Below are 57,671 nucleotides of genomic sequence, written 5' to 3' on the forward strand. Positions count from 1 at the left end.
AATCCGCATGCTCATGATTGAAGAACATCGGAAAGCCGTATGAGGGAAAACTTCATGTACGGTTTGATGAGGAGGGGCTGAATATTCAGCCCTTTACTCTAGTTCAAGTAACGGAGAAGGTTACTGTAATAACGAGAGTGGATTTAATAGCTTTCATGGAGGGATTATTGGGAGAATCTAGAAATCTACATGGAAGAAAAAGAAGGGTGCTGTGATGACGTATGTTTTTAGTTAATTCTCGTGCAATAATTGAAAGAACTTTGGATGGAACAATCGAAATTGTAGTTCAAACACGAAATAAACCTGGTGAATCTCAACGGATTGAACTTCCTGGTGGGAGAATAGAACAATACGAATCATTAGTAACAGCACTTATTAGAGAAGTAAAGGAAGAGACTGGGCTTGATGTAGTAGAAATAGAAGGTGAGGATACAAGGATTGATACAGTGGGTATCGATCCAAGTTTTGAAGTGGAATGTATAAAACCCTTCGGGGTTTATCAGACCATTAATGGACCCTTTGATTCGGTTGGTGTGTACTTCCGTTGTAGAGTACAAGGTGAGTTATTAAAATTAGGTGATGAAACTAAGAACCCCAAATGGATTACCGTAGGAGAATTAAGACAACTAATGAATGAGGATCCCCTCCAATTTTCCAATGTAGATAGAGCAGGAATTATATTTTACTTAAAATATATTGAAATGATGTAAAACTATACTACATGTGCTCTGATTTACTATCGGATTGTTAGGAGGTATTTTTAAAATTGAAAAATGTATTTATAGTCAGACATTGTCAAGCAGAAGGACAATCTGCTGATGCACGATTATCGGATTTAGGTCTAAATCAGGCAAACAAACTTACTGAGTTTCTTATACCGAAAAACATTGATTATATTATTTCAAGTCCTTATGAAAGGGCTTATCGAACAATTTCTCCATTAGCTGAAAGACTTGGTATCGAAATTGTAACAGATAATCGATTGATCGAAAGGATATTATCTGTAAAAAGTCACCCCGATTGGCGTGAAATGCTTCGACAAACGTACTACGATTTAGATTTGTGTTATGAGGGTGGCGAGTCGAGCAATGTAGCTACGCACCGTGTATCATTATAATGAACATAATATTTAACTGAAAGACTTGAAAGTGATAAAGGAGGCAACCATGGGATTAGGGGACTATCAATTAATTTTATATCCTGCGGGAAATATGCCTGAGTTGACTGACATGGGTATGGATTTCGTGGGTCCTTTCAATTTTGATTTTAACGACGCGGTCCAGATTCTTAAGTCCGTGGACTGCTTGAGGAACTACTCACCTCAAGCTAAGTGGCCTTCCTTTGATGATGCTTGTTATTATCTGTATGACAACGGTAAAAGTAAAGTTGAGATTGAGCTTAACGCCGGAACCGTGGCTGAAAAAGCTGAAATAATATCGCTCCGGACAAACATATACAAAGACGAAGGAAGTATAGTTGATGCCTTTGAAATATGTAAATTGCTCTCTAAGAATCTAAACCTTCATTGTTGGGATGTGAAACTTAAGTATCTCATTAGGTTTGATACAGACATCGAGGACAAATCAGTAAATCATTTTTATGCTTTAAGAAATAGGGTTTGAGTCTCGAGGCTGTTGGCATATGTGGCGGCTTCATTAAGCTATTGGGCAGGATAGTTGAATGATTTCGCGAATAACTTAAGTCATGACGAATTTACGAAGTTCGCAAAAAAGACAAAAATGCACTTCTAATGCTAAGTCTTACTCAAAAAGTATCGAAGCAAGGCATAGAAACTGAATTATAGACATATGTATAAAATACGGGTTTTATGAATATGTACTTTCTTTGGATTTGGGCTTGCCCCTAATTCCTCTTTGATTTTCTCCTGAATCCCGTTTAGGCGGATATTTATTGTTCTTGTCACCACCCGACTCGTGTGTCGAGGTCTCGCACCCATTCATTTACGATGCCCTGATATGAATGGGATCGTGTGGTGAAATCGTAATGCAGGCACGTAATTAGCGAACCCCTTCTGGTCCTGAGTAGACACTAAACTAATAGAAAAGGAGAACCGTAAACAACCGGTTCTCCTTTCATTCACATTCTTAATTATTTTTGGAAGCTTCTATGTTCTACATAAAAAATTTGTGACTCTGTCTTGGAGAATTACCCCTGAGATGCAGAGCGGCTGAGCCAATCTTGGAAGTGTGTCGTAGTGATGCTCACGGGTCTATCACCATTTGGAACGAGAGATTGATCATTCACCTCTATCGATCCGTAGTAGAGCGCGTTATCGTCTGTGACCACCTGACGTTTGTCTTGAGTTACGCTAAAGTATTGTCGAACGAATTCGTCCATACGAATCTGATCTGGACCGGACACATCGACAATGCCATTCACTGGCGTCCCAAGTGTGAAATCGGCCAACGCGGCTGCTACGTCATCCGAAACGATAGGCTGCATAAGGGCGGAAGGCAAACGAACGGTTTCCCCTTCTGTAGCCACATCGGCGATGCCACCGACGAATTCGAAGAACTGCGTTGCGCGGACGATCGTATAAGGATTCTTGGAATTCCGGATTAGCTCTTCTTGAGCCATTTTCGCACGGAAATAACCACTTTGGAGAAGGCGTTCGGTACCAACGACCGACAACGCAACATGATGACTTACTCCGGCGTTTTCTTCAGCAGCAAGGAGATTACGAGTAGACGTCTCAAAGAACTCCAAAACTGCTTGGTCCTCCCACGAAGGCGCGTTTGACACGTCGACAACAACCTGTGCGCCGCTAAGCGCTTCTGCCAGCCCCTCACCAGTGATCGTGTTGACACCTAAGGAAGGTGATGCTGCCACTACCTCATGGTCAAGCTGACGAAGGTTGTTTACAAGTTTTTTTCCAATTAACCCACTGCCGCCAATAACTACAATTTTCATATTAATCCTCCTAGTTTTTTTGCCCATAAAGAGCAAGTAATAATGTCTAAACATATATTCTATTTAGGTTCTAAAGTGCTTATATAAGTGAACTATGCTTTGCTTCTTTGCTTCTGTAACTGATTAGCTCAAGCCAGCTTTGTTCAAACCATATGCGGCGTCAGCTGTGCCCGGTTCCGTTTTGAATGCTACGTTAATACGATTCCAAGCATTAATAGCCATAACGGAGAAAGTCAGATCCGAAATTTCTTTCTCAGTAAACTGATCGCGAACGCGTTCATACAGCTCATCGGGCACACCATGCTCAGGCAGCTTGGTCAGAATCTCGGTCCATGCCAGCGCAGCGCGTTCACGCGAATCAAATAGCGTCGATTCCCGCCAAATCGAGATGTGGTATAGGCGAAGCTCACGCTCACCATGAATCTTGGCTTCTTTCATATGCATGTCCAGGCAGAATCCGCATCCATTCATTTGTGATGCCCTGATGTGAATAAGATCTAGTATTTTCTTTTCAATTGAGCTTTTATTCTCGGCTAAGCTGAACTCCACCATTTTTTTGAAAAGTTCAGGAGATTGCTCCATATAATTTACACGTTGCGTCATAATTGTGTACCTCCTAATTTGTTTGACACTAATAAGACAATTGGCGACTTCAATGTGTGACATAAAACATGATCAATTGATTAAAATCAGTGCCAGAGCTTAATTTCCCCTATCCGCTAAATACATCTGCATCAATTCAGGATTTGTAGCATTCGATTTTTCTGCTCCTCTAGCGTCTCGAAGAGTTTATTGGTCAGTCGTTTTTAGCATATCGTGGGTATGAAATCGTGTTATTGCTTTTACCGAGTTCTCTTTTCAAGTGATAGAATAAGCTCCTTCAATAAATTCTTGGCTGGAGTAAGGGATTCCGGAACTGCCCCCATATTTATATGCTGACATGATTTCCGACTACATATCCCAATGGTGATTGTTTCTTTTTTAGTCGGTGGAAATTGGCACAGTTTGAATTCCAATGGTCCCTCCTTTAATTCGACGTAACCAATTGGCTCAACAATACCTACAAGGCAAACAGGACAATTGCTCAAGCTGTCTTCATCCCTTTCTTTTCTGATCAAATTTGTTTGATAATAATAAGGCAATTGGTGATATGAATATGTGACATCGTTCAGAGTCTTAATTCCCATAATCTTCATAAACGCATTGTTGAGAAACCCTATATTTAATAAATTCAGCCTATAATGACCTTTCCAATTAAACAAATAAAGACTGCCTGCTACCGGCCGCTCTGGCCAGGTGGTTGGCAATCTTTTTCATGTTCTGGGCAATGGCAACCATTCATTTGCAACGCCCTGATCTGAATGAGATCAAGGATCTTCTCTTAAATGGCCCTTTCTTTCTCGGCGTTGTTGAATTCCATCATTTTTTTTGATCCTTCAAACTCAGTTTAAATTCTGTAATTTATCCGGATTTACAATCAGGTAAACCCGTTGAATAGCCATCGTCTCGATATCCCAATCAAAACAAATGACCCCAGTTGAAATCCCCTCTTTGGTTATCAATATACCTGGCTGATGATTAACCTCGACAAGCTGCGCTTTAGATGCAGGAAATCGACTTGATGAAAGAGCATTCAATATGGTGAGCACACGTTTCTTATTGTAAATTTGATTAATTGCGGCAGACACTTTTCCCCCGCCATCAGCAATGAAAATGACATCCTCAGTTAACATGTTCACCAGGGATTGAATGTTACCGTTCGAAAGAGCAGCAATGAAACGGCTTACCCTTTCCTTTTCCTCGTGTAGATGTGATAAAAGAATTTCATCTTTTTCATTGGATGCGTCTACTTTTTTCTTGATACGACTGTAAATCTTGCGGCAATTGACTTCTGTTTTGTTGAACATTTCTCCAATTTCACTATGTTCATATTCGAACACTTCTCTTAAAATAAACACCGCTCGCTCCAAGGGTGTCAGTTTATCCATAAGAATAAGAAATGCGTAAGACATTGTATCCTGACGCTCAACACGATCTAATGGACTATGCTCAATCATTTGCACGGTTGGTTCTGGAAGCCAATTGCCTACGTAGCTTATTCTTTTTTTTCGTGCTGATTTTAACTCGTTCAAACAACGATTGATCATCATTTTACTTAAGTACGACTTAAAATTTTGAATGTTGTCGTTTAAAAATCCATGCATGCTAATAAACAAATCTTGAACCATATCCTCTGCATCCGATCGAGAGCCAAGCATGCGGTAAGCAATTGCAAATAAATGAGGTTTGTAGGTTCTATATAAATCTTCAATGTTATTCGATGATGGTTCAATGGTATAACTTTGCATTATATCCCCCCCTTCGTAAGTTGGTTAAAACAAGCCTTTTTTAGCTTATTATTGACAAAATGAAATGACCCATACGATGTAGAAATGATCATTGATAAGACAATTGACGGTGCCCATATGTGACACAAATCTAAACAATTTTTAATCCAAAATGACATCCATCTGAAGAAACAACCGAAAAACTTGTATTTGGAGGAACACATCGTTGGTTCTATTTCAAAAACGAGAATTGTTATCGCTTATATGGAGGGTATTATCAATCTTCAACATGTAAATACGATAATCGAATATAGCCCTTTTGCCCATTTTCACTGTTAACGACTGAAAAGAAAAAAAGAGTCTTAGAAGACTCTTTTTCAATAGGGATATGTTCCACTTTGTCCTTGTTATTAAAACTTTCGAGCTAATTCACGAGCTTTCTGGATGGCTTTCTCTTTAATTGCCGGTGCTTGATCCGGCGTTGCAGCGACACCTTCAATAAAGATACCTTCGAATGAAGGAACACCAAAAAACTTCATAATCATAGTTAAGTGACGATGACCTATTTCAAAGTCTGCAAATGGTCCCCCTTGCGAATAGAAGTTACCAGCTGCCTGAATATGCACAGCCTTTTTATCACCAAGTAACCCAACTGGACCTACATCCTGAACATATTTGAAGGTTTTCCCCGCAACGCATATAGAATCAATGTATGCTTTCATAACTGGTGGGAAAGAAAAATTCCACATTGGATTAACAAATACATATTTATCTGCAGCAACAAATTGGTCTACCAGTTCACCTAAACGACTTACTTTCGCTTTTTCTTCTGTGCTTAACTGATTAAAATCAGTGCCAGAACTTAATTTTCCCCATCCGCTAAATACATCTGCATCAATTTGCGGGATATTTACTTGATAAAGATCAAGATGCAGTACTTCATCGGTAGGATTAGCTTCTCGATATTCATTAATAAATTCTTTTCCAACACTTAAACTATAAGAGTTCTGGTGATCATGCGGATGAGCTGTAATATACAATACTGTTGCCATTTTGGTTAATCTCCTTTAATGTGTTTTTTTACACTATTAAGACAATTGGTGACTTCAATGTGTGACATAAAACAAAACAATTTCGATAGCAGGTTAATAATCGGGAAATCCAAAGTAAAAGTAATTTCAGCACATCTGTAATATAGCCTCAATCGTCAAAGAATATTAGTAGTTCTCCTCATCACTCATCAAAATCAGATCATAAGTTCTTGAGTACTTCTATGTTGTAAAATAAAGGGATAACTTCAACATCAGAACATCATAATAAGACGAGTTATTTTTCTTAGACAGGTGGTACGTCGTATGATCCCAAATATACATAAGGCTTTAAGAGAGATCTTAAAATCAGATGATTTTCTACAAACAACCATTAATATAAAAGATAAACTAATTCATTTTTCTTACTATAAAACGCTTATAAACCATGAACAATATCACCATGATTTACTCTCTTTTATTCAAACCTCGAATTGTGAAATCAAAAATTTGCATGATTTAAAAGCCTTGATTCCCATTGAAGGAATCAAAATTTCTTCAAACCTGGAAGAAATTCCACAAAGTTTGGCTCACGGTTCAATTTTTCTTCAAATAGATCCTCATCTAGATGAAGGACTTATCGTGGACATCGCAGATTTAAAACTGGGCCATCGTGTTCATAATGATACCGAAAATGAATACAGCGTAATCGGTCCGAAACTCGGTTTTGTCGAAAATATAGATACCAATTTGACTTTACTTCGAAGAGGGCTTGTAACCGAAAAACTTATATTTGAGGAACACATCGTTGGTTCACTTTCAAAAACGAGAATCGCTATCGCTTATCTGGAGGGTATTACCAATCTTCAATATGTAAATACGGCAAGGCAGAGGCTTTTGGATCTAGATTATGACGTGTTGTTTGAGACTTCTCTTCTGGAACAACTTATTACCGACAACTCGAATTCTCCCTTCCCATTATTCTTGTCCAGTGAACGCCTGGACAGAATCAAGTATTCTTTGTTAAACGGGGAAGTAGCCATTCTATGCGACGGTTCTCCTATTGTAATTACGGGACCCGTCAGTTTATTTAACTTTATTATTTCTCCCGAAGATTACTATTTACCATGGATTATGGGTTCGTTCTTTCGTCTTATTCGTTATTTTGGGATTGCGTATTCAATTCTGGCCACCTCCATTTATGTTGCGATTCTCACCTTTCATTACACCGTCATTCCCAGGGATCTTTTAGGTCCGATTATAGAATCCAGAACGAACGTTCCCTTTCCTCCTTTGCTGGAGGTCCTGTTCTTGGAAATAACCATCGAGTTGTTGCGCGAAGCCGGGTCCAGATTACCTACAAAAGTCAGTCAAACGTTGGGCATTGTAGGAGGTATCATACTTGGGCAAGCAGCGGTACAAGCCGGTTTAACCAGTAATATTTTGCTCATCATCGTTTCTCTTTCTGCATTGGCTTCCTTTACCACGCCTATCTTTAAAATCTCCAACACAATTCGGTTTTTGCGTTTTCCATTGATTGTCTTAGCATCCTTATGTGGTGGTTTAGGCATAATGATTGGGATAATGTTTATTTTAGGCCATTTATTACGTTTGAAATCGTTGGGTTCGCCGTATATCGTGCCCCTGTTCCCTTTTCGCCACAACAGTTACAGCGACAGTTTTATCCGCTCTTCCTTCACCCTTCTTTCTAATCGATTTTTTACTACGCGTCCGCTCTCGACAAAAAGATTTTCCGCACAAAAAAATAAAGATATCGGCGACGACTATAATAATGAATAATGTTGTGTTGATAGGAGGATGAAATAATGAAAGGGCATATCCTAGCTCTCTTCTGCTGTTGCCTATTATCCGGTTGCGCACAAAAACGGATAACAGACCGGATAAATATCATCCAAAGCATGGGCGTTGACGTCGAAGGCGAGACGATTAAGATGAGCACTTCTTATCCAACATATATAAAAGCTTCCCGGCAAAAATCCGTATCCCCGATAACCGCGGAGTCGAAAAACATTTACGGGATTTTCACAGCCCTAACTACCAAGTCTTCTCAACCTGTCGAATTGGGACAAATGCGCACATTGGTAATTAGCGAAAAATTCGCAAGAGAAGCCATCTCTGAGCTTGCCGACTACATCAATCGAGAATTCATTAAAAGCAGCAATGCTACCCTTGTTATAACAAAACAACAAGCTAGCTCTATAATATCTGAAACCTCAAAAAAAACACCCTTTTTCTTATCGGAGCTTATCGAACAAAACATGTACCATGGGAATACGCCGATGACAAATTATCATTCATTCGTAAATCAGTACTATGGAGAAGGCCAGGATGTTTATTTACCCGTTATCAATAAAGATCAGGGCTTATTACATATGGATGGTGTCGCCGTCTTTAAAGGAGACGAATTAAAACTTTGGTTAACCAACGAAGAAGGATTATATTTAAAGTTTCTTAAAGACAAAGCCCTGACAGGCGAATATGATTTCATTACCGGTCAAAAAGATATGTATTCCTTTATCATTCTGCGCGGAAAGAGCAAAATAGCTATCGCGCAAAACGGAAAGACAACGATATCCCTTAAATTATCCATAGCGCTTAGAGGAATTCCGAAAAAAATTAACATTCAGAAAAAAGACGATTCGCATGAAGTAAAGAAGCAAATCGAAGATAAATTATCATCGGAAATTAAAACGATGCTAATCCGATTACAAAAGAACAACGTCGATCCTATCGGCTTCGGAGAGCAATATAGGTGGCAGCATAGAAAGTATAGCGAGAATGAATTTTATGGAAAAATCTATCCTAATCTGGATTTTGAAGTTAATACGAAGATTATTATTTTACACTCAGGGGTTGGGCATTAGTGCAGAATCGGGTACAGGAAAATTACACAATATCCGGATACTTTGTATTTTTCTTAATCGGCGTTTCCCAGGCAGCCGCTAACATTTTTAATTTTCAAAGTCTTATCTTGGTGGAAGCCGGTCAAGATGCTTGGATATCGATTATCCTAATGGGTTTGAGCTTGCATTTAATCATCTGGATGGTTTATAAGATGCTCGGTAATCCAGCTAAAGACGTAATTGACTTACATCGAACGATTTTCGGCAAATTCATAGGCAATGCCGTTTCTCTATTATTAGTCGGATACTATTTCCTAATGGCTCTATTTTACTTCCGAGTTTACATTGAAATCATTCAAGTGTGGGTATTTCCAAACTTTGAAACATGGGCTTTGGCAGGTTTCTTAATTTGCACAATATATTATGTCGTATCCGGCGGGTTCAGGGTTGTTGCCGGGTTTAGCTTTTTTTACATAGCTCTGATCCCCTTCCTCTTTTTGCTTTACTTTCCGATTCGACAAGGCAATATCCATCATTTATTACCTTTACTCAATCATTCTTTTCTTGATTTGCTTAAAGGTTCTAGATCTTCCAGTTTCATTTTCTTCGGGCTTGAAGCATTGCTTATTTACTTTCCTTTCTTAAAATTACCTGAAAAAAACGCAAAATGGGCGCATTTCGCCTTGCTATTCACTACATTCAAATACACGGCAATAATTATTGTAACCCTCATGTATTTTAGTCAGGGACTACTGAAACATACGCTATGGCCAACTTTGGCGATGTCGAAAATCATTGAGTTATCCTTCATTGCAAGGTTCGAATATCTTTATGTATTTATGTGGCTTCTGGTTATCATCCCAACGGTTTGTATCCCTATTTGGTGCTGTACAAGAATTATGAAAAGAGTTGCTTCGCTTAAACCTGGAGTGTCTTTACCTATTACACTGGCAGCCCTTTTCATCGTCGCGCTTACGTTTAACGAACGAATGGAGATCGATGTATTAGAAAAATTCATTCATGAGTTAGGATTTTATTTCATCTTTGCCTATATCCCGTTACTATTTATAATTACTAGCGTTGCATTAAGGTCTAAAAGCGATGTTGTCAAATAAATCAGAAACTGATTTATTGTACCTCTTCATCTATCAAGAGGTAGCCTTACCAGGATAATTAAGGAGGAAAATTGCTGCTACTTAAGCCTATAGCTTATCTTAGGGCGACAAATTGGTTAACTTTCGCACTCAATATCTTTCATATCGGAATTTCCAAACAAAGAAAAAAACCTTTATTTATAAAGGTTTTTTAGTGATTTCACAATTATGTTTGTGGACTTTTCTTAAATGAACTCATAAATGTTGTTTAGATACGAAATAGAATGTTCATTAACTTTCATAAAAAGTGCTTAATCAAAAAGTAAAAGAACCCTGAGAATATCGATAAGAACAAAATTACTGTTAATGGGAGAAGACCATCCATCTTTTGCTCGTAGTTGTTTCTATTCGAATTATTCATTCTTATTACTCCCTTCAAGTACGTTCATTCGGTCATAAAAACTCTACAAAACTTCTTTCATTAGTATTATATAATTGCATAGGAACACTGTCCCCATCCAATATACTGTTTTTTTAGCAATCCACTTTCACACTTTTGTCATATATCCATTATGCTCTCTCTTTCCCCATTCCCCCTTTCCCTTTCCTTTTCATTTTCTTCTCCTAGAAAAACATCTTGAACTTCGTCTGAAAAGCAGACCCCTTAGTTAGAAGTAGGCCTGCTTTTCAATCATGTTATATGCTTTTTACAGTGTCTGGGCATCGCGAAGCAGTACATTTGCTGCCTCGTTCGATATATGCTTGGCTGTACCAACCCCGTTTCTACGCCGCTGTTCAAATAATCGACAAAGCGTTCGCGGAATACGCTGTCATTCACCATACGGTCATCGAATTCAAGCTCATTCGTCATACCGTATTGTTTGGCAATATTGGAAGCGTCTTTAAGCTTGTCGTACCCCAATTCTCCGAAGAAATAGTTAGGCTGGAACGCTACGGCATCAAACCCTACATCCTTCCACATATAAGCTTTGTAAGCCAGGGAGTGGGGAATCCAGAAGGACTTCAAATTTTTAGCATGAACGATATCGTTAGCCAGCTTAAACGTGGCAGGGCCGGTAGAGGAGGTGCTGATCTGTTCCTCTAACCAGTACATGCCGACAAGCTCAAGGTTTGAATAATTTTTTTCGGCCCATTTTTGCTTCGCCTGATTGAAACATACCATTGTATCGCCTTTGCTCGGTTCTGCAGCGCTTTGTCAGTTCCAATTGAGTCTCTAAAGTCCTCAACGACACCGTCCCCGTCAACATCACCAAAGTTGCTCATATACTCGCCTGGGTCCGGAATCATTAGAACGACTTTGGTTTTATGATCCGACTGATTTAATTTCGCGCCAACCTCGACCGTTGCTGCATTCAACTGATCCATATCGCCATTGGCTGCAAAGGTCTTGTTCAGATACCAGATCCAGTCACTCATGTTTGCGCTTCCATTAAATCCATGACCTTCCGGCGTATTCAATCCCAAATAAAGAATACCGTCAAACATCCAATCCACTGGCTCACCAGACTTGTTTACATAACTATTATTAGGTATAATTCTTTCTTTGCTCCAGTCGCCTTTCCCGCCTGCATAATGGCCGTTGTAGAGCAACCCGAGATTACGAATTCCCCCTGTAGCTTTCTCCAACCTGCAAATAACCCAGCAAAATAAAAAATCCTTTAGCATTTGCCGAAGGATTGGATCTTCTAACTTGTATTGGTTACGCTAGTTTTGTTCCACAGTAGAATCAGCATTTGCACATGAAATTGGATATATGGCTGCTTTTTCCGAAACTCTCGAAGGATATGAACCCCTAAATCCTCCTCCAAGCGTTGAATCGTTTTGCTTAGTGACGATTGTGTAACGTGCAGGCTTCGGGCAGCTTCGGTCACATGTTCCAAACGGGCCACCGCGAGAAAATATTGCAGTTGTAGAAGTTCCATTTTGTACACTCCATTCATTCTCTCGAGTCAATGAAGTCATAACATAAAATGCATTGGAATAAATAACCGATTTCAAGTACGATGACATCAATACACTTTGAGGGGTGACCAAAATGAATGCTCGCAGCAGGTGGTTGATGATTTCCGTTGGCCTTGGGATACTATTAAACCCATTAAATTCTTCCATGGTTTCAGTTGCTATTCCAAGGCTGCAAAATGTGTTCCAACTTGATTTTACAGTTGTTTCCTGGATTATATTTTCTTTCTACATTGCAAGTGCTATCGCTCAACCTGTCATGGGGAAGGCCAGTGATTTATTCGGTCGCAGGAAGATATTTCTTACTGGACTTGTTGTAGCCTTCGTTGCATCATTATTAGCTCCACTATCGCCAAACTTTGGGTGGCTCATCGTGTTCCGCATTGTGCAATCCATTGGAACAAGCATGATGGTTGGGGTTGGAATGGCCATTGTGCGAATTCATATTACGGAGAAACAAGCGACTGCGCTGTCTGTTTTGTCTATATTCCTATCCGGAGCGGCAGCCATTGGACCCTTTATTGGAGGGGTCTTGATTCACTGGTGGGGCTGGCCTGCTATCTTTTTCGTCAATATTCCATTCGTGGTGGCGAGCTTTCTATTATCTTGGAGGAATATTCCTAAGGACGAACCATCAACATCCGTTGCACGGGGCATGTCCTTTCGTAAATGGTTTGATTTGATTGATGCGACAGGGATCCTGCTCTTCACAGTGGGTCTGGTTGCCCTGCTCGCCTCCTTACTCTCAGCAAAATCATCCGGGCAAATCTCATTAAGTCATGTTATTATCGGGCTGATAGGCCTCGTTCTACTAGGGGCTTTCATACGATATGAGTTAAAAGCGAAATCACCCTTTATTCCTTTGCGCACATTTGCCAAATATCCTGCGATGACTTGGGTTAATGTAGAATTCATGCTCGTAAACGTACTTTTTTACTCGCTCTTTTTCGGGCTTCCGTCCTACTTGCAAATGGTACGCCATGTCAGCGAATTCCAAACAGGGATTCTCATGCTAAGCTTAGGCTTGTGCTCGCTCGTTACTTCTCCCATAGCAGGCCGATGGATCGATAAATCAGGCCCCAGGTCGGCATTGCTCGTGTCCGCAATACTGATGACACTTGGGTCGGTGTGGCTCGTGACATTAAATCAAACTTCACCAGTTATCAGTGTGTGTTTGGCTTTGGTTGCATTCGGTATTAGCAACGGGTTGAACAATGTCGGTATGCAAGCAGCCTTGTTCAAAAGTTCTCCAAAAGAAATAATCGGTGTAGCATCCGGATTATTTAATACATCAAGATACCTGGGAACCATTCTCTCTTCATTGTTGATAGGCATCGTAATGGGAGGTAACTTCAGCTTTGAAGGATTTCGAGTGCTTGGGATTATCCTTACGGTAATTGCTTTGTCCTTGGTATTCATGAGTCGGCGGCGCCGGAAATCAGGGCAATTGCAAGAATCGTAGCATGTTTCAGCAAAAATGCAGCGTATTGAGCGGCGGACAGCTTCACCGCGTCGCCATTCCGCGCAGCCTGGTTTTGCAGCCAACCTTTTGATTATAGATAATCGATCAAGAAATTAATTTCAAACCAACCGCAGCGCTTAACACCATAGCGATGAACATAATCCGCTTCCAATCACTGGACTCGCCATAGTACAGCATCCCGACGATTGCGCCGCCAACTGTTCCGATTCCTGTCCAGACCGCATAAGACGTGCCCATCGGCAGGCTTTTCATCGCTAGGCTCAGAAGCATAAAACTCATAACAATGCCAACGATGAAAAGACTAAAGGAGCGGATGGTTTTCGCTTTATTTATTTGGTTCATGCCTACGACGCCTACGACCTCGAACATGCCGGCAAACAAGAGAAAAATCCAAGCCATTAGACTGTCGCTCCTTTCTTTTCTTGCTCTTTAGTCACAAATTTGAGTCCAAATACGCCGGATAAAAGCAGAAAAATAAGGAATACTTTAAGAATCCTGAACGGCTCTCCGAATAGCAGCATTTCCACCAATACGGTGCCGGCTGTCCCCATTCCGGTGAAGACAGCATACACAGTCCCCACAGGAAGCTTGGTAGACGCGCTAATAACTAGATGAAAAGAAATATACATTGCTATGATCGTGCCTATCCACATCATCGTTGTATCCGAATGTTTTAAGCCCGTAACCCAAATAACTTCAAAAAAAGCGCCGACAAATATATAAATCCAATTTCGATTCATGTGTACAATCCTCCTGCTGATTTACGATTTGATGCCACGCCAGTATACGAACCATGAAGCTTCAATCCTTTTAAGCGACTTTTCAGCTCCTCCAAATAACAACTCTACAAACATGCCATCCAGTACAGCAAGGAATGCAACTGTCGCCATTTCACTGCTGACATCAGAATGGATGTTCCCTGCTGCTATCGCTTGATCGAAGACAGGAATTAACATCGTTTCAAGTGTATCTAAATAGTTATAACCTTGTTTGACAATCTCCTCATAGAGATGGGAAGGCGGGAAAAAGGCAACCCGTAAGAAAAATTTGGTATTGTCATCATGTTCGTAACCATCTTTATATTGGATAAGAAAGCCATAAAGAAGTTGATCAATCGATAGTTGCTTATGTCGATCGAGATACTCAACAACAAAATTCAATTCCTTGGCTAGCACAGCGTTAAACAGATCAAGAAAAAGTTCATCTTTCCCCTTGAAATGTGTATAAATGGATTGTTTTTTGATGCCTACTTCCGTAGCAATATCTGCAAGCGACGCACCTTCATATCCGTTATTGGCAAACTGTTTGAGGGCTACCTCTTTGATTCGAGTTGCAGTCATTTGATCCATCCTTCCGAACGTTCGTCAGGAACATTCTATCACGTTCTCCGTCTTGGGGCAACTACCTTCAATGACAGCCCAAACATGAAAAAGATTGCCAACCACCAAGCCAGAATGGCAAGATAGTAGCAATCTTTTTCATGTTTAAACAATTTATATTAACTTTGATAGCTGGTCGCTGCGTTTCTATTCCCAACTTCAACAGTAATATCCATCGTTTGACCATTACGTGAGATTGTTAACTTCAGTTTATCTCCAACGGCCGCGGCCTGCACCGCTTTTGTAAATTCATCCGTGCTTGAAATTGCTGTGCCATTCACATCCAAAATAACGTCGTATTGACGAATGCCCGCTACAAAAGCTGGCGTGCCTTGCTGCACTTCTGCAATTATCGCACCTTTTGTGCTGTTAATTTTTAAGTCTTCCAGCATATTATCCGAAATATTTTGTAAAGCTACACCGATGTAGGGTGCTGGCTCTTTTGGAATCGTTTCGTTATTTTTCAGTTTATCTACAACAGAACTAATCGTACTTGCGGGAATTGCAAAGCCCATTCCTTGCGCTTCAGAATTTACAGCTGTATTGATACCGATAACTTCACCATTCAAATTCAAAAGCGGGCCGCCGGAGTTACCAGGATTAATCGCTGTGTCCGTTTGCAGCAAATGTTTGTAATTTCGAGTGCCCTGCCCATCATCGATGCTGATCGTGCGCTCTTTGGCGCTTAAAACGCCCGTTGTTACGGAGTAATCGAAGTCATACGGGTTACCGATCGCAACAAGCCAATCCCCTACTTGCGTGTTGTCGGAGTTACCAATATTCAAAGCTGGAAAGGCTTTATCCCCTTGAATTTTCAGCACAGCCAAGTCTAAATCATAGCTGCTTCCAAGAAGATTTGCCGTAAACGGTGTGTCATAGCCTTGCACGTAGACATCGATTTCGTCTGCGCCATCAATAACATGTTCATTCGTTAAAATATATCCACTTGCGTCGAAAACGAAGCCTGATCCAATCCCATTTTCAATGGTATCTCCGCTTTCAGTACCTTGCCCTAGTGTATTTCTTCTATTCTGTCCATTATTCGTCTGTTTTACTTTGGTCTCGATTTTGACAATGGCTGGACTTGTAGCTTTTGCAATGGATGAGATGCTGTTCGTCCCTGAAGGGGTTAACGATGCAGTTTGGACATCAGCAGCTGCCGAGTTGGCTGAAGCAGCGGCGACGCCTGATTGAACGGGCCCGGCATCATACCCAAACAGATTCATTTTATCCGACGTGAACATCAACCCACCGACAACGACCGCGCCAGCCATAAAAGCTGCAAACATGGATCTCAATTTGGTGCTCCCCATCTTGTTTTCAACCTTTACTTCATCTAAATTAATTATATTTTTCGTATCTTCATTCATACGATTACCGCCTTTCATGTGCCCGTTTATTTGTTTTGTGTTGATAGATAAAAGTATAGGGCGTTAACCTGAAGTGTTACTTAAGTTTGGCTGATAGGCACATGAAAGTTAACTGAAAGTATACTGAAGGTGTCGATTGACGCAAAAAAACCTCTTGTTTTAACGAGAATTGTTAAACAAGAGGTTTTACTTGAATAGTACGAAAGAGTCTATTCTCTCTCAAATTACGAGAGAAAATAAGCGTCTTCCAACGGTCTACTATAAATATAAAAGTTTATATTTCTCTCATAGTTCGGATATATTCACTACATTATATATATATGTGTCTGGTACATAGGGTTTAAGATTTGACTGCTTTAATAGGTTATGGAGATCCCATTTATTAAAAAAATTGATATTATTGAAACATTTGTTTCTACCAATCGCCTTCTCTAGGCGTTGAATAGTTACTGATTTTTTGTAAAAAACACCGGTTATAGACGACTTGAGGTAAAGGAAACGAACCTTGTTTACATATGCCCCTTCTTCAGGCTAAGTCCAATAATTCGATGTTCCTTCCACATTAAATCTGCCGATGTAAAGGCATAAAGTTTCAGGTTTAGGTTGTGATAACGTTGATAAAGCTCCAAAATTCTTATTCTACTGTTCCTTATAGTTACCATAATACCTATTTAATGGACGATTCTCTACTCTCAAGCTTACCTAGCCTTCGATCTCTTTTATTATCTAATGCCAGAATAGACAAATTGCTATGGGACAAGAACATAGTTGAGTAGAAAATCAGCGAATTTATTACTCTATTAGCCTAAATTTTAGTTGATAGGTATTTGGTGTGTTTATTTTTTTATGTTTTTAATATGATAAATTACGTTTGATAATAGGGAGATGAGACTATGGGAAGATGTAATTGTCCTCCAGGACCTCCAGGACCAGAAGGACCGAGAGGGCCGCAAGGACCTCCAGGACTAGTAGGACCGCAGTTGCTTCAAGAACTTGGAGGAGCAATAGCAGCAGCTGGGCCCACTGGAACTGCAGGAGCATTAGGACCTGCTGGTCTTGCAGGACTTGTAGGAGCGATTGGCGAAACTGGACCTGCTGGACTGGCAGGAGCACTTGGACCTGCTGGACTGGCAGGAATTGCAGGAGCAATTGGCGCAGCCGGACTGGCAGGGCCAGCAGGGCCAGCAGGAGCAACAGGACCTCAAGGTATACCTGGTCCAATTGGAGCTACTGGACCGGCAGGACCACCAGGAGGAGGATTAATTCCATTCTCAACGGGGATCATCATAAGTGGTGCAACTGTAGTATCAGCTGCTCCAATTTTAATGGGTTTTGGTAGTCATACGGTTGAAGTTATTGGCGCTACCGGAGAATCAACTATGCCACCCGAAGCAGGTGGTTTTGCTTTCCCAATTCCGTTTGCGGGTATCGTTCAAGATTTACAAATTAGTGTAGACTTATTGGTTGCTTCTGTCGTCTCTATAAATACTCTTGGTCTTCAATATGATTTTACAGTATTCCGCGCACCATCAGTTCCTAATAATGGGATTGATCATAGTTCTTCACCCTACGTGACAACTCCGCTGACTAGTTCGGTTAGATTCGGATTTCCGAATACGGTCATTACACCTGGAAACCCATCGGGATTCCGAACCGCAACGAATATAAATGTTGGGGGCTCATTAGTAGTTGCAGCGGGTGATCGTATTGGTATTCGTGTAAGGACGCTTGCTGAGACTGATGCTTCAGCAGCTGATATCACCCAGCTCTCGTTTAGCGCCAGTCTATCTTATACCCCTTCTTAATACAAAATCACTAATTGTAAGTTCCCCAGGATATTCTCCCGTCGAAAATGGGACAATGTTCTTATCACTATCGAGAATGGGATCAAGTACTTGTCATCATCAATTGACAAGAACTTGATCCCATAAATAAAAATTTTAATAAAATCCCCCTCGAAGCAAGCTCAAAAAAACAAAAATGACACTCTAATTGCTTAGAAGTGTCATTTAAGATGCCATTCATATGATTATTGAGCTTTTACGATCTCTCTACCCTTATATGAACCGCAGTTTTTGCAAACGTGATGTGCCATTTTTAATTCTGCACATTGTTCACACTTCACCATTCCTGGCACAGCCAGTTTAAAGTGAGTACGGCGCTTATCGCGACGTGTTTTGGACGTTCTTCTTTGAGGAACAGCCATATTCAAAACACCTCCTGTTCATTTCATAAAACAACAAGAGATATCATAGCTTTATAGATACACTTTGTCAATATAGTATTCTATTTAAACGAGTTTAAAAAGATATAGTTGGAATGTATATAGTGACTTTCAATCCAATGGCACAATAGATAAATCATGTTTCATGTACCTAACATTATTTTTATTTACTCCCAAAAAATGATTGCCCTGGACAATCACATCACTGCATGCCTCCAAATGAATGACAAAATTGGTATCATCCGACCTATTAGCTACATTTGATCCTACATATGATCCAAAAACTTGATTATTAAGAAAATGTAGTCCCTGCGTGCTTTTACCGTAAAGAAGAGGAAGACTCTGATTATAAAACTCATTTTCTTCAATGCGTATATGTCTATGAACGGGATTCTCCACAAGCATTTCTTTATTTTCAGGTGTGATATTGATAACAGGAACGCCACACTCAATAAAGTTATTATTACGAATTAGTACATCGTTTACAATTCCGGATTCATACCAACTTTCCGCATCGTCGGCTATCAAGACCCCACTCATTTGAATTCCTTTCATATGATTGTCTGCAATGACGACCTTTTTTCGCGTTGTTACAAGAATTCCCCGGGTTGGTATCCGAAAAAAACGATTATTACGAATTTCAACTTCAGCTGTCCATGAAATATTCTCTACCACATCACCTGCTTCAATCCCCTCAGGTATGGGTTGCTCAAGCGTCAGTAACAGCTCTCGCAAGCTAATCATTTCTGAATTTTTCACCGTATTATTGGCATATACCGTAAGCGAATGTCCATGAACAAAATCAATTGAATCTCCTGGAAAAAATCCATCAAAGCCATAGGTTTGTCCATGCATATATCGTACGACAATTTGATTTGGAGAAGGTTGCTCGATGATTTGCAAATGTGTTCCATGTACATTGATTGCATCATCATGAGCCCCCTCAAAATGGCTGTTGATGATGGTTACTTTTCCTTTCACACTAGACATATGTACAAAATCAGCAAACGCGGCACAAGTACGTCCTGTCTCAGGGCGCGGCGCTAATTTCAAGCCATCAAACGTAAGATTTTCGCTGAATTGCCCGACTATGCCTAAACCATGCATGTAATGTATATGAAGTTGGGTCCCTGTGATGTTCAAGCTCTGATTGATAAATACGCCTACCTGATCCCGTATACCATCTCGCATTTGAAACACTCGTCCTACTTTCGTTACAGGCGTATGATCAAAATGGAGCCGTAGTTGCAAGGGGCTAAGCTGCTCTATCTTATTGGCCATTGACACCGGATTAGCAACACGCCAAGTTGTATTCGTCAGCGGATCATATTCCTGTGCGGGTCCGTCCGAATACTTCCAACCTTCACCAATCCAAGACACCTTCCCCTCCTCAATCACATACCAAGAATCGGAATGCGTTCGAACATCCAGATAATGACTTCCCACTGCTTCAACAGTTATTTCGGACATTGTAGGACGTTCGAAATCAGTACGAAAATTGCGTAGAGTCACATTCTCGCATTGATCCAACGCGATCATCGTCATCTTCCCGTGAAATATGAAAAGTGATCCAAGACCATCCACTATAAGATGTCGGATTCCTTTGAAAAATAAACCAATGATTTTAGTTACATCAGGGTTTTCGTCCTCAGTCGTTGTGTTTGAAATGAAATACTTTAATTTTGCTGCATGTTCAGGAAAAAAATCATACCGGCCTTTCGGAAACTCAAGTACGACAGGACCATCCATTGCTTTAGCTGCGCCGATTGCTGTTTTCACTGCCATCACAGCATCTTGACCCGAATCGGGTATTGCTCCATAGTCTGTAACACGGATAACCGTGGGCGCGGAAACAGCGTCTGGGTCTATAGTTGGCATCAGGAAACCTACCTTTCGGCGTTAAGTTATGTATTTTCTTCAATTATACGTTATAAATTAACGATGCGTTTCTATTATCTTATATTCTCACTTTGATTCAATTTGTTGAGTGAACCTTTATAAGAATTCATAATATATATTATGTGAACAAATTACCGAGTTCCTCCCCCAAATTCATTTTTATTAATGACATTAACGATTCAAGAAAGCTAAAAATCAAAAAAAAATAACCTGTTAATCAGGTTATTTTTCGAAGCTTACTCCTTCTATATCAAGTACCGCAAAAGGTTTGGTAGGGATGGTCTAATAGCACAGGCAATGTAGAGAAATCCGCCTGTTCGGGGGAGTGCGCGAAGGGTCTAGAAAGAACATCAAGAAGTCGCTCCATCACGCTGTAGTCTCCTTGTTTTACCGCGGCTTCCAATGCCTCTTCTACCCGGTGGTTACGGGGGATTATCGCAGGATTGCTGCTGCGCATCAACTGCTGTGAAGAGTCTTTTGTTTCCTGCTGCCTGCCTAGTCTCTCCTGCCACTGCTCATGCCATTGAGTAAATTCAGTGTTACCAAACAGAGCAGACTCTTCCGGCTTATCAAAAGTTAATGCGCGGAAAGTATTGGTATAGTCCGCACTATACTTCTGCATCATAGTAAGCAGATCTTTAATAAGAGATTCATCCTGCTGTTCTTCATTAAAGATTCCCAGTTTTGACCTCATACCAGCGAACCAATTGCGGTGATACACCTCGGAAAAACTTGCAATCGCTCCCTCGGCTAGTTTGACTGCTTGCTCCTCGTCGTCATGAAGCAACGGTAGTAAGGTTTCAGCGAATCTGGCGAGATTCCATGCGGCAATATAGGGTTGGTTACCATAAGCATAGCGGCCCTGCTTATCAATAGAACTGAATACCGTTGCCGGATCATAGGCATCCATGAAAGCGCAAGGACCGTAATCAATGGTTTCCCCACTAATCGCCATATTGTCGGTGTTCATCACACCATGAATAAAACCAACGAGCTGCCACTTGGAGATGAGTACAGCCTGACGCTTGATCACTTCCTGAAGTAGCAAAAGGTAGCGGTTCTCATCAGTAGCTTCAACTTCTGGAAAATGTCTTTGCAATGTATAATCAGCCAGGGCTTGGAGATCCTGGGCAGCGCCAAATTTTGAAGCAAACTGAAAAGTTGCGACACGCAGATGACTTGCAGCTACGCGGGTAAGAATCGCACCGGGCTGCTCGGTTTCACGGAATATGGACTCACCGGTTGTTACCACAGCTAGGCTGCGTGTTGAAGGAATACCAAGCGCATGCATGGCTTCACTGATGATGTATTCACGCAGCATCGGTCCAAGTGCCGCCCGACCATCGCCCCCGCGGGAGTAAGGCGTCCTACCCGAACCCTTCAGCTGAATATCAACCCGTATACCTTCGGGAGTGATCTGTTCGCCAAGCAGATGAGCCCGGCCGTCCCCTAGCCGGTTGAAATGCCCGAATTGATGACCAGCATAGGCTTGGGCAATAGGCAAAGCGCCTTCAGGAATCTGGTTGCCAGCCAGCACCGCTGCACCATCATTGCTTTGCAGCGATTCGATGGCTAAGCCCAATGATTTTGCCAACTGATCATTAAGAATAATAATCTTCGGTGAGCGAACAGGAGTTGGATGAATTCTGGTAAAAAGTGATTCGGGTAGACGAGCATAGCTGTTGTCGAAGTTCCATCCTGTTTCTATCCTTGATTTTTTCTCTGTCATCATAGCTCCCTTTTCATTTGTCTTTTGTATTTTAGTATTTCTAACACGTTAAACTTATATTATCACAGTTCTCCGCAATCAACTGCAACGCTTCGTTAACTCTTACTATTATGTCCCACAGTGATGACAACACTTCCCTTTTTGTGTCCTTTATCTACATAGCGGTGAGCCTCGGCAGTCTGCTCCAACGAATATCGTTGATCGATGACCGATCTTATCTTCCCCGCCTCATACAGCTCTTTAAGGAAGACTAGATTTTCTTTAGTCTGCATTAAGCCTGCAGTCGTAAAAATTGCTTTTTTGCCGCCGATCGTTGAAGTCCATAACATTTGAAGCACAATAGACAGCGTAGGGACCGTAGAAAGATAAACACCTCTCTGAGTTAGCGATGCTTTACACTGAGCAAATGAACGTTTGCCTACCGCGTCAAAAATAACATCATAGGACTGGCTGGCTTGTGTGAAATCCTCTTTGGTATAGTCTATTACCTTATCAGCTCCCAATGACTTCACCAATCTTACATTCGTGGTACTGCATACCCCGGTAACTTCTGCCCCATAGAACTTAGCAAGCTGAATCGCATGAACACCTACCGATCCGGAAGCGCCATTGATCAAGACTTTTTGTCCTCTCTGAATCTTTGCTTTATCTCTAAGGAAAGTCAATGCAGTTGTTGCCCCATCACAGACAGAAACAGCTTCTTCATAAGACATAGAGGACGATTTGATTGCTAATGGCGCGTCTTCAGATAGACATTTGTACTCGGCATGAGCACCTGAGATCTTTGCACTTAAACCAAAAACCTGGTCACCTTCTTTAAATAATTTCACTTCCTTACCTACTGCCTCAATTTCCCCGGCTAACTCAAACCCCATTATGGGGTTTTTCGGTTTACTAAGACCGTAAAAAAGTCTGACAATAAAAGGGTCTCCCTTTCGAAAGGCGCAGTCCGCTGGCCCAACTGTTGCCGCACATATTCTGATCCGTACCTCATTGTCCTTGGGGGTAGGTTTTTCTACCTCTCTAAGCTGAAGAACATCCGGCGATCCGTATTTGGTGCATACGATTGCTTTCATTCGGTTATTCATGCATGTTCCTCCTCGAACTGTACGTTACCATTTACATAATGTAAAGTATTATATACACAATGTATTTTATAATATACGTCATGTCAATATAAATTTACATTAACTTGTCTCTTATTTAGCCGATTTCGCCTTTTATTATTCCACGGGCATTTTTCCAGACAAAATATCATAAGGTGTTAATTGAGCCATTGAAGCATTCTTCGGAGGCAGGTGAACATAATGTTCGAGCAGAACGATCATGGATCAAAGTATTTTGAGAAAATGTTGAATATTATTGATGTCGGTGTTCATCTGATTGATAACAAGGGAATAACCATTTTTTATAATGATAAGATGGCTGAAACCGATGGTTTTAAGCGAGAACAAGTGGTAGGAAAGAACTTCTTCGACCTTTTTCCTTCCTTAACGAATGAAACTAGCACTTTCATTAAAGTTCTACAAACAGGTATCGAAATACGAGAAAAAATACAAACCTACGTGAGTGTGACAGGGAAACGGATCACAACCATTAACAGTACGTATCCTTTAATGGAAAATGGCGAAATCATCGGTGCCTTAGAAGTTGCAAAGGATATTACAAGCATTGTTCATCTCCACGACCAAATCCTTGATCTCAGGCATCAAATCTACGAATCACCTTCAAAAGATAAGAAAAACGCCAGCTCTGCTCGATACCATTTCAGTGATTTAATTGGCAAAAGCGAAGCCTTCTTACATACAGTCTCCTTCGCCAAAAAGGCATCACGTACTAGCTCGCCTGTTTTGATATCCGGACCTACCGGCACCGGTAAAGAATTGTTCGCCCAGAGCATTCACAATGCCGGTGCCCGCCGTAACCGTCTATTTATTGCTCAAAATTGCGCGGCTGTCCCCAACGAGCTCATGGAAGGTATAATGTTTGGAACTGCGCGAGGCGCGTTTACTGGCGCTATTGACCGTGCTGGATTATTTGAGCAAGCTAGCGGCGGAACTCTTTTTCTGGATGAGTTAAATAGCTTAGATTTATTTTTGCAGGCCAAACTATTGCGGGTGCTTCAAGACGGGATTGTTCGCCGAGTCGGGGGAACCCAGGAACAGCAAGTCGATGTCCGCATCATTACCGCCATGAATATAGATCCGAAGGAAGCGTTAGACAAAGGATTGCTGCGCAGCGATCTGTTCTACCGGCTAAATGTCGTGAACCTATACCTGCCTCCTCTTGTGCAAAGAAAAGAAGATATTCCTCTCCTCACCTATCACTTTATTGATACATTTAATCACATATTCGGCATGAAAATAACGGGCATTACCCCAGCTGCAATGAATAGCCTAATGAACTACCATTGGCCAGGCAATATAAGGGAATTAAGCCATGCCATCGAATCCACCTACAATATGATGGAGCTGGAATGCGAAATCATTCAAGAGAATCACCTTCCCGCTTATTTCTTAGGGAATCCTATAAAAACAGCCTCTCTCTCTCTACGATCTACACCGTGGGGTGACCAAATGACAACAATCTCTGCCGGTAGATTGACCGATAAAGTGAAGCAAATGGAAAAGGAAACTATCACGGACGCATTGGAAAACCATCAATATAACATCACTCTCACCGCACAAGCTCTAGGAATCAAGCGCCAAGCTTTACAGTATAAACTGAGCCGCTACGGCATCGTGAAAAAGCCATAAACATCAGTGATCAAGACTCCGACAGGAGTCTTTTTTGCTTTTCAGCTTGCGGGGAAATGTTGGCACGCTTTTTGCATCTTACTACTCATGAGAAGGCATCATTACTGGAGGTGCAATAATGGAACGACGTGACTGGAAGCAAGTTGAGCTATGGAAAAATGTAACGGATGAGCAGTGGAATGATTGGCTTTGGCAGCTGACACATACCATTCGTACTCTGGAAGATCTGAAGAAAGTAGTGAATTTAACTCCCGAGGAAGAAGAAGGCGTTCGGATATCAACGCAAACCATTCCATTAAATATTACCCCCTATTACGCATCATTGATGAATCCGGATGACCCGCGATGCCCGATTCGCATGCAATCTGTTCCGATTTCCGCCGAATTATTGAAAACAAAGTATGATCTCGAGGATCCCCTTTACGAGGACGAAGACTCCCCTACCCCCGGTTTAACACATCGTTATCCTGATAGGGTTCTATTTTTGGTAACGAATCAATGTTCAATGTACTGCAGGTACTGCACACGCCGCCGTTTCTCCGGCCAGGTGGGCATGGGGGTTCCCAAAAAACAATTGGATGATGCGATTGCTTATATTCGAAATACGCCAGAGGTGCGTGATGTTCTGCTTTCTGGCGGCGATGGACTGTTAATTAACGACAACATCTTGGAATATATTTTGAAAAATTTACGGGCGATTCCCCATGTTGAGATCATTCGTATTGGCACGAGAGCCCCGGTCGTTTTCCCGCAGCGAATTACGGAGCATTTGTGCAGTATTATCAAAAAGTATCACCCGGTATGGCTGAATACCCATTTTAATCATCCTTTGGAAATGACGGACGAAGCGAAAAAGTCCTGCGAAATGCTCGCAAATGCTGGAGTACCTTTAGGCAATCAGTCAGTGATTCTGGCCGGTATTAACGACAGTACTTATATTATGAAGAAGCTCATGCATGATCTTGTGAAAATTCGTGTACGCCCTTACTATATTTATCAATGCGATTTATCTGAAGGAATCGGTCATTTCCGGGCACCTGTTTCTAAAGGTTTGGAAATAATCGAAGCTCTTCGCGGCCATACCTCCGGGTATGCAGTACCAACCTTTGTCGTCGACGCTCCAGGAGGAGGAGGAAAAATCGCGCTTCAGCCCAATTATTTAATCTCGCAAAGCCAGGATAAAGTCATTTTGCGCAATTATGAAGGTGTCATCGTCGGTTACCCAGAGCCTAAAAACTATGTACCGGGCCGTGCAGACGAATATTTCAACGAAATCTACAGCATCGAGAAGCAACCGGAAAGCACCGGAATTATTGCACTCATGAAAGATGAAAAATTTAACCTAGTGCCAGAAAATTTGCGCCGGATGGGCAGAAGGAAAATTTATCAGGATACACCGGAGCACGCGTCGTTGAAGGATCGTCGGCCAAAGCGGGATGAAATGAAGGACAAATTGATGAAAGCACAGCAGAAAGAGATTAAGGAGGATACGGAGAATATTCAAAATACAGATTAAGATTTTCGACTGGGAGTTTGGGCTCCTATGATTACGAAAGGGAACGACGATGCGGTAATTTGCCTAAAAGCCCCTAATAAGCTGGCCAAACGGAACGTCAATCACTTATTTCGGATTTATCTGACGTTTTAAGACAAAAATGGCGAAATAGCGTATCGTAGTTCCCTTTGCGCTCAAAAAGGCGTTGATTTTGATAATTAACGCATCGTAGTTCCCCTTGTTGCTTCTACGGACCGTTTCGAGTCCAATACTCGCTTATTCTAAGGCTCGTTGTTGCGGATGGCTATCCGCAGGTACTGGATAAGCAAAAAAAGACCTCACTCACACGCCAATCATCATTGCGTGGGTGAGGTCTTTCCTATGTGACGACAACTTTTTAAAACAAATCAATTTCAGCTCCGTCATTTCCTGAATGACGTATTAAACGCCTTCACGCCCAGTCCCGCTTTCCTTAACGCCTCCAGGCTTATTCAGGAATATTCTTACTGATACACGCCTTAACAGCCCGCTCCAGAACATCTAAGCCCTCAGCAAGCTGCTCATCCGTAATGACCAGCGGACTTAGAATGCGTATAACATTACTGTATAAGCCGGCACCCATCACGATGACTCCGTGTTGATGCGCCTCCTGTAATATCCGAGTCGTTAGCTCTTTATCCGGTTCTTTCGTCACCGGATCCTTCAACAGCTCAATCGCACTCATCGCGCCCAACGTACGCACGTCGCCAATGCAGTCAACTTCCTGCTGCAGCCGGAGAAAACGTTCGCTGACCGCTGACCCAATCGAGACAGCCCGTTCCGCTAGCCGATCCTCCTCTAACATTTCAATTACTTTTAACGCAGCTACACAGCCAAGCGGGCTGCCTCCATAGGTACCCCCGATTTCACCGACACCGGGTGCATCCATGACCTCCGCTCGTCCGGTCACAGCACTTATCGGAAGACCAGCGGCGATCGATTTGGACATGGTCATTAAATCTGGCACAACACCAAAGTGTTCCATCGCAAAGGTTTTCCCTGTCCGTCCGAACCCCGTCTGTACTTCGTCGGCAATTAGCAAAATACCGTATTTATCACATATTGCTTTCACACCTTGCACAAACCGGACGGATGGTATGACAAAGCCCCCTTCCCCTTGAACCGGCTCCATCATGATAGCTGCGACCTCTTCACCCGGGACTTCCGCCAGGAAAAAGTCCTCAAATTTCTGTAAAATTTGATCATCCACCTCATCCGGAGACATCCCGTAAGGAGCACGATAGTAATAAGGATAGGGCATTTTGTACGTATCAGGCGCAAAAGGGCCGAAGCCGTTCTTATAAGGCTTTACCTTGCTAGTCAAAGACATCGCCATATAGGTTCTGCCATGAAAGCCGCGCTCAAAGGAAATCACGGCTCTTCGCCCCGTATATTTACGTGCAATTTTCACCGCATTTTCAACTGCCTCCGCACCGCTGTTCAAGAAGAACGTTTTCTTCTTATGGTCTCCTGGGGTTATCGCATTGAGTTTCTCCGCCAACGCCACGTAAGGCTCATACATCATGACGTGAAAGCAGGGATGCAGATATTGTTCTAGCTGCGCCTTCAGCGCTTCCACGACTTTTGGCGGACAATGACCAACATTTAAAGAGCCGATCGCACCGGCAAAATCGATAAAGGTATTCCCGTCAACATCCGTCAGCAGCGCCCCCTTCCCTTTGGCCGCAAAGGTAGGAACCGTATTGAAAGGACCTCTCGGGATACTTGCCATGCGCCGCTCCAGAAGTGCCTGAGCCTGAGGTCCCGGGATCGCCGTCTTCCTATCAATGTATTTCGTCAGTTTCGGGTTCTGATCCATCACCATGCCTCCATTCCGTAAAACCACACCAATGTATCAGGGTCAATGCGATGATTTCCGCTGCTTCAAACACATGATCCAGCAAGATGTGCTCATTAGGATAATGGGCTACTTGTGTGATGCCTGGACCGAAAACAATACAAGGCGTTTCGCCAAGTTGCGTCAGCAAACCGCCGTCTGTTCCCCAAGGTGATGCTTCAATTGTAGGTTCTTCTTGCCTTACCTCCCGATACTGCTCCATCAGAACCCTCATCAAATCATGTCCTGGATCCACGCTGCCTGGTACCCACCGGGCGCCGAACCATTCAACTACAGGCGGATGTTCTTCAAACCAAGGGTCTTTTCCCTTAAGCTCCTCCATCCACTGACTCATTTCCTCCTTAGCCTCATCAAGCTTTTCCTCAGGGGCAACGCCCATTCTTCCCTCTAATTTTACGGTGTCCGGTACGGATGAAGGCCAATTTCCTCCTTGAATGACACCTATATTGATAGGGATAGGAATGGGGTTTTGAGCGTACAAAGGATCCGAGATCCGAGCATTTCTTTGCTTCTCAAGCTCCCGGATATGCTGCAGCACGATCATGCTTTTCTCAATGGCACTAACCCCTTCATACCTGGTTCCGCCATGCGCCGAACGGCCTTTGACGTGGGTACGGAACCACATAGAGCCCTGCTGCTTAGGAAATATGCGTAAATTGGTAGGCTCTGGAATAAGGGCCGCATCTGCTCGATATCCCTTTACAATCGCAGCCAGAGTCCCTACCCCGCCGCTTTCCTCTTCAATAACGCTTTGAACAATGACGTCGCCTTTCAATTTAATGCCAAGACTCTGAACAGCCTCAACAGCAAGTAGGAGAGAGAGATTTCCGCCTTTCATATCCGTTGCACCGCGCCCGTATAGCTTCCCGTCCACCACATTACCGCTGAAAGGATCATCTTGCCATTGATCCCGATTTCCTTCCGGAACGACATCGATATGACCATTGAGTAGGATAGAACGTCCCCCTCCGGTCCCTTTCATGACACCGACTACATTGGGACTGCCTGTAAAACGGTTTCTAGGAGAACAAAAATAAGGATGTGTTTCCAGTGACTCTCCATCCGGCTCCCAGACATCAACGTCTAATCTCAATTCGCGAAATTTATCGGCAATTAAGGCCTGGACCTCTTTCTCATTACCTTGCGTGCTGGGGATTCTGACCATCTTCTGCAGAAAACAGGTTCCTTCTTCACGATGAAGCCTAATCCACTCATGAATTTGTTTTTGCAGTTCAGCGTTCAGATTGGGCAAAGGAATTCCTCCTTCAGATAGGCATAAGAAAACGAGTTTGTAATACACATTTATGGAATGTACGAGATGTTCTCCGGAATGATTAATGCAGCCTCGGTGTGATTTACAACGTCCTCTACCGTATAAGGCAGCATGATTTCTTTTAAAAGCAATCCTCGATCCGTGACCTCCATCACGGCCATTTCCGTAATAATCATTTTGACACAGGCCTGCGCTGTTAGTGGTAAGTCACATTGTTTTTTAACTTTTGATTCTCCCTGCCTGTTGACATGGTTCATAAGAACAATGACTTTCTTGGCTTTTTGCGCAAGCTCCATCGCCCCTCCGATCCCTGCCACCCGCTTCCCCGGCACGATCCAATTGGCCAAATCCCCGCGCTCACTGACCTCTAACGCCCCAAGTATCGTGATATCTATACATCCCCTGCGAATCATGGCAAAAGCAATGCTGCTATCACAGTAGGAAGCACCGTTGGTAATTGTGACAGGGTATCCTCCCGCGTTGCAAAGAAAAGCGTCTTCTTCCCCAGGAAGCGGGGCACCCCCTGCGGCCAAAATCCCATTCTCCGCATGAAAAACGACGTGAATGCCTTCAGGAACGTAATCCGCAACCATGGTCGGGATGCCGATTCCTAGATTGACGGCCATGCCGTCCTTCAATTCCCCCGCAGCCCGCTTAGCTATTCGGACGCGGGTTTCTTTTCCCATACCCATTCCCAAGTCACCCCTCTGCTCAATATCACCATATCTACGAAAATGCCCGGCGTTATAATGCTTTCGGGGTCTAGCTCGCCTAGCGGTACAATCTCATCGACTTCCGCAATCGTAAATTTCCCGGCCATGGCGACCAATGGATTTAGATTTCTGCCGCTTTTATCGTAGACAAGATTCCCGTATGGATCGGCTTTTTTCGCATGAACAATGGCAACGTCTGCCGTCAAAGCCGGCTCGACCAGATACTTTTTCTCATCGATGGACACGGTCGCCTTTCCCTGCTCCATAATCGTTCCGATGCCGACATCCACCAGTATTCCTCCAAGACCTACGCCGCCAGCCCGAATTTTTTCCGCTAACGTGCCTTGTGGGTAAAACACCACCTCCATGGTACCTTCCTCCATCATTAGGCCAGCATTAGGATTGGAGCCGATATGGGAGGCAATCACCTTCTTTACTCTGCCTGCTGTGATTAAGCTGCCAATGCCGATCTGCGGAAACCCGGTATCATTCCCAATGATCGTTAGGTCTTTAACCCCCTTTTGCAAAATACCTTCGATCAACGTTGGAGGCGTTCCAATGCCGCCGAATCCGCCATACATTAACGTACAGCCATCGGTTATTGCTAGAAGTGCCTCTTCCAAAGTGCTTACTTTACCGGATATGACCGTATGTGTGTTCGCGTGTGCGTTCGCATATGGCTCCATCATATCTCCTCCAATTCGGATCGGGTAACCTCAGCTATGACTCCCCGAATGGATTCATCCAAAATCCGCACGAGCTGGTCTATTTCTTCTTCTGTAATCACAAAAGGAGGAGCCACAATAATGGCATCTCCTCCCCCGTCCAACGCACCGGCCGCAGGGTAAACGAGAAGACCTTTTAGAAAGGCATTTTCGACGATTCTAGAGGTGATACCTAGCCCCGATGGAAACGGGAGCTTGTCGAACCGATCGGAAACAAATTCAATAGCGAGAAGAAGTCCTCTGCCTCTTACATCGCCGATGATCTCGATCTGATCAGCCATTTGTCGCATCTTGCCCAGCAAATAGCTGCCTTTGACCTCTGCAGCCCTGACTAACTGATGCTTTTCGATATAGGCGAGAACCGCTAGGGAAACTGCCGCTGATTGCGGATTTGCGCTGTAGGTGTGGCCCGACATGATGCTTTTGGATCCCTGCAAAATGGGTTCCATCACGTGATCTTTGGTAAGCGTTGCCGCCATTGGCGTATATCCGGCGCTCATCCCTTTTCCTAGAGCTATCAGATCCGGTTCGACGCCATAATGCTCCATGCCGAACATAGCTCCTGTACGGGCAATCCCCGTCATGACCTCATCGGCGATGAATAAGATCTCATTTCCTTCGCAGATCTCCTTGATCCTCTTGTAATATCCTTCAGGCGGAACAATAGCGCCTCCTGCAGCACCAATGATCGGCTCTGCAATAAATGCAGCGATATGTTCGGCACCAATCCGTTTTATAGCGGTTTCCAAATCTTCCGCACACGCTAACTTACAGTCTGGAAAGGTCTTGTTCAAAGGACAGCGGTAGCAATAAGGGGGTACGACAACCGGATAGTCCTCTAATAACGGAATAAATCGTCTTCGTCTGAGGACATGGCCTGACATCGAAAGAGCGCCCATCGTTATACCGTGATAGCTCATTCGTCGTGAAATCACTTTATTTTTTCCTTGGCGCCCCTTCTCCTGCCAGTGCTGGATAGCAATCTTCATCGCCGTCTCCGTTGCTTCAGATCCGCTGTTCACAAAGAAAGACCAGTAATCATTGCCAGGAGCCAGATCACTCAGCTTCTTCGCCAGCTTTTCGGCTGGTTCACTTGTAAACTGAGAGCGGTAGACAAAAGAAACCTTACTCGCCTGTTCCTGCATCGCATCGATGATTTCTTGAACCCCGTGCCCGATTCCGGCTGTCACAGCCCCCGAAGATGCATCTATATAGGCTTTGCCCTGATCATCGTACAAAAAGACGCCTTTTCCATATTGAATGGTGGGATAATGGTGGTCCAAAACCGGCTTGATTAAATGCTCCCGCTTCATAAGTCTCCCCCCATTGTTAACCATCGCTACGGTTTATTTTAGAAACATATTCTTAACCCGCGGAGCCTTCAACAGATCTTCATAGCGAAATGTGGTTCCAAGCGCAGATACATCATGCCAATAAAGTATCTCTTCGATTTGCTGCGCGGTGCTCTCCAATACGTAAGTACCGCAGTTGGAACATTCGATAGCAGGGACTTCCAAAATCTGAATCGCCACTCTCCCATCCGGCATGACCCAGTAGCAATCTTTCACGCTTTCACGGATTTCCTCCGTTTCACACCACATGCACTTCATATGCGTTAGTCCTCCCTCATAGTTGTTTAGAACATTCTTATCGCTACCTGATTACTATGCAAAATAAATGCCAACTTTTCGAAATAGGCATCTAGACTTCTTTCAGGGTAAGTTTTCGCGGGAAAAGCTGCCAAACATTTTGCAGTTGCTATTTTTTTGGCAGCAAAAAATTAGAAATCATACGGTATTGCGTGCTTTCAGCACAAACCATGATCTCGTTTTGCAGTTGGCACCATTTTTGCAGATAGTTGAATGGAACGATTTTAGGGAGAAAGGGGAATGCTGGATGCCAAGTCATCTCCCAACGTATTTAAATCAGGTAGAAAATGGCGAGGATTTTACAGTAATCTTTTGCCTCGATTTTTTTAACAAAAGATTGCGGGTGGATGACTATCTGGGAAATGTGGATACCATCTGCAAGCGAATAGTGGAAATTGCCAAAGCAAATGCTTTGACCAAAGTGTTTATTAAATCGCGAGAGGATGACTGGCAAGCCTTTCTATCCAAAGGCTGCATGCTGGAGGGAATTTATAAAGGATATTTCAACGGTCGCGACGCTTACTGTATGGCTCTGTATGATGATCTTGAGCGGCGGACTAGCGATTATTGGATGGAGGAGGATCACATTCTCAAGCAAGTGCTGGCTCTTCCCCTCAAGCCCAGTCGCCCCTTGATTCCGGAACAATATACACTGCGTATAGCTCGGACGGAGGATGCAGAGCGGCTTTCTGGATTATACGATCAAATATTTCAGACGTACCCAACACCGATGAATGATCCTGAATACGTCGAAAAAACAATGCGCGAGGGTACGATTTATTATCTCGTAGAATCGCCGCATCAACTCATTAGCGCTGCCTCCGCAGAGATCAATAGGGTTTACGCCAATGCAGAAATGACGGATTGCGCCACACTTCCTGCCTATCGTAATCAAGGACTCATGAGACTGCTTATGCATGCTTTGGAAGATGAATTGATCATGCGAAACATCACTTGCGCTTACTCCTTATCCAGAGCCCTTTCTTTCGGTATGAATGCCGTTTTCTTCCAGATGGGATACCGTTATTACGGCAGACTAACGAAAAATTGCGATATCTACGATAAATTTGAGGATATGAATTTGTGGGCCAAAATGTTGAAGTGATTTTGCCCCCTTTAAAAACTATATGCGTTTCCTTCTCAAGGAAGAAGAAATGCCTAACTCCTCCCGATATTTGGTCACGGTACGGCGAGAAATTTGAATGCCTTCCTTCCTAATCAGATCAGCCAGCTTTTGGTCGGAGTAAGGCTTCTCATGGTTTTCCCCATGGATCCATTCCTTTATTCTCGCTTTTACGCGTTCCGAGGACGCAGCATCTCCAAGGTCCATTTGCAAACCATAGGGAAAAAAGTGCTTCATCTCGAAGATGCCCCATGGCGTTTGAGCATATTTACCAGACGTCGCGCGGCTGACCGTTGATTCATGCACACCTAATTTATCGGCAATACGCTTCAAAGTCATGGGCTTGAGATGGGAAGCTCCCTTCCAGAAAAAATCGTTCTGTTCCTCGACAATGGCTTGGGCTACGCGGAATATGGTCTTTCGTCTTTGCTCCAAACACTTCAGGAAGAAACTCGCTGAATTTAATTTACCAAAGAGGAACTTTGTTACCTCGTTATTGTCGCTGCTATCCTTCACCATGCGTTCGTAATAACCATTAATCGCGAGGCGAGGCGACGCTGCTTGATGAATCAACACAACGAGCTGTTCATCTGCCTTTTCGATGATAACCTCGGGAATCATATATGGCACTGTTTCTGTATAAAATGCTGCGCCAGGCCTAGGATTCAACCCTTTGATCACATCAATCGCTGCCTGAATTTCTTGTGCTGTCACTTGCAGCTTCGTCGACAATTTATGAATGCGATAATCGGCAACATCCTTCAGATGATTACGAATTAATATGGATATTAACGGAAAGCACTCCGACACGGACTGGACCTGAAGAAGCAGACATTCACTCAAATTTCTTGCCCCCACGCCGACGGGCTCGAACCCCTGCAAGATCCTTAGCGCAAGCTCCGCTTGAGCAAGATCGACCTTAAACACATCGGAAATTTCATTTAAGGAGGGTCCCAGATAGCCATTATTATCGAGATTTCCGATCATAAACGCGATCATTTTACGAATGGATGGCGGGATCTTTTTTACGAAGCCCAACTGCTCCTTTAAATGCCTTTCTAGGGATACCTCATTCGATGCTGCATGATACAGGGGGTCATAGATGTGATCACTCCTGCCTGCTGCACTATGGTATTTAGGAGAGGCGCTATAAGCATCCCATTCGTTTCCGGTGAATTCCAATACCGGGTTATCATTCATCTCCTGCTGGACAACCTCCAGTAATTCCGGTGTTGAGAGCTGGAGAATCGTTATGGCTTTTCGCAATTGCGGAGTTAACCGCATTTTTGCGGCTTGCTGTTGGAACATTCCGTATCCTGGGCGCATGTACATCACCTCTTTATGTTTATTGCTTCTATATGTATTCAAGTTCGATCCCTTTTTGTCCATTTCGACTAGAAAGAAAGGGCTATCCAAAAAATCATATTTGGATGTTCGGCCTCTCCCCATTTTTGTACAGCTAAGGTAACCAGGATTTGCTGAGGAACTACGATGCGCTAATTGGCCGAAAAACGCCCGATATCATGAGGAAGAGAAACAACGTTGCTTTTTTTTTCGGTTTTTTGCCATAGGATTAAAACCATTGGAGCAAATACAATGAAATCCAACATCTTTTTCGTGAATACACGATTTCATTGGATACTATGCAATGGGATTTTCCACTAAGCCTAATCACAAGCCATTTTCGGAAAAAACATTGTAGTTACTCCAATGGAAATGCTTATAAACATTTTATTAAGGCAATCCTATTGAATATTGTGCAACAGAATCTGACATCCTTAAACGGATTATTTAGCGGAACGTCAGTGTTTAGAAGAACGTGAGAGACCGTCGAATTTCGGTTTCTCAAATTGAATCACTTCCTATGCTTCCTTCTGCTAAAGGTACATAAAGCTCATAGTAAAAAACTTGGTCATTACCATGAAGACCCCTTCGTCCAGCAGAAGCTGCGACCAAGGGGCATTGCTGCATGTACTTCCGAAGCTTCTCGGCAGGTTAACACCTTTCTTTCCCTTGCAATCGACAGAAAAATAAAAAAATGAGAAAGCAAGAATAACTTGCCGCCTCATTTTAACGATACTGACTATAATACGATCAAGTAATTTGCTGCATTATCCCCAATACCTCCTGGACACGCAGTGCTCTTTGGCTAACTTATAGCTGCTTAAATCCATAATTTCAATTGATTTGATCGATTCAGGGGAATGGATCATCCGATTGTCTCCGGCATAGATCCCTACATGGTGAATAGCTCCTTTGCCTTCTTCATAAGCGAAAAAGAGCAAATCCCCCGGTTCCAGCTGTTCCTTTGCAATGAGCATTCCCTGCTTAGCTTGGTCAGAGGCGTCTCTTGGAATCGAAATCCCAAAATATCTGTGCATGCTATAAGCAAAACCGGAGCAATCGTAGCCAAATGAGGACATTCCGCCCCATAAATAAGGCAGATCAAGAAATCTTCTCCCCTGCTCCACAATTCCACATCCGATGTGGCCTTCACCAGGTTCGGGGATCAGAGAGCCATCGCTCAAGCGGACCTCGTTCGCTTTTAAATAACCAGCACCCTCTGGTGTCTTCACTTTTACCCATTGTTCAGTTTCATCAAGGACAGGAAGAGAGGTCAGATAGCTCAACTCGATCGAGCGTTCGGACGGATTCCGATACAGCCACGCTTGAGCTGTTATCACTTCCGCTCTCTTCAAGCCAGCTGGGGCTTCCGGCTCTATAACCAGCTGGCATCTTGGCACCCAGCCGGGGTATCCCAAAGCTTCTTTGCGTGTTCCCTGCTGCGGAATGAGCACTTTGATCCAATCTTCCAGTTCTTCTGCAACCAGCACGGAGGTACCATAAAGAATTTGAGTCTGAATCCGGTTCCCTTCCCACAAATCCAGCTTATCGTCTATCGTCATGCGCCTCAGCCATTCTCTAATTTCAACCGGATGCTTTAGAGCAGATTCATCCAAAGGCCTAGGAGATTCCGGCTTCGTCCAAACCGTTGCGACAGAAACAGCGACTATCATCCGTTTCTGCATACTCATCACCCCACTACACTTTCGCTGGGTACCACATCACGAATACCAAGGCCTGCTTCTTTCGGGAAGGTCATCATTCTGCCGTCGTACTTCACACCGCCAACCACAATATCGTTAAGCATCATGAGCGGGGCATCGAAATCGAACCGTGTAATGTTCTTCTTGCTAGCTGCCAGATGAGCTGCTGCTGTCACAGCCACACGAGATTCGATCATGCTTCCAACCATACACTCGACACCGAATTCTTCTGCGATATGGTTAATAATTTGCGCTTTGTAAATTCCGCCGGATTTCATCAGCTTGATATTAATCAGATCGGCTGCGCGGTGTTTCAGCACTTCAAAGGCTTGTGCCGGAGAAAACACACTTTCATCTGCCATAATGGGGGTTTCAACGCTATCTGTAACCATTTTCAGTCCTTCAATGTCGTTAGCCTTCACCGGCTGTTCTACCAATTCAATATCAAGCCCCAAATCCTCCATGCGGCGGATCGTCCGGATGGCGTCCTTTACCTGCCACCCCTGATTCGCATCTATGCGAATTTTCACACTGCTGCCGACGCAGCTGCGGATTTCCTTCATTCTTTCAATATCCTCTTGGATATCATCTTTTCCAACCTTAATCTTCAATACATTGAAGCCTTCCCGCACATAACGGATAGCGTCTTCTCCCATTTCCTTAGGTGAATTGACGCTTACCGTGTAATCTGTCTCTATGTGATCCTTATATCCACCGAGGAACTGGTACAATGGCAGACCGCAATACTGAGCTACCAGATCGTAAATAGCCATATCTACAGCCGCTTTGGCACTGCTGCTGCCAATCATCGAATGATGAATCTCCTGAAGAATACGTTCGTACGCCAGTAGGTTTTTGCCAATGAGTAAAGGAGTGAACGTATTTACAATTGCCGAATGGATACTATCCAAGCTGTCGCCGGTTATTACGATCGTTGCCGGTGCCTCTCCCCACCCGACTCTGCCATCGTTAGCCTGAATCCGAACGATGATAGACTCCGTTTTATACACCGTACGCAGAGCTGTTTTAAATGGCTTAATGAGCGGAGTCGATTGCCGCATTACTTCAACACTTTGAATGTTCATGTTTGCCTCCTGAAAGTTTGTGCAGCTATGCAAGCGAAGCGGGCTTATGCCACAAAACGACTTCGGAAGCATAAGCTTATGCCTCTACACCGGGTTCCATAAATACCAGCAGCTTATCATAAGTACTCATTTTTGCCCTTATGCCAATCGGAACCGCAATATTGGGAGAGCAGTGGCCGATCTTAAATCCAGCGAGTGTCGGCTTCCCTGCAGAAACGATGTGATCGTTAAATATTTGCTCTAAAGTAAACGACACCTTCCGTTTGTTCGGCACGCAATTGTTAAAATCGCAGATCAGAATGCCGGCCGCATCCGCGAATTTACCTGCTAGCCTTAACTGGTTTAACATCCGATCCAACCTATAGGGCTCTTCGTCAATATCTTCAATAAAAAAGAGTTTCCCCCGCGTGTCCAGCTCATAAGGAGTACCAAGCGTACTAACAATCAAGGAAATGTTCCCGCCCACGAGAGCCCCGAACGCTTCTCCTTCAACTAAGGTTTGCAGAGGGGAAATCTCCTCCGTATAGTGAAGAACAGACGGACTTAGAAGCAATTCATAATTTTGAATCGTGAGCGGGTGCACATCCTCTTTCCCCAGATCGATCAACATCGGACCATGAAAAGTAACCAGACCCGCGAAACGTCCTATCGCCGCATGTAGAAAGGTGATGTCGCTATAGCCCCAGAAAATCTTCGGATTAGCTCGAATAAGTTCATAGTCTAGCATATCCGCTATTCTTCCCGTACCGTAACCGCCACGCGCACAAATGATCCCTTTGATCGCCGGATCGGCGAACATAGCATTCAATTCCGCTGCCCGCTGCTCATCCGTTCCTGCCAGGTAGCCATGCTGCATAGAGAGGGTATCTCCCAGCCGCACATGGAGCCCCAACTCCTCCAGATAGGACGAAGCCGCTTTCACTTGATCCTTGTCAGCCCAACTCGCCGGGGCCGTTATGGCTACCGTATCGCCAGGGTTTAACCGCTGCGGCTTTATAAGCTCAACCATCAACGAAGCACTCCTTTCACGACTGAAGAAAAAGGGAGAAGCACCTCTTACAGGTGCATCCCTTGATCATCCGATTTTATTTCAAATCTGCCCACTTAAAGTCGAGGAAGCCGAAAGCGTGCCTAACGACGCCTTCCAATTGGTCGCTTTGCAGGTAAGTGGAGTTATAGAAGTAAAGCGGCAGAACCGGAGCTTCGTCCATCAAAATCTTCTCTGCATCGTGCATCATTTTGTATCGTTTAGCCTCATCAGATTCTACGTATGCGTCTTTGATCAATTTATCATAAGAAGCATTAATCCACCCTGTTCGGCTGAACGGATTCGTCGATTGGAAGCCGTCCAGGAAGTTGATCGGATCTGCAAAGTCAGGAAGGAACGAAGAACGGGACAATTGCAGCTGCAGAGCCTTTTGTTCGGTAGTCAGAACTTTACCTTCTTTATTTGCCAGTTTCACATCGATACCTAGGTTATCTTTGAGCATAGCTTGAAGCGTTTGAGCGATCCGTTGACTCACATCATTCGTGTTATAAGTTAAAGTAACTTCAGGCAGCTTCGTGTATCCAGCTTCCTGCATCCCTTTTTCCAAAAGCTTTTTCGCTTCGGCCGCATCAAACTTGATTAGGCTGCCGCCAACCGTGCGGAAGTCTCCACCCGCAGGATCCTTTAGTCCAGGAGATACATAACCGTCTGCCGGTTTCTGCTTTTGCTTTAATACCAAGTCTACAAGCTTTTGTCTGTCTACAGCCGCAACAAAAGCTTTACGAATGTTGACGTTATTGAAAGGTGCCATTTTCACATTAAAGCGGTAGAACGCAGTTCCTGCGGCATCTTCAACCTTCACTTTGTTTTCAGCAAACAATTTATCGCTCATGTCGGCCGGAATGGATCCGGTTGTATGAAGCTCGCCAGTAGTGAACAGCTGGTAAGCGGTGTTAGTATCATTGATCATTTTGAAAGTAACACCTGTCAGTTTTACGTTTACGGCATCCCAGTACTGGTCGTTTTTCACCATTTTCAGCTCGCTATCGTGCTTCCATTCGGTAATTTTGAACGGCCCGTTACTTACAATCGTAGCCGCTTCGCCGGCCCATTTGGCGTTGCTTTCAACTGTTGCCTTATGTACCGGGAAGAACGCCGGACTGGATACCATGCCAATCAGCCAAGAAGCAGGTTGTGTCAAAGTAACTTCAAGTGTCTTGTCATCCAGAGCCTTAATTTTCACATCGCCCTCTGTCCCCTTACCGGAGTTGAAAGCTTCTGCACCTTCAATGGGATATGCGAGGAAAGCTGCGTCCGAAGCAGTTTTCGGATCCAACAGACGCTTCCATGCATACTCAAAGTCGGCAGCTTTTACAGGATCTCCATTGGACCACTTTATACCGTCACGAAGCGTGAACGTGTACTTTTTCCCATCGGGAGTGACTTTCCACTCTTTCGCCATAGCTGGCTCAGGAAAGTGGTTCTTGCCAAGACGCGTCAATCCCTCAAACGCGTTGTTGACAATATCATAAGAAACTTGGTCAAACCCTTTCGGAGGATCGAGGGATGTCGGTTCTTTTAAGTTGTTGTAAAGGAGAATTTTGGACTTCGTTTCTTTGGCTGCTTCCGTCTGCTTGGCTCCAGACTCTTGCGTTCCGGACCCTGGATCTTTGCTGCATCCGGCTAATAACGTACCGAAAACCAATACGGAGCTGATTAGCATTGCTGAAACTTTTTTCATGAGCACTTCTCCCCTTCGTTCATGATCTTATTTATCCTAGAGCCGACATCATGTTACTCTTCATCGGCGGCTGGAATACAAATTGAGAGCGCGGATCCTGAAGCCAGCAGGCAACCGAGTGGCTGCTCGATACAGCAGTCTGCTCCGGCTGATAGGCACCGCATACTTCCATGGCATAACTGCAGCGCGCTGCAAAAGCGCAGCCCTGTGGCGGAGCAAACAGATCCGGCGGTGTTCCCGCAATCGGTGTAAGCGGAAGCGACTTGTCTGTGTCCAGACGCGGCATGGAAGCCAGCAGCCCTTTGGTGTAAGGATGCTGAGGATTATGGAACAAGTCATATACGGTCCCTGCTTCGACGATTTTACCGGCATACATCACATTGACCCGATCGGCCATATTCGCAACAACGCCAAGGTCATGTGTGATGATGATAATAGAGACGCCGGTTTTCTTCTGGAGCATTTTGAACAGCTCAATGATTTGGGCTTGAATGGTGACATCCAGTGCCGTAGTCGGCTCGTCCGCAATAAGAACGGAAGGTTTGCATACCGCAGCGATAGCGATCATAATCCGTTGTCTCATGCCTCCGCTGAACTCATGCAAATATTGCTTCAATCGCATCTCGGGGTTGGAGATGCCTACCAGCCCGAGCATTTCAGTGGCTTGCTTACGGGCTTCTGCACGCGATATTTTCTGATGGCGGATGATTCCTTCCATAATCTGCTCACCGATGGAGATGGTGGGATTTAAGGCTGTCATCGCATCTTGGAAAATCATTGAAATTTCAGAGCCTCTTAGCTCTCGCAGCTGCTTCTCACTGAGTAATGTCAGTTCCCTGCCCTTATAGCGGATGCTGCCTTGGCTGATCTTCGAGCTATGCTCGGGAAGAAGGCGCGTCATGCTGCGGGCGGTTACACTTTTACCGCAGCCGGACTCACCTACAATAGCCAAAGTCTCTCCCTTACCTAGCATAAAGCTGACTCCGCGAACCGCCTTCACTTCTCCACCATGTGTAGTGAACGAGACATGAAGATTGTCCACTTCCAATAGAACGTCGGACGAGTTCGTTGCATTCATGTTGGCTACCTCCTCCTCTTCGGATTAAAAGCGTCCTGCAGTCCATCGCCCACCAAGTTAAAGGCAAGCATGGTCATCGATATGAAAAACGCCGGATAGAACAGCCGCCACCATTGGCCTGACAAAATGGTCGACAGGCCGTCGTTGGCCATGACGCCCCAGCTTGCCAAGGGAGGCTGAATCCCTAGGCCAAGAAAGCTTAAGAACGCTTCTGCGAAGATGGCCGATGGCACCGAGAACGTCACTTGCACGATAATGACTCCAAGCGCGTTGGGCAGCAAATGTTTGCGGATAATATAACCCGCGCCTCCGCCTAATGTCCTTGCCGCCAGCACGTACTCCGATGATTTCAAACTAAGCACTTGCCCACGCACGATGCGTGCCATTCCGATCCAGCCTGTGGCACTTAAAGCCACGATAATGGTCAATAGGCCTGGCCCCATGACGACCATCAACAGGATGACGACAAGCAAATAAGGAATCCCGTACAAAAGATCGACGAACCGCATCATGAGATTGTCGATCCGTCCGCCTAAGTAACCGGCGATGCCGCCATATATAATGCCAATTAGAAAATCGATCAAAGCAGCCATGAGACCGATGAATAGCGAGATGCGTGCTCCATAAAGGATACGGGCATAGACGTCACGTCCAAGTTCATCCGTACCGAACCAGTGGGCTGCCGATGGTTTTTGATTGGCATCGAGCAGCACCTGTTTCGAGAAGCTATGATCGGTAAGGAACGGTCCAAGGATGGCCAGCAGCGACATCAATAGAACGATGATTAACCCCACCATGGCCAGCTTGTTTGCACGAAGCCTAATCCATGCCTCCTGCCAGAACGACAGCCGTATTCGGACAATCGCTTCAGCCGTACCTTTACTCTTGTTCATGGGGACAAATAAGGAATCTGGAACGTTCATCCTACCCCTCCTTCCTGTGCAGCTTGATGCGGGGGTCAATGATGCCGTAGGTGATATCTACCAAGAACATCATAAAGACCAAAAGAGCGCTATAGAAAACAGTCGTTCCCATAATCAGCGAGTAATCCCGATTATTAATGCCATCAACGAAATATTTGCCCATTCCCGGAATGGCGAAAATCTTTTCGATAACGAAGCTCCCCGTGAGAACGTTGGCTACCAAAGCGCCAAGCAGTGTGATAACCGGAAGCACCGCATTACGGAGCGCGTGCTTAATGACAATTGTTGCGGGCGACAGTCCTTTGGCCCTTGCCGTTTCAATGTAATCTGCCGTCAACACTTCCAACATGCTGGCCCTTGTCAATCTTGCAATGATCGCAAGAGGCCCTGTCGATAACGCAAGTGCGGGCAGGATGACATGTTTCCAAGTTCCCCAAGTAGCTACCGGAAGGAGCTTCCACTCGACTGCAACATATTTGATCAGCAAGGTCGCCACAATGAAGTTAGGTACCGCAATGCCAATAACGGCAAAGATCATGGCGAGGTAGTCGATGATTCGGTTCTGCCTCAACGCAGCGACAGTGCCGAGAGCGATACCGGTCACGATAGAAATAAGGATGGACACAATACCGAGCTTAAATGAAACTGGAAATCCCCTGTCGATCATTGAATTGACGGTATCGGGAAAGTGACCGATGGACGGTCCAAGGTCCAATGAAAGCAGTGATTTTAGATAAAGCAGATACTGGGTAGAAACGGGTTTGTCCAAATGGTAAAACGTCATCATGTTCTCAACCGCCGTCGGGTTCGAATTCTTACCATCCTTTTCAAACGGAGACCCTGGAACAGCATGCATCAGAGCAAAAGTAACCGTAATTATTAGCCACAGTGTGACAATCATGGAGATAAACCTACGAAGAATATATTGTGCCACGCTATCACCCACTCCCGCCTTTTAACAAAATGCCGTTCTCATCGCCAATTCCGTCATAACCAGCATGGCTCGGTAGGCTTCTAGAATATTATTAGCCTGAAAAGTAACAATTGGGCTATTATCATCAATGGTCGTGCCCGGCATCAAGTGAGCCCATTCTGCCTGACCATAGTTGGCAAATTCAATCTTCAGTACCGGATTATCGGGAGGTACGAGCGGCTTGACCTTGCTGCGGTTAACCAATGCTTCCTTCGTTTTCTCCCGGAGCAGCTGTCCGCTTTTTTCCGGGGTTAGGCACAAAGCCGAAGTCCGTGAAATCCTCCTTTTCACAATCGCTGTCGTGATTCCCGGAATAAGCTCCTCCGCTTCAATCGCAGTCTCATCGTCCCCAGCTACCAATAGAACAGGTACGCCGTAATGTCCGGCAACATAAGCATTAAAACCCAGTTCGCCAATTACTCTATCATTAATGTACATATTTCGTACTCCGAAGATCATCGTATGACTTAGTACCCCTTTGGTAGCAGCTCTAGTATGATAGCCAAGAAAAGCGGCCCCTTCGAAAGAAGCGTCCAGTCCCTGTACCATAGAAAAAGGCTTCACATCACCTGAGATCAACTGTGTTTCGGGATGGAGCTTCTCGATCAACAGATTGTTCATTTTGGAGTGACTATCATTGACAATGACTTCCTTGCAGCCTTCATCAAAAGCAGTTCCTATAACATGATTAGCTTCATCCGTCATGATGTGCTGCCCACGTGTGTAGTTGTACTGTCTAGAATCGATAAACGTGTTATCGACAAGTCCGGTGATGCCTTCCATATCAATGGAAATATACAGTTTCATAGGTTATCCCCCCATAGTGTAGAGTTGCAAAAACCCAGCAAACAGCCTTGGGAACATTCATTCCAAGAGACTATTTGCTGGGTTTTATTTACGTGTATGTTTCCATACGGATAAATAAAGCAGCTTACACTGTACCGGAAGATTGGAAACCCAGTTCTTCCCGGCCGTTAAGTGCTAATTTATATTTTTTTTGTGCGTCTTTATACGCTACGATCAGAGCCTTTTGGGATGATCCATGATATCTGCGTCGGATTTCCTCCGTCACCACATCAAGGAGCAGCATATTGTGACCGATAAAGATTGAGCGGACAAAATCGGATGTGAGCGGAATTGTGGATGAACATCCTGCATCGATAATTTTATGGCTAGTGGTATCCACGACAAGTCCGATAAAAAATGCGTTGTACTGCTGGGTAATGGGATTGTTCACGGAAGCTTGAGCGTCGCCGATAACATAAATTGTGTCTTTGTCGTATAGCAAACGACCACTCTCCTAATTAGCATTCTGTTCGGTTTCCGAGCGGGATGTGGGAAGGGTATTGCTTCCTACGACCGCCAGAAGCTAGAATACTAATGATGTAATATATTCTAACATCGAATTAACATGTTGTAAATAATGAATCACTTACTAGAGGAAAGTGGCATGCAATAAGCGTGTAAGCTCTTCTTCTGCTTCAAAATAAACACCCTGCTCTTTTCGTTGGATAAGACCGTTCATCAGCAAAATAAAGCCCCATTTTTCCTGTTTATGAAAATACATATCGCTAAGCAGTCCATAAGCATCACCGGAATGTCCAATAAGTCTGTGCCCCGGGATCAGATCGTCTGTAATCTGAAACTGGAGCCCGCAATTACGGAAGAAGCCGGCTCGCCGATGTCCCGACCAATGAGGGGAGTGCATAAGATCCACTGTCTCAGGCTTCAGGATTTGAACGCCGTTCAATTCACCCGTATTTATATGCGCTTTCAAAAAACGCGTTAAGTCATCCACATTTGTGCGCAGACCGCCTTGTGGGCTAAAAAGCGCTCCGTTGGTGCCCGGAACATATCCGCTGTAATCGATTGCGTCCGGTTTTCTTCCACGAAAATCGTCCGTTCCTACCACAAATCGATCATCAACATCGGAATATTCGTAAAGCACAGCAACGGAATCCATATCCTTCAGATCGCCGATATGAAAACTCGTCTCGTTCATTTGAAGCGGTTCGAACAAATGACATTTGCAATATTCGTCAAAACGCTCATTCGAAAGCTGTTCCACGACAGTTGCCAAGATGACGGCACCCAGATTTGAATATTCAAAGCAATCCGGATCCCCAGGCTTCCCTTCTCCCCAGAGGTTGTCCGTGTAATAAGTTCCGCCTGGCAGTAAAATATCCGCAAGACGTTTTTGTGGCGGGTTCTCACTTCGCGAATCAACGACAAACCGAACATATTCATCTTGCAGCCCCGAAGTATGGGTCATGATGTGCTTGAGCGTTATCGGTTTATCTGGATACTTTGGATTACCCACCGGAAACCCAAGTAGGTCTCCTACATCCTGATCGATACCGCATAAGCCCTTCTCCACAAGCTGCATAATCGCTGTCGCGACCACTGTCTTCGAAATGGAAGCAATCCGGAAAATGGTTTGAGTCGAAACGGGTATGCGCCTTTCCACATTCGCCCATCCATACCCTCCACTCCAAATCTTACGCCCTTCATAAATCATCGATGCTGCTAAACCAACGATCCGATGCTTGTCCATAATCTGTTGGATCCGTTCATCCAAAGATTTCAAGGCGTTCCTCCTTTGTCCTTTTTTGGCAAAAGAATTTTTCGATATATTTACATTATAATAAAGTCTATTCCTGCTGTGTAGCATTTTTTTTGTTAGCAAAACGCGGGCTTTTGGCAATACGCAAAAACAGTCAAACCTCGAGCTGCCGATGGTTTGACTGTTTTCTTAGGATTACGTTAGTAATACCTTTATTTATCCATATTAATTATTAATGTCATTAAATTGATGTATATTCAGGCTTGATAGCTGATTATGCATCAAAAGTCACAAAAATAACGTAATAATCAAGATTAATTTTCCCAGCATGTTTACTTCAACTTTGAACTCCAAGGCATATCAACTTCACCAAAGCCATCTGCACCTTTAATCTGTTCCTGTTTTGCAAGTCCGATTTGATTGGAGTAATAATCCAACATACCAAAAACAGTAAAACGATGAAATGCAGCATCGAAGGATGGTTCATTGCGAACATCAGGTCTAATCCTTCTAAGAGTGATTAAAGCCGTGCCTTTTCCATCTCCATTCTCGTTTACAGGCACATTAAACTTAATGAACTCATTAAATCCATCTGCCACCGTAATAACAGTCACTACACCCATTTTCTTTATTTGAAAAATCCCCCTTTGTTAAACTACATTGATAAGTTTTCCAAAAGGAATGATATTCATCACTTTAACCTGTCCACTATCACAAAAAAAAAGCAGGTCGCCGCGGCGCCTGCTTCATTAGCGTTTTATATTAGTTAACGTTCCTCGTTAGATACTTATTAGCATTAAACCCAACCCGAACGACCATCGCCCACTGCACGCTTTGAAGAGTCTCAGCAATTGAAGAGTAAGATAACATCTGTTGCTTATCAGTACCCTGCAACCCCCAAACTATCGTACTTTCATCAAGCGGGACTTTTTCCTTCTGTTGCAATCTCATCTCCCCTATGATGTTCAGCCCAGCTGGTTTGTCAACCCTGACGGCCGTGCTGGCGTAACCACTTTCGGAAATAAATGCATAAACCAGTTCACTATATACAGTTCCACTCGGATCATGACGGTCCTGAAACGAATATACGAAATCTCCGTCATATTGATAATTACCTTGATTGTTTTTTCCCTGAAAGGTCGTTCCCATACCACTCGATATATTTGTTTTCACGCCGTCTTTCCAGTATTCGATATTGACAGCTAGCATTTGACTTGACCCTTGGTAATGTAGTGCAACTGCCCCTGACATCGGGCCTAGTAAAGGCTTAAGTTTCATGTTTTCATTTCCGTCAAATAACGATTCTGGAGTCGCTAACCATGTCGAAGCATCTGTTTTGTTATCAATTGTTATTGCAAAGTCCTTAACTTTACGATTTACAGAATCATGTACAACGGCCAAAGAGATCGTGCCCGCAATGACAATTATCGCAAGTATTCCAGTAAACTTATTTGCTCCCATATTTCCCCCTCATTCCATTAACCCTTAAACATAATACCATAATTTGTAATATAAATGCGATGTTACTACCTTTGGATCACACATTGTGTGATATTCCGCTGAATGTTTGCAAAGAAAAAAGTCAGCTGATCTACTTAGACCGGCTGACTTTTCCTATTGTTATTCTCGTTTCTCAAAGTGTCATAGCATGCCCATGCCTTATCAAATACGCTTCCTTTTCTTTATAATCCGGCATAATGCTTCCTACACGTCTCCAGAATGATCGATCATGATTCATATGAAGAAGATGACATAGCTCATGGATGATGACATAATCAATAACTTCAACTGGCGCCATGGCTAACCGATAATTGAAGGTTATTTTTTTATCCGAGCTGCAGCTTCCCCACTTGGTTTTGGACTCATCTACCTCAATGATTTTGGGTTTTACTTTCAGTTGAGTTTGATAAATTTTGATTCGTTCCCCTATAATCTTCTTGCAGCTTGAGAAATAGAATTTCTTAAGATTCATTCTCAATTCTTCTTCATTTAACTCATTCGTCTCGATTAATTCATGAAGAAAATAATATTTCCCAAGATGAAGAAACTTTCCGTTATCCTGATACTCTCTTGTCTTCGGAGTTTCTCGTGCTTTCGCAATGAGTTGTAATTTCTCCAGGATCGTTTTCCCATGTTGCTTCACAGCACTCATAACCATCTCCTTACTTGTATCATTAGGAGCTTTAACGGTTATGAAACCCATAGAATCGATATGAATCGTAATCTTTTTTCTAATTCCATATTGAACATTAAATTCTATCGTTTCATTTTCAAATTCAATTTTCATAATCATCATCGTTCCTATAAGGTTATTTATAAATCGTATTTATGTATGTATCAAATCACTAATCCGTTTATTTTGCAAATAAATAAAAAACGCATGATCCCTAAGTTGAAGGACCAAGCGTTTCTTATCTGGTAATCGTATAGTCTATAGTCTACACCTACTTGCGCAGTGTTTGAAGCGCTCCACTCCATGCTATTAATTGATCCAGCATAAGCTTTATATTATTGAGATGCAATTCAGCTGGCTTAAATGAGCTATAATTCTCAAAATCAGTAAATATCGAAAAGGTTGGATGTGCTTTCACATCAGCAACTAGTAACTCTCCTAATATTCCTCTCAAATGTTCAGCCGCTCGTGCCCCGCCAGTTGAGCCATAACTGATGATACCCGCAGCTTTGTTATTCCATTCCTCACGTGCTAAATCAAGTGCATTTTTCAAAGCACCAGTAATGCTGTGATTGTATTCTGGCGTAATAAATACAAACCCATCAAGGCTTTTCAATTTTTCAGTCCAATTTTTGATTTGTTCTTCGCTGCCCGCGTCACCAAAAAAGGGCAATTTGTAATCTGCGATATCCACTAACTCGTAGTTGGCATCTCCGCGTTTATCTGCAATTTCCTTGACCCAATTTCCAACTTGTGGACTCACCCGTCCAGGTCTTGTACTTCCCAATATGATTCCGATTTTCAACATATAATGTGCCTCCTCGATATGAATTCCTATTTTGAGTGTATGATTTGATTCTGCATGTATTCACTGTTGCTAATTGATTGCATGCGGAAATTAATTGCCTTGTATTTGGCGCCACATTGTCATCATATCAATCCAACCGCGATGTTCGGCAATCTTACCATCTACGACTCGATATTGACGGTACAGCGTGACATCAATTGAATTTCCCGTAGGTGAGTTTCCAAAAAACACCCCTTTATGGGTACCTTTCACAACCATTCTTACGATTACCTTCTCCCCTTGGGCTATGATCTCTTCCATGGTGTAGTGTTTATCAGGAAAGGCCTCTAATATTTTTCCAGCAAATTGTTTCAGACCTTCTTTAGATTGATAAGAGTGCTCTTGATAATCAGTTGACAAAAATTGTTCTGTACTATCCATATCACTTTGATTCCAAAAAGACTCGATAAACGCTGTTACCGTTTCAATATTTTTCTGTTCAATAGTCATCACAATAATACATCTCCTTTGTTTTGGTTAATTGGCTTTAATTTGGGGCAAAAGTGACGCTGTATCGAACCAACCACGATGCTCGACAATCTTGCCATCTACTACTCGAAATTCACGAAACTGAGTGGCTTTAATTAAATTGCCCGTAGGTGAATTTCCTGCAAACGTACCTTTATGCGTACCTGTCATAAAAATTCTTGCTATTACCTTCTCCCCTTGGGCTATGACCTCTTCCACGGAGTAGTGTTTATCAGAAAATGCTTCCCCTATTTGGTTAGAAAAAAATTGATCTGTACGATCCAAATCATTTTGATTCGAGAAAGCCTCAATAAACGCTGTTACCGTTTCAATGTTTTTCTGTTCAATCGATTTCATAATAAAACATCTCCTTTTTTGTGCTTAATTGAAATGCTTTGAGACAACAATATTTTTCAAACTGGGTGATTATGTTAAAATATCTAGTCGAGTTAGATGGGTCTGTTTGTCGCCGGCTGACAATCAAACTTGTTTGTGCTAATATGTGACTATACTGTCACCTTTATAATACGTTACCATTTGGTAACATGTCAATAACAAAAAAAGCATGCTCGTAAGCATACTGTTAGAAGGAGGCGTTCCAAGTAGATAACGATATATTTAAGGCACTTGCTGATCCGAGCCGTCGCACACTCTTAGACCTGCTTCACGCAACTGATGGGCGAACGTTGAACGATCTTTGTACCCCTTTACAAATGTCAAGATTCGGTGTAATGAAGCATCTTAATATTCTGGAGGAAGCTAACCTCATTACCACCAGAAAAGTTGGCAGAGAAAAGCTGCATTATCTAAATTCAGTGCCCATACGGCAAATTTACGACAGATGGGTGAGCAAATACGCCGAGCCCTGGGCTATCGAATTAACATCTCTTAAAAACGAATTGGAGCGTGAAACGAATATGGAGAACAAACCTCGACATGTAAATCGGATTGCTATTAAAGCGACACCCGAACAAGTTTGGCAAGCCCTTACAGATCCGGCCAAGACGTCTAAGTTTTGGTACAATTGCTCGATCCGATCCAACTGGGAGATCGGCTCCTCTTTCGAACTATGGAACCCAGAGGAGAAAAAACTAGCAGAAGGGATCATTCTCGAAATAGCTCCTCCGCATAAGCTGGTTTTGAGTTGGCAGTTCCCCGCTTTTCCAGACACGGCCTCTGAGAGCCCTTCACGTATAACGTGGGAAATTGATTCACATAACGAGTTAAACGGTGTGACCCTTGTAACCGTCGTGCATGATGAGTTTGAACAGGCCATAAACACTGCAAAGATTCTTGAAATGGGTCTACCGGTTGTACTTTCGGGAATGAAGACATTGCTTGAAACCGGGTCAACACTCACTATTGATTAATAATAGCAATTGAGAAAACGATGTTTCTACATTAGCGTCCAAATCACTTCTCGAATAATTGGTTTGATCTTGGAAACTCTAATTCAATGAAAGGAGGTTCAAACATGGTTGAGTACACAAATATTCAGGACAACTCCGAAGAAATAATGAATTGTATTGTTAACTGCGACACCAACACCGAGCAAGATCAGAAAAAAATAGACAAAAACCTTTTGAACAGCATCCCGAACGAAGAAGAATATATCGATGAACCTTAGTTCTTTAACCGCCTAATATGGCGGTTTTATTTATTAATGACTTATGAATCTCGCCTTACTTCGTGCTTCTCTTCTCTCCCGTCCATACGAATGTAGCTGCCGCGCCAGCCGGAAGCGTGTAGGAGAACGACTTGTTTCCCCGCTGCACCTTGAACTTCCTTCTCTCCGCAGCTGAATTAAACGCGATGAGCACCTCGGATCCGTCCGGATTTCGGAAGGCGACGTCCTCGATATTTCCGCTGCCCAGCGTGTTCGAATCAATCCTATATGCTCCAGCCCTTATAAACTTACTCGCATGCCCAAATGAATAATACTCCGGGTTATAGGAGATTGCCCCGGTCTTTTGATCGATTTTCACGAAGCCGCGGCAGTTGGGACAGCCCCCGTTCTTTGGTCCATTCAATTCATCAAGGGCCAAATTCCACTTCAGCACCGTCTTTGCGAAGTAGCGAGTCGAGCCGATGATGAGGTTCTGCATATCCCACTTCAGACTGCCCGCGAAATCAGGGGCCCAATTTCCTCCCGAGCTCTCCGTGAAGTAAATGTCTTTATTCGGAAACAAGTCGTGCACCTTCTGCTGGCTGGACACTTCGCCTGCATAACCGTGGAACGCAGAGCCTGCAATGTACTTGCTTGCTTCCGGGTCGGTCAGAATCTGAATCGGAAAGTACGGTTCATCCCAGTTGTGATCCCATATCACGATCTTCGTTCCAAGCTTTGCCTTCTCAAAGGCTGGACCCAGATGAGATTTGATAAAATTCGCTTGATCAGCCGGTTCCATTCTCATCCCCGGGTATCCGTCAGGCTCGAAGTGGGGCTCATTCTGCGGCGTGATAGCATCGATTGACAACCCTTCTGCAGCATAAGCCTGAACGAACTTCGTGAAATAATCAGCGTAGGCTTGATAAAAGTCCGGATTCAAGCTTCCTTTAATCAAGGAGTCTGACATCTTCATCCAGGCCGGCGCGCTCCAGGGAGAGCCCATGATTTTCAGATCCGGATTGAGGTCCTTGGCCTTGCGCAGGGTCGGGATGATGTAAGCTTTGTCATAATCGATCGAAAAGTTATGCAGATTCGGATCCGTTTGCCCTTCTGGCACATCATCGTACGTGTAGCTCTTTAAAGAGAAATCCGTGGCTCCCATCGGGAGCCGCAAATAGCTAACGCCGATGCCTTGCTTATGATCGAACAACTTATTCATCAGATCGCTTCTTTGCTCAGAATTCAGCTTGTTCGCAATCAACCAGGCGGACGAATCCGTCATAGCCGCACCGAAGCCATCAATCTGCTGATACTCCTTCTCCCAGTCGATGACAATGGTAGTATTATTCGGTGTGTTGTCCTTTACCCAAACTAGATCCGCCTCTTGATGAAGCAGCTTACTTTGATCGGCTGTGGTGATCCACATGTTCACTGGGCTTTGTGATGAATGAAGACCGTACTTATGGAAGCCGAGCATCGCAATCAGCACAATGATCATGCCCAACACAATCGGTATTGATTTACCCCTCATCGTTCCCACTTAAAAGTAACGGCTGCTTCCCCATCAATCGTGTACTCGAATGTCCTTTCATAGATTGCAACGGTGAACGTTTTCGGCTTCGTCGTTCGGTTTGAAACAATCAATACCTTGGAACCATCCACGTTGCGAAACGCTACCGTTTCCAAGTCGTCTTCGAACGTGTTGGATTCGATCCGATAAGCACCTGGACTCACAAACTTGCTGATATGTCCGAGGGTGTAGTAATCAAGATTATACGTAAGCTCTCCTGTCTGCTGATTGATCTTGACCACGCCGCGGCACGTGCTACGGGACAGGACGGTAGGTCCGTTGTTCTCATCCAGAGCTATGTTCCACCAAATAACTGACTTCGACCAGTTTCTAGTCGTACGGATCACATGCTTCATCTGGTCCATGAACGCGTCGTGGAACGGCGGAATCCACTGCCCTCCGGATGCCTCGGTAAACCAAACATCCTTATCCGGGAACTGTTCCTTAATCTGCGACATTGCCTCGTGGCGCCCTCCGTACACGTGCCATGCGGTTCCTGCGATATACTTGCTAGCTTCGCGGTCTTCGTAGATCTCACGAGGATGGCCGGGAGCGTCCCAGTTATGGTCGTAGCACATGATCTTGGTCGGCAACTTCCGCTTAGCTAGGCGTGGTCCTAAGTGCGATTTGATAAACGCGGCTTCTTCCGCCGGCTTCACAATCATGCCCGGGTATTCCTTCGGCTCGTAGCCCGGCTCGTTTTGCATGGTAACCGCATAGATTGGAATCCCCTCCGCTTGATAGGCATCTAGAAACTTGACGAAATAATCTGCATAAACCCCGTAGCAATCCGGCTTCAACGTGCCGCCGATCATCGCATCGGAAGTCTTCATCCAGCCCGGTGCGCTCCATGGCGAAGCCATCACCTTGAGCTCAGGGTTCAGCTGCAAAGCCTGATGGATAACAGGTATAATGTAGGTCCGATCGTGATCGATTGAAAACCTTGCAAGCTCATAGTCGCTTTCTCCAGGCTCGACATCGTTATAGCTATAGATCTTCCATGCGAAATCACTAGCTCCCATCGGCTGACGTATGAACGAAATCCCAATGCCCTCCTCCCGGTCAAATAGCTTCCGTATGAGATCACCCCTAAGCTCCTCAGTTAAAGCGTTATACACCAGCCAGGCCGAGGCATCGGTAAAAGAAGCTCCAAAACCGTCCATCTGCTGATAAGTGACCTCTTCGTCAATAATGATCAAGTAATCAGTTATATCCTTATTACTTTCGGAAAATGTAAGCGATTCCATTTGTGTTAATTTTTTCGACTCATCCATCGTCGATTGCCATACTTGCACGTTGCTCATAACGTCAGCTCCTCAACCCGATTCTAAAAAACAAGAGGCCAACGTCTAGCTGCAGGCGATCACACCGGCTGCAGCCCTTTCGGCCCCGTGTTCTTTACTTGTTGTTTATTCTTCTTTTACTTAATGCCTTTTTCATCGTAGTATGCCGTTGCTTGCTTTTTCACATAATCAAGAACTTTATCGATGCCAGCTGATTTCAATTTATCCTGGTAAGTCTTGATGGCCTGGTCCACATTCGGTACCAATCCCATCATGAGCGGCTTGCCGTATTGGTCGATGACTTGATTTACAGCAGCGTATTCTGTCTTCACTGCATCGTAGTCCATGGATATCGGCGAGAAAATGTCCGGCTTGCTCATCTTGGAGAATTCTTCGTTCAGCTTATCCAGACCGTCCCAACCGCCGACGCCTGCTTTCATCAGCGGCTTGTTTCTCCAACCCCAATCCGCGATACCGTAGCCTTGGACCTTCGCAGCATCTTGGCTTTTGGAAGGAGTAACAATATTTTTACCGTCGTTAACTAAATCATAATGGTATCCCTCAAGGCCATATGTGATCAGGTTATAATACTTCGCATCGGTTCTGATCTTCTCTAGTACCATGAGCGAACGTTCCGGGTTGGCTGCGCTCTTCGGAATCGCCATACCGTTGGCAATACCCATTGTCGGCATTGCGAAACCTTGCATACGTGTGTATGGGAAGTATCCGATCTCCATCTTCGGATCTTTCTTCTGTACGTCTGTGATGAATCCGGCTGCACCCGGAGGGTTGCGCCAGTAAACGGCACCTGTGCCCGTTTTGATCAGGTCGCCAGCTTCTTGCTTGGAGGAAAGTGTGTTCTTTGACCAGTAGCCTTTGTCCGCCCATTCCTTCATTTTCTTTACCCAAGCCTCATATTCAGGTGTGAATGGGTAAGCAACAATATCTCTTGGGCTGTTGTAGTTTTTAGCTACGACAACTCCACTTTCGCCACCGATCGTCTGGTACCCGTTAACTGCTGAGAATAAAGTGCTGATTTCGTTCCATGCACTTCCGTTGATGGGGATAACGTTCTGTTTATTTTTCTTGACGCCATCCAAATACGCCTCGATGGAAGCAAGGTCTTTGATTTCTGGAAGGTTCAACTCTTTTCTCCAGTCCTCACGGTACACGATACCGTTCGGCGTGTATTCCGGGTTCGTATTCGGAACCGCAAATATTTTGTCGCCGATGGTGACGTCACTCCAATCCTGCGCCGATACTTGCTTTTGAACCTGAGGCGCGTACTTTGGAAGCAAAGCGGTCAGATCCGTGAATGCACCCTGCTTAGCATACTTGAAGTATCCTGCCCAAGACGAGGCAAAGATCATATCGATTTTCTCACCAGCTGTCAGCAGCAAGTTGTACTTTGTTTGCCAATCGTTCCAAGTGGTGAAGTTCAATTTAACGGTTGCGTTCAGATCCTTCTTCAGCATTTTGTTAAATTCGTCCATAACCTTAGGTGTATCCTTATTGGCATCGCCTACCAAATACCATACGAGCTCAATCGATTTTGAAATGTCCGGTCCTGTCACTGCAGGCGCTGCGCTTTGGCTTCCTTCTGTCTTCGCAGGTGCAGTTGCTTCAGGCTTTGTTCCGGTACTGCTGCTGCAACCCGATAAAGCGGTAGCAGCCAGCATGACGCCTGCTAGAATAGTTCCGATCTTTCTTTTCATTTATGACTCCTCCTTAATAGTAGAAAACAATATCTATGTTAGCCGTGAAACCGGTTCTAACCCTTGACTGCACCTATCGTCAGTCCTTTGACGAAGTACTTTTGCACAAATGGATACAGAAGCACAATCGGCCCTGTAACGACAACGGCAACAGCCATCTTAAGTGTCTCGGCAGGAGCTTTGAAATTGACGGCAGCCAAATTCGCAGCAATGTCCGTACGCAGTACGGCGGCATTCGCTAAAATCTTGTACAAGAAGAACTGCAGCGGAAACTTGCTTTCCGTCGTGATGAAAATATTGGCGGTAAACCAATCGTTCCAATAGCCAAGAGCAAGGAACAGTCCGATCGTAGCTAGCCCTGGCGTTGATAAGGGAAGGATCAGGCGGCTATAGATCGTAAAATCGTTTGCGCCGTCGATTCGAGCTGATTCAACGATAGAGTCAGGAATCGATTTCATAAAGTTCTTCATAAGAATGATATTCCAGGCACTAATGAGTGCGGGAATCAGCATAGCCAAGTAGCTGTCTTTCCAATCCAGATATTTAACGATGAGAATGTACCATGGGATCAAGCCCCCACTGAACAGCGTCGTAAAGTACATGAAGAATGCGACCGTGTTACGGTATTTGAAGTCTTTACGGGCAAGCACGTATCCCGCCATGGACGTGAGGAACAAGCCTGCGCAAGTTCCAATGACGGTAAGGCAAATTGTTACCCAATACGCACGGAAAATTTGCTCGGGGTTGGTGAAGACCGCCTTGTACGCATCGATTGAAAGATCGTTCGGCCAAAGCTTAAACCCTTCCCCGATGATTTCATTTTCCGACGTAAACGAACCCGAAATAATTAACCAGAACGGCAGCAGGCAAAGTATGGTCAAGAACGCTACCGTTCCATAAGCGATGATCATAAAAGCCATCGTCGCCGAGTCTTTTTTGCGTCTCACGGTAGTCCCTCCTAAGAGTTTTGGTTAAGCAAATCTGGCTTCCTAAGCATTTGCTTAGAACAATGCGTAATCTTCGCGGACTTTTTTCACAATAAAGTTGACAGTCATCACTAGCAGGAAGCCGAAGAACGATTGGTACAAACCTGCAGCCGATCCCATTCCAATGTCAAAATTGACTGCCAATGCCCGATACACATACGTATCGATAATGTCCGTCGCATCATACAGCATGCCGTTGTTGCCGATGATCTGATAAAACAGGTCAAACTGCCCCTTGAGAATGCCGCCGAGGCTGAAAATGACGAGCAAAATAAAGGTTGGTGTCAAAAGCGGAATCGTAATGTGACGAATTTGTTGAAAAATATGTGCTCCGTCGATTTCCGCTGCTTCGTAGTACTCATCGCTAATGCTCATGATGGCGGCTAAGTAAATGACCGTTCCGTACCCGAGCCCTTTCCAGACATTGAAAAAGACAATGATGTACTTCCACGGTTCCGTATTCAAATAGAAGTCATACGGCTGTGCCCCTAGTTGTTTCAACAATGTGTTGATGACGCCTGTATCGGAGTTGAACAAGTTGAAAACGAAAGCGCCTACAAGAACCCACGAAATGAAAAACGGCAAAAACATAATGGATTGCGTTGCTTTCTTAAAATATTTGTTGGCAATCTGGCTTAAGAAGATCGCACAGACCAACTGCAGGAAGTTACCGATAAAAATAA

At 43.9% G+C, this 57,671-nt stretch carries 55 protein-coding genes and 1 pseudogene (1 of these 56 running past the window's edge); 13 read left to right on the plus strand and 43 right to left on the minus strand.

Annotated elements, in window-relative coordinates; all coding sequences use genetic code 11:
• The first annotated feature begins 221 nt into the window (after positions 1-221).
• The 3 genes from ASG85_RS14815 to ASG85_RS14825 are packed head-to-tail and all read left to right on the plus strand — an operon-like array spanning position 222 to position 1,622.
• A complete protein-coding gene (locus tag ASG85_RS14815; protein WP_060646667.1) occupies positions 222-710 on the plus strand; it encodes an NUDIX hydrolase in 489 nt (162 codons plus the stop codon).
• 56 nt (positions 711-766) lie between these two features.
• Positions 767-1,117 (plus strand): histidine phosphatase family protein, encoded by a 351-nt coding sequence (locus ASG85_RS14820; protein WP_060646668.1) that lies wholly within the window; start codon positions 767-769, stop codon positions 1,115-1,117.
• A gap of 49 nt (positions 1,118-1,166) precedes the next feature.
• Positions 1,167-1,622 (plus strand): hypothetical protein, encoded by a 456-nt coding sequence (locus tag ASG85_RS14825; protein ID WP_060646669.1) that lies wholly within the window; start codon positions 1,167-1,169, stop codon positions 1,620-1,622.
• Between the two features lie 544 nt (positions 1,623-2,166).
• Here ASG85_RS14825 and ASG85_RS14830 read toward each other — a convergent pair.
• From ASG85_RS14830 to ASG85_RS14850, 4 genes are all read right to left on the minus strand, one after another.
• Entirely contained in the window at positions 2,167-2,931 is a 765-nt protein-coding gene (locus ASG85_RS14830) for an SDR family oxidoreductase (RefSeq protein ID WP_060646670.1), read from the minus strand.
• A 123-nt stretch (positions 2,932-3,054) separates the two neighbouring features.
• Complete coding sequence (locus tag ASG85_RS14835) at positions 3,055-3,534, minus strand: carboxymuconolactone decarboxylase family protein (protein ID WP_060646671.1); 480 nt, start codon at positions 3,532-3,534, stop codon at positions 3,055-3,057.
• Positions 3,535-4,373: 839 nt separating this feature from the next.
• Entirely contained in the window at positions 4,374-5,279 is a 906-nt protein-coding gene (gene sigJ / locus ASG85_RS14845; RefSeq protein ID WP_060646673.1) for an RNA polymerase sigma factor SigJ, read from the minus strand.
• Between the two features lie 389 nt (positions 5,280-5,668).
• Positions 5,669-6,310, minus strand: coding sequence for an FMN-dependent NADH-azoreductase (locus ASG85_RS14850; protein ID WP_057301324.1), 642 nt, complete (start codon positions 6,308-6,310; stop codon positions 5,669-5,671).
• 303 nt (positions 6,311-6,613) lie between these two features.
• On the opposite strand from ASG85_RS14850, the gene ASG85_RS14855 reads away from it, so the two are divergent.
• The 3 genes from ASG85_RS14855 to ASG85_RS14865 are packed head-to-tail and all read left to right on the plus strand — an operon-like array spanning position 6,614 to position 10,265.
• On the plus strand, positions 6,614-8,086 hold the full coding sequence (locus ASG85_RS14855) for a spore germination protein (RefSeq protein ID WP_060646674.1): 1,473 nt from the start codon (positions 6,614-6,616) through the stop codon (positions 8,084-8,086).
• A gap of 26 nt (positions 8,087-8,112) precedes the next feature.
• Positions 8,113-9,171 (plus strand): Ger(x)C family spore germination protein, encoded by a 1,059-nt coding sequence (locus ASG85_RS14860; protein WP_060646675.1) that lies wholly within the window; start codon positions 8,113-8,115, stop codon positions 9,169-9,171.
• Complete coding sequence (locus ASG85_RS14865) at positions 9,171-10,265, plus strand: GerAB/ArcD/ProY family transporter (RefSeq protein WP_060646676.1); 1,095 nt, start codon at positions 9,171-9,173, stop codon at positions 10,263-10,265. The genes ASG85_RS14860 and ASG85_RS14865 overlap by 1 nt, the downstream gene beginning before the upstream one ends.
• 670 nt (positions 10,266-10,935) lie before the next feature.
• Here the strand turns inward: ASG85_RS14865 and ASG85_RS39160 are convergent.
• From ASG85_RS39160 to ASG85_RS14880, 3 genes and pseudogenes are all read right to left on the minus strand, one after another.
• Positions 10,936-11,358 (minus strand): DUF4855 domain-containing protein, encoded by a 423-nt coding sequence (locus ASG85_RS39160; RefSeq protein WP_060646677.1) that lies wholly within the window; start codon positions 11,356-11,358, stop codon positions 10,936-10,938.
• Positions 11,346-11,891, minus strand: coding sequence for a DUF4855 domain-containing protein (locus ASG85_RS39165; RefSeq protein WP_235550136.1), 546 nt, complete (start codon positions 11,889-11,891; stop codon positions 11,346-11,348). Before ASG85_RS39165 ends, ASG85_RS39160 begins: the two co-directional genes overlap by 13 nt.
• 101 nt (positions 11,892-11,992) lie before the next feature.
• Positions 11,993-12,187, minus strand: a pseudogene (locus tag ASG85_RS14880) (LysR family transcriptional regulator); the annotation flags it as partial.
• 113 nt (positions 12,188-12,300) lie between these two features.
• On the opposite strand from ASG85_RS14880, the gene ASG85_RS14885 reads away from it, so the two are divergent.
• On the plus strand, positions 12,301-13,686 hold the full coding sequence (locus tag ASG85_RS14885) for an MFS transporter (RefSeq protein ID WP_060646680.1): 1,386 nt from the start codon (positions 12,301-12,303) through the stop codon (positions 13,684-13,686).
• A gap of 105 nt (positions 13,687-13,791) precedes the next feature.
• Here ASG85_RS14885 and ASG85_RS14890 read toward each other — a convergent pair whose 3' ends face one another.
• The 4 genes from ASG85_RS14890 to ASG85_RS14905 form a co-directional block, all read right to left on the minus strand.
• The gene (locus ASG85_RS14890; RefSeq protein ID WP_057301331.1) at positions 13,792-14,106 is read right to left on the minus strand and encodes a DMT family transporter; all 315 of its coding nucleotides are present in this window, start codon (positions 14,104-14,106) and stop codon (positions 13,792-13,794) included.
• Positions 14,106-14,447: a DMT family transporter gene (locus ASG85_RS14895; RefSeq protein WP_060646681.1), complete on the minus strand. Its 342-nt coding sequence runs from the start codon at positions 14,445-14,447 to the stop codon at positions 14,106-14,108. The genes ASG85_RS14890 and ASG85_RS14895 overlap by 1 nt, the downstream gene beginning before the upstream one ends.
• 21 nt (positions 14,448-14,468) lie before the next feature.
• Positions 14,469-15,047, minus strand: coding sequence for a TetR/AcrR family transcriptional regulator (locus ASG85_RS14900; RefSeq protein ID WP_060646682.1), 579 nt, complete (start codon positions 15,045-15,047; stop codon positions 14,469-14,471).
• Between the two features lie 158 nt (positions 15,048-15,205).
• Complete coding sequence (locus ASG85_RS14905) at positions 15,206-16,456, minus strand: S1C family serine protease (RefSeq protein WP_060646683.1); 1,251 nt, start codon at positions 16,454-16,456, stop codon at positions 15,206-15,208.
• 893 nt (positions 16,457-17,349) lie between these two features.
• Between ASG85_RS14905 and ASG85_RS14910 the strand changes: the two genes are divergently transcribed.
• Entirely contained in the window at positions 17,350-18,261 is a 912-nt protein-coding gene (locus tag ASG85_RS14910; RefSeq protein WP_060646684.1) for a hypothetical protein, read from the plus strand.
• 224 nt (positions 18,262-18,485) lie between these two features.
• On the opposite strand, the gene rpmF is transcribed toward ASG85_RS14910, so the two are convergent.
• From rpmF to ASG85_RS14930, 4 genes are all read right to left on the minus strand, one after another.
• A complete protein-coding gene (gene rpmF / locus ASG85_RS14915; protein ID WP_029193705.1) occupies positions 18,486-18,662 on the minus strand; it encodes a 50S ribosomal protein L32 in 177 nt (58 codons plus the stop codon).
• Between the two features lie 129 nt (positions 18,663-18,791).
• Positions 18,792-20,558: a right-handed parallel beta-helix repeat-containing protein gene (locus ASG85_RS14920; protein ID WP_057301336.1), complete on the minus strand. Its 1,767-nt coding sequence runs from the start codon at positions 20,556-20,558 to the stop codon at positions 18,792-18,794.
• Between the two features lie 271 nt (positions 20,559-20,829).
• Positions 20,830-22,308 (minus strand): protein adenylyltransferase SelO, encoded by a 1,479-nt coding sequence (locus ASG85_RS14925; protein ID WP_060646685.1) that lies wholly within the window; start codon positions 22,306-22,308, stop codon positions 20,830-20,832.
• A 95-nt stretch (positions 22,309-22,403) separates the two neighbouring features.
• Positions 22,404-23,384, minus strand: coding sequence for an NAD(P)-dependent alcohol dehydrogenase (locus ASG85_RS14930; protein ID WP_060646733.1), 981 nt, complete (start codon positions 23,382-23,384; stop codon positions 22,404-22,406).
• A gap of 231 nt (positions 23,385-23,615) precedes the next feature.
• Between ASG85_RS14930 and ASG85_RS14935 the strand changes: the two genes are divergently transcribed.
• Together ASG85_RS14935 and ablA are read left to right on the plus strand one after the other, a co-directional pair.
• Positions 23,616-25,064, plus strand: coding sequence for a sigma-54 interaction domain-containing protein (locus tag ASG85_RS14935; protein WP_060646686.1), 1,449 nt, complete (start codon positions 23,616-23,618; stop codon positions 25,062-25,064).
• A 118-nt stretch (positions 25,065-25,182) separates the two neighbouring features.
• Positions 25,183-26,580, plus strand: a complete 1,398-nt coding sequence (gene ablA / locus ASG85_RS14940) for a lysine 2,3-aminomutase (RefSeq protein ID WP_060646687.1) — start codon at positions 25,183-25,185, stop codon at positions 26,578-26,580.
• 466 nt (positions 26,581-27,046) lie between these two features.
• On the opposite strand, the gene gabT is transcribed toward ablA, so the two are convergent.
• From gabT to ASG85_RS14970, 6 genes are read right to left on the minus strand one after another with little or no spacing between them, the layout of a single operon-like run.
• Positions 27,047-28,417, minus strand: coding sequence for a 4-aminobutyrate--2-oxoglutarate transaminase (gabT, locus tag ASG85_RS14945; RefSeq protein WP_060646688.1), 1,371 nt, complete (start codon positions 28,415-28,417; stop codon positions 27,047-27,049).
• A complete protein-coding gene (locus ASG85_RS14950) occupies positions 28,383-29,708 on the minus strand; it encodes a peptidase (protein WP_414858735.1) in 1,326 nt (441 codons plus the stop codon). Before ASG85_RS14950 ends, gabT begins: the two co-directional genes overlap by 35 nt.
• Before the next feature lie 50 nt (positions 29,709-29,758).
• Positions 29,759-30,421, minus strand: coding sequence for a 3-oxoacid CoA-transferase subunit B (locus tag ASG85_RS14955; protein ID WP_060646689.1), 663 nt, complete (start codon positions 30,419-30,421; stop codon positions 29,759-29,761).
• On the minus strand, positions 30,388-31,131 hold the full coding sequence (locus ASG85_RS14960) for a CoA transferase subunit A (RefSeq protein WP_268796112.1): 744 nt from the start codon (positions 31,129-31,131) through the stop codon (positions 30,388-30,390). Before ASG85_RS14960 ends, ASG85_RS14955 begins: the two co-directional genes overlap by 34 nt.
• Entirely contained in the window at positions 31,128-32,480 is a 1,353-nt protein-coding gene (locus tag ASG85_RS14965; RefSeq protein ID WP_060646691.1) for an aspartate aminotransferase family protein, read from the minus strand. The genes ASG85_RS14960 and ASG85_RS14965 overlap by 4 nt, the downstream gene beginning before the upstream one ends.
• Positions 32,481-32,513: 33 nt before the next feature.
• The gene (locus tag ASG85_RS14970) at positions 32,514-32,777 is read right to left on the minus strand and encodes a YokU family protein (RefSeq protein WP_060646692.1); all 264 of its coding nucleotides are present in this window, start codon (positions 32,775-32,777) and stop codon (positions 32,514-32,516) included.
• Positions 32,778-33,063: 286 nt separating this feature from the next.
• Between ASG85_RS14970 and ablB the strand changes: the two genes are divergently transcribed.
• The gene (gene ablB / locus ASG85_RS14975) at positions 33,064-33,921 is read left to right on the plus strand and encodes a putative beta-lysine N-acetyltransferase (protein ID WP_060646693.1); all 858 of its coding nucleotides are present in this window, start codon (positions 33,064-33,066) and stop codon (positions 33,919-33,921) included.
• A gap of 18 nt (positions 33,922-33,939) precedes the next feature.
• On the opposite strand, the gene rpoN is transcribed toward ablB, so the two are convergent.
• From rpoN to ASG85_RS15060, 17 genes are all read right to left on the minus strand, one after another.
• On the minus strand, positions 33,940-35,265 hold the full coding sequence (gene rpoN / locus ASG85_RS14980; protein ID WP_060646694.1) for an RNA polymerase factor sigma-54: 1,326 nt from the start codon (positions 35,263-35,265) through the stop codon (positions 33,940-33,942).
• A 785-nt stretch (positions 35,266-36,050) separates the two neighbouring features.
• On the minus strand, positions 36,051-36,968 hold the full coding sequence (locus ASG85_RS14985; protein ID WP_321166588.1) for a C40 family peptidase: 918 nt from the start codon (positions 36,966-36,968) through the stop codon (positions 36,051-36,053).
• 5 nt (positions 36,969-36,973) lie between these two features.
• Positions 36,974-38,071: a dipeptide epimerase gene (locus ASG85_RS14990; RefSeq protein WP_060646695.1), complete on the minus strand. Its 1,098-nt coding sequence runs from the start codon at positions 38,069-38,071 to the stop codon at positions 36,974-36,976.
• Between the two features lie 76 nt (positions 38,072-38,147).
• Positions 38,148-39,080 carry a S66 peptidase family protein gene (locus tag ASG85_RS14995; RefSeq protein WP_060646696.1) on the minus strand — a complete coding sequence of 311 codons (933 nt, stop codon included), beginning with the start codon at positions 39,078-39,080 and terminating at the stop codon, positions 38,148-38,150.
• Positions 39,081-39,156: 76 nt separating this feature from the next.
• Positions 39,157-40,800, minus strand: coding sequence for a peptide ABC transporter substrate-binding protein (locus ASG85_RS15000; protein WP_060646697.1), 1,644 nt, complete (start codon positions 40,798-40,800; stop codon positions 39,157-39,159).
• A 31-nt stretch (positions 40,801-40,831) separates the two neighbouring features.
• Positions 40,832-41,878 (minus strand): ABC transporter ATP-binding protein, encoded by a 1,047-nt coding sequence (locus ASG85_RS15005; RefSeq protein ID WP_060646698.1) that lies wholly within the window; start codon positions 41,876-41,878, stop codon positions 40,832-40,834.
• Positions 41,879-41,883: 5 nt separating this feature from the next.
• On the minus strand, positions 41,884-42,801 hold the full coding sequence (locus ASG85_RS15010) for an ABC transporter permease (protein ID WP_060646699.1): 918 nt from the start codon (positions 42,799-42,801) through the stop codon (positions 41,884-41,886).
• A 1-nt stretch (position 42,802) separates the two neighbouring features.
• Entirely contained in the window at positions 42,803-43,735 is a 933-nt protein-coding gene (locus ASG85_RS15015) for an ABC transporter permease (protein WP_156396589.1), read from the minus strand.
• A gap of 21 nt (positions 43,736-43,756) precedes the next feature.
• Complete coding sequence (locus ASG85_RS15020) at positions 43,757-44,581, minus strand: M55 family metallopeptidase (protein WP_060646700.1); 825 nt, start codon at positions 44,579-44,581, stop codon at positions 43,757-43,759.
• A 124-nt stretch (positions 44,582-44,705) separates the two neighbouring features.
• The gene (locus ASG85_RS15025; RefSeq protein ID WP_057301354.1) at positions 44,706-45,062 is read right to left on the minus strand and encodes a DUF3870 domain-containing protein; all 357 of its coding nucleotides are present in this window, start codon (positions 45,060-45,062) and stop codon (positions 44,706-44,708) included.
• 147 nt (positions 45,063-45,209) lie between these two features.
• Positions 45,210-46,361, minus strand: a complete 1,152-nt coding sequence (locus tag ASG85_RS15030; RefSeq protein ID WP_060646701.1) for a serine hydrolase domain-containing protein — start codon at positions 46,359-46,361, stop codon at positions 45,210-45,212.
• A gap of 308 nt (positions 46,362-46,669) precedes the next feature.
• Positions 46,670-46,951, minus strand: a complete 282-nt coding sequence (locus ASG85_RS15035; RefSeq protein WP_162257263.1) for a hypothetical protein — start codon at positions 46,949-46,951, stop codon at positions 46,670-46,672.
• A gap of 148 nt (positions 46,952-47,099) precedes the next feature.
• Positions 47,100-47,798 (minus strand): hypothetical protein, encoded by a 699-nt coding sequence (locus ASG85_RS15040; RefSeq protein WP_060646703.1) that lies wholly within the window; start codon positions 47,796-47,798, stop codon positions 47,100-47,102.
• Positions 47,799-47,970: 172 nt separating this feature from the next.
• A complete protein-coding gene (locus tag ASG85_RS15045) occupies positions 47,971-48,624 on the minus strand; it encodes a M48 family metallopeptidase (RefSeq protein ID WP_060646704.1) in 654 nt (217 codons plus the stop codon).
• Positions 48,625-48,781: 157 nt separating this feature from the next.
• Positions 48,782-49,318, minus strand: a complete 537-nt coding sequence (locus ASG85_RS15050) for an NADPH-dependent FMN reductase (protein ID WP_057301358.1) — start codon at positions 49,316-49,318, stop codon at positions 48,782-48,784.
• Between the two features lie 90 nt (positions 49,319-49,408).
• Positions 49,409-49,807, minus strand: a complete 399-nt coding sequence (locus ASG85_RS15055) for an ester cyclase (protein ID WP_414858737.1) — start codon at positions 49,805-49,807, stop codon at positions 49,409-49,411.
• Positions 49,808-49,834: 27 nt separating this feature from the next.
• Positions 49,835-50,182, minus strand: coding sequence for an ester cyclase (locus tag ASG85_RS15060; RefSeq protein WP_057301360.1), 348 nt, complete (start codon positions 50,180-50,182; stop codon positions 49,835-49,837).
• Positions 50,183-50,439: 257 nt separating this feature from the next.
• On the opposite strand from ASG85_RS15060, the gene ASG85_RS15065 reads away from it, so the two are divergent.
• Both ASG85_RS15065 and ASG85_RS37875 read left to right on the plus strand, forming a co-directional pair.
• Positions 50,440-51,195 carry an ArsR/SmtB family transcription factor gene (locus ASG85_RS15065; protein ID WP_060646706.1) on the plus strand — a complete coding sequence of 252 codons (756 nt, stop codon included), beginning with the start codon at positions 50,440-50,442 and terminating at the stop codon, positions 51,193-51,195.
• A gap of 104 nt (positions 51,196-51,299) precedes the next feature.
• Positions 51,300-51,452 carry a hypothetical protein gene (locus ASG85_RS37875; RefSeq protein ID WP_154669613.1) on the plus strand — a complete coding sequence of 51 codons (153 nt, stop codon included), beginning with the start codon at positions 51,300-51,302 and terminating at the stop codon, positions 51,450-51,452.
• Between the two features lie 55 nt (positions 51,453-51,507).
• On the opposite strand, the gene ASG85_RS15070 is transcribed toward ASG85_RS37875, so the two are convergent.
• From ASG85_RS15070 to ASG85_RS15090, 5 genes are all read right to left on the minus strand, one after another.
• Positions 51,508-52,965: a glycoside hydrolase family 30 protein gene (locus ASG85_RS15070; protein ID WP_156396598.1), complete on the minus strand. Its 1,458-nt coding sequence runs from the start codon at positions 52,963-52,965 to the stop codon at positions 51,508-51,510.
• Positions 52,962-54,308 carry a glycoside hydrolase family 30 protein gene (locus ASG85_RS15075; protein WP_057301362.1) on the minus strand — a complete coding sequence of 449 codons (1,347 nt, stop codon included), beginning with the start codon at positions 54,306-54,308 and terminating at the stop codon, positions 52,962-52,964. Before ASG85_RS15075 ends, ASG85_RS15070 begins: the two co-directional genes overlap by 4 nt.
• A gap of 116 nt (positions 54,309-54,424) precedes the next feature.
• On the minus strand, positions 54,425-56,002 hold the full coding sequence (locus ASG85_RS15080) for an extracellular solute-binding protein (RefSeq protein WP_060646707.1): 1,578 nt from the start codon (positions 56,000-56,002) through the stop codon (positions 54,425-54,427).
• Between the two features lie 56 nt (positions 56,003-56,058).
• On the minus strand, positions 56,059-56,949 hold the full coding sequence (locus ASG85_RS15085; RefSeq protein WP_060646708.1) for a carbohydrate ABC transporter permease: 891 nt from the start codon (positions 56,947-56,949) through the stop codon (positions 56,059-56,061).
• Between the two features lie 54 nt (positions 56,950-57,003).
• Positions 57,004-57,671, minus strand: partial view of an ABC transporter permease gene (locus tag ASG85_RS15090; protein ID WP_060646709.1) — the 3' portion only. It continues 256 nt past the right edge of the window; only the last 668 of its 924 coding nucleotides appear in the window; its start codon lies off the right edge, out of view; its stop codon occupies positions 57,004-57,006.

It is taken from the genome of Paenibacillus sp. Soil724D2 (genome assembly GCF_001427935.1).
Lineage (GTDB): Bacteria > Bacillota > Bacilli > Paenibacillales > NBRC-103111 > Paenibacillus_E.

Coding starts and splice junctions, on each gene's coding strand:
- ASG85_RS14815 (WP_060646667.1), top strand. CDS start 222: ATGTTTTTAGTTAATTCTCGTGCAATAATTGAAAGAACTTTGGATGGA.
- ASG85_RS14825 (WP_060646669.1), top strand. CDS start 1,167: ATGGGATTAGGGGACTATCAATTAATTTTATATCCTGCGGGAAATATG.
- ASG85_RS14830 (WP_060646670.1), bottom strand. CDS start 2,931: ATGAAAATTGTAGTTATTGGCGGCAGTGGGTTAATTGGAAAAAAACTT.
- ASG85_RS14835 (WP_060646671.1), bottom strand. CDS start 3,534: ATGACGCAACGTGTAAATTATATGGAGCAATCTCCTGAACTTTTCAAA.
- sigJ (WP_060646673.1), bottom strand. CDS start 5,279: ATGCAAAGTTATACCATTGAACCATCATCGAATAACATTGAAGATTTA.
- ASG85_RS14850 (WP_057301324.1), bottom strand. CDS start 6,310: ATGGCAACAGTATTGTATATTACAGCTCATCCGCATGATCACCAGAAC.
- ASG85_RS14855 (WP_060646674.1), top strand. CDS start 6,614: ATGATCCCAAATATACATAAGGCTTTAAGAGAGATCTTAAAATCAGAT.
- ASG85_RS14860 (WP_060646675.1), top strand. CDS start 8,113: ATGAAAGGGCATATCCTAGCTCTCTTCTGCTGTTGCCTATTATCCGGT.
- ASG85_RS39160 (WP_060646677.1), bottom strand. CDS start 11,358: ATGTACTGGTTAGAGGAACAGATCAGCACCTCCTCTACCGGCCCTGCC.
- ASG85_RS14885 (WP_060646680.1), top strand. CDS start 12,301: ATGAATGCTCGCAGCAGGTGGTTGATGATTTCCGTTGGCCTTGGGATA.
- ASG85_RS14890 (WP_057301331.1), bottom strand. CDS start 14,106: ATGGCTTGGATTTTTCTCTTGTTTGCCGGCATGTTCGAGGTCGTAGGC.
- ASG85_RS14895 (WP_060646681.1), bottom strand. CDS start 14,447: ATGAATCGAAATTGGATTTATATATTTGTCGGCGCTTTTTTTGAAGTT.
- ASG85_RS14900 (WP_060646682.1), bottom strand. CDS start 15,047: ATGACTGCAACTCGAATCAAAGAGGTAGCCCTCAAACAGTTTGCCAAT.
- ASG85_RS14905 (WP_060646683.1), bottom strand. CDS start 16,456: ATGAATGAAGATACGAAAAATATAATTAATTTAGATGAAGTAAAGGTT.
- ASG85_RS14910 (WP_060646684.1), top strand. CDS start 17,350: ATGGGAAGATGTAATTGTCCTCCAGGACCTCCAGGACCAGAAGGACCG.
- rpmF (WP_029193705.1), bottom strand. CDS start 18,662: ATGGCTGTTCCTCAAAGAAGAACGTCCAAAACACGTCGCGATAAGCGC.
- ASG85_RS14920 (WP_057301336.1), bottom strand. CDS start 20,558: ATGCCAACTATAGACCCAGACGCTGTTTCCGCGCCCACGGTTATCCGT.
- ASG85_RS14925 (WP_060646685.1), bottom strand. CDS start 22,308: ATGACAGAGAAAAAATCAAGGATAGAAACAGGATGGAACTTCGACAAC.
- ASG85_RS14930 (WP_060646733.1), bottom strand. CDS start 23,384: ATGAAAGCAATCGTATGCACCAAATACGGATCGCCGGATGTTCTTCAG.
- ASG85_RS14935 (WP_060646686.1), top strand. CDS start 23,616: ATGTTCGAGCAGAACGATCATGGATCAAAGTATTTTGAGAAAATGTTG.
- ablA (WP_060646687.1), top strand. CDS start 25,183: ATGGAACGACGTGACTGGAAGCAAGTTGAGCTATGGAAAAATGTAACG.
- gabT (WP_060646688.1), bottom strand. CDS start 28,417: ATGGATCAGAACCCGAAACTGACGAAATACATTGATAGGAAGACGGCG.
- ASG85_RS14955 (WP_060646689.1), bottom strand. CDS start 30,421: ATGGGTATGGGAAAAGAAACCCGCGTCCGAATAGCTAAGCGGGCTGCG.
- ASG85_RS14960 (WP_268796112.1), bottom strand. CDS start 31,131: ATGATGGAGCCATATGCGAACGCACACGCGAACACACATACGGTCATA.
- ASG85_RS14965 (WP_060646691.1), bottom strand. CDS start 32,480: ATGAAGCGGGAGCATTTAATCAAGCCGGTTTTGGACCACCATTATCCC.
- ASG85_RS14970 (WP_060646692.1), bottom strand. CDS start 32,777: ATGAAGTGCATGTGGTGTGAAACGGAGGAAATCCGTGAAAGCGTGAAA.
- ablB (WP_060646693.1), top strand. CDS start 33,064: ATGCCAAGTCATCTCCCAACGTATTTAAATCAGGTAGAAAATGGCGAG.
- rpoN (WP_060646694.1), bottom strand. CDS start 35,265: ATGCGCCCAGGATACGGAATGTTCCAACAGCAAGCCGCAAAAATGCGG.
- ASG85_RS14985 (WP_321166588.1), bottom strand. CDS start 36,968: ATGCAGAAACGGATGATAGTCGCTGTTTCTGTCGCAACGGTTTGGACG.
- ASG85_RS14990 (WP_060646695.1), bottom strand. CDS start 38,071: ATGAACATTCAAAGTGTTGAAGTAATGCGGCAATCGACTCCGCTCATT.
- ASG85_RS14995 (WP_060646696.1), bottom strand. CDS start 39,080: ATGGTTGAGCTTATAAAGCCGCAGCGGTTAAACCCTGGCGATACGGTA.
- ASG85_RS15000 (WP_060646697.1), bottom strand. CDS start 40,800: ATGAAAAAAGTTTCAGCAATGCTAATCAGCTCCGTATTGGTTTTCGGT.
- ASG85_RS15005 (WP_060646698.1), bottom strand. CDS start 41,878: ATGAATGCAACGAACTCGTCCGACGTTCTATTGGAAGTGGACAATCTT.
- ASG85_RS15010 (WP_060646699.1), bottom strand. CDS start 42,801: ATGAACGTTCCAGATTCCTTATTTGTCCCCATGAACAAGAGTAAAGGT.
- ASG85_RS15020 (WP_060646700.1), bottom strand. CDS start 44,581: ATGAAACTGTATATTTCCATTGATATGGAAGGCATCACCGGACTTGTC.
- ASG85_RS15040 (WP_060646703.1), bottom strand. CDS start 47,798: ATGGGAGCAAATAAGTTTACTGGAATACTTGCGATAATTGTCATTGCG.
- ASG85_RS15045 (WP_060646704.1), bottom strand. CDS start 48,624: ATGAAAATTGAATTTGAAAATGAAACGATAGAATTTAATGTTCAATAT.
- ASG85_RS15050 (WP_057301358.1), bottom strand. CDS start 49,318: ATGTTGAAAATCGGAATCATATTGGGAAGTACAAGACCTGGACGGGTG.
- ASG85_RS15055 (WP_414858737.1), bottom strand. CDS start 49,807: ATGACTATTGAACAGAAAAATATTGAAACGGTAACAGCGTTTATCGAG.
- ASG85_RS15060 (WP_057301360.1), bottom strand. CDS start 50,182: ATGAAATCGATTGAACAGAAAAACATTGAAACGGTAACAGCGTTTATT.
- ASG85_RS37875 (WP_154669613.1), top strand. CDS start 51,300: ATGGTTGAGTACACAAATATTCAGGACAACTCCGAAGAAATAATGAAT.
- ASG85_RS15070 (WP_156396598.1), bottom strand. CDS start 52,965: ATGAGGGGTAAATCAATACCGATTGTGTTGGGCATGATCATTGTGCTG.
- ASG85_RS15075 (WP_057301362.1), bottom strand. CDS start 54,308: ATGAGCAACGTGCAAGTATGGCAATCGACGATGGATGAGTCGAAAAAA.
- ASG85_RS15080 (WP_060646707.1), bottom strand. CDS start 56,002: ATGAAAAGAAAGATCGGAACTATTCTAGCAGGCGTCATGCTGGCTGCT.